Here is a 57,671-nt window from a genome sequence, read left to right on the forward strand (position 1 = left end):
TCTCAGTGCCCTTCCTTACTGTCTCTCCCTATCACTCTTCAGTTGTTAAGGTGCTGTTCGACCGACTTCTTTCGACAAAAAGCCCGATGCCTTCAACATTGCTGCTGCGACATCGGATGCTTTCCTCGACGCCTGCCGGTACCGGTAATTTTCTCTTGTAAACGATCCGCCGCTCTTGTCAGCAGGATCTTCACCGTTTGAGCGTTTTTATTATAACCATTTCGCTCGTTTTGTCAAGAGATTTTTCCGCTTTTTTCAAGGTGCTGTTTTGCTTTTGCGCCAGACGCTGTGCGCCAGCGCGGTTTTGAATTATACGCAGAGGCGCGCTTCTGTCAATGGAATTTTTGTTCTTTTTTTCAGTTTTTTGGAAATTCCTTCAGCAGAGAGGGCTTCCATTTGCCCTGCTTCAGCATACGGGCAATCTGCCCGGGGAACTGCGGACGGGCAAACAGGAACCCCTGAGCGCGATCACAGCCATTCTCCAGCAAAAAACGATACTCCTCTTCGTTTTCAACCCCTTCGGCAATGGTCTCCATCTCCAGCGAATGCGCCGCGGCAATCATCGCCTGGACAATGGCAGCGTTATCCCGATCCAGGGGCAGTCCCTGAATAAACTGACGATCAATCTTGAGCGCATCTACCGGCATCTGCTTGAGCGCCCACAGCGTGGAGTAGCCCGTCCCAAAATCATCAATGCACAGGCGCACGCCGAGTTGCTTCAACCGCTCCAGCGACTGCATGAAATGGCTGAAGTTCGAGGCGAGATCCGTTTCCAGAATCTCGACTTCAAGACGTTCGGGTGGAATCCGATGTTCTCTGAGCACGCCGCCCAGCCAGTCCACAAAATGACCTTCTTGCAGGGAAAGCGCACTGAAATTCAGCGCCAGGTTTACCGGCGGAAGTTCTTCCGCGTCCCAGGCGTGCAGTTGCGCCAGCGCTTTTTCCACCACCACCCGATCCAGCAAGGGCATCAATCCATGAGACTGGGCAACCTCAAGGAACGTTCCGGGCAAGAGCAATCCCCTCTCGGGATGCTTCCAGCGCAAGAGGGCTTCCACGCCCGTGATCCTGCCATCCAGCAGGCGCACCACCGGCTGGTAGGCCAGGTAAAACTGATCTTCCTCCAGTGCCGTGCGCAAATCATTTGCCAGGTCAATTTGATCGCGCAGTTGCTGGTGCATTTCCTCATCAAACACCATCACCCGCGATTTACCCCTGCCTTTGGCGGCGTACATCGCCATATCGGCATTGCGCAAAATTTCCTCCCCGCGCTGGTGCGGCGAGACCACGGCAATGCCTGCGCTCATCGAAAGGAACACCTGCCTGCCACCCAGATCAAACGGCTGACGGGTAACCTGAATGAGCCGTTCGGCAATGTGGATTGCCTCATCCAGCGATGCCGTATCTTCCAGCAGGATGGCAAACTCATCCCCACCCAGCCGGGCGATGAAATCGCCCCCACGCAGCGAGCGCTTCAGGCGTTCGGCAAAGACGCACAGCACCTGATCGCCCACCGAATGGTCATAGGTGTCATTGACCATCTTGAAACCGTCCAGGTCCAGAAAGATCAGCACCGAATGTTTTTCTGGATCGTGCTGTGCCCCCTGAACCACCTGCTGAAGACGCTCAAAGAAGTACAGGCGGTTGGGAAACCCCGTCAGGGGGTCGTGACGGGCTTGATGATTGAGCCGGTCCTGATCTTTGCGGATGCGCTCCGCCGAGCGTTCCAGCGCTTCCAGAGTCGCGTTGATGTGCCGCGCCAGCAGGGCAATCTCGTTGTGTCCCTCTTCCGGTAAGCGCATGGAGAGATCTTCCGTCTCACGGATGTGCTGTAAACGCTCCACCAGCCTCACCAGCGGTTGAATTGCCAGCCTCTTCACCCCCTGCGACACCACCAGCCCGTACACCGCGCCGGAGAGCATCAGGGTGACGACAAAGAAGGAGATGGCTTGCTGACCCTGATGGAAGATGGCGCGTTCCATCTGCACCGCAATCCGGAAGGCAGGGCGCAGGTAAATATCCTGAAACACCGCTGAACCCCGCACCCATTCCCCATCCAGCGGCTGGACCTGGATGGACATGCTCTGTTCCAGACTCACCGGCTGTGCCGCGACCGGCAGATCTTCAAACGTTAACTGCAAACCGCTTTCTTCTGCAAGGGCGCGCCGGAATGAGTCGGTGATTTGCCGCGCCACCACCAGCGTTCCGGCGCGCGGACCGCTGAAATCACTGCGCAAAACAGGGAAGGCCGCCACCAGCCAGAAACCCTCGGGGGTGCGCACAATTCCCTGCAGAGGTGCGACGTTTTCACTGCGCTCTGCCAGATAAGGGTGTTTCAAAATTTCCTGCAAAAAAGAACTGGACGGGTAACTCACCCATTCCCGCCGCTCCAGATGGAACTGGCGGTAGAAAACCACGTTTCGCTCAGCATCTACCAGCAGAAAGAGGTTAAACCCCTGGTTGATAAATGTGGCTTCGGCTAAATTGTTCTCAATGTATGCAGAAGAAGGCTCAAGGACAAAATCGTAAGTATCGTCCCAGGGACCCCAGTCCTGCACAAACCGCACCAGTTTTTCCTGTTCCTTCTGAAGAAGAGACACCGCCAGGCGGGTTTGCTGACGGACGGCTTCGCTTTCCAGATTCAGGAAACTTTGCTGAAACAGGAGCAGACTCATCAAAATCAAGCCGGAGATGATGGCTACCGAAGTCACCACCACCAGCAACAGGGTCTGCAACCGGAGAGAGGCTGGGGCTTTCTTCATTAACTCCCTGAATGGATTGTACCCTAAAGTTAGAAAACGAATAACAAGAAGTTATAAAAATTTTGGGTGTTCTGGATGAAAACCAGAATGTTCAACCCCCGAAAGATGCCCCTGAACGAGCCAACCGGCACACAGTATACTCCAAATTCCCCGAAATGAGCAGTTTTTGAAAACGTTTCCACCCTCAGCCTGCAACGAATTTGCAACGAACGGAGAGAAAAATTTGCAATAAAATAACTGAAAGATAACCCCATTTCGACCTTTGCGTGCCGCCCAACCACCATGATTCACCCTGACCTGTTCCCTGCCCTGCCGCCGGATGTGGAAGACATGGATATTGAAAACCTTTGCAGTGCCCTGGAAAACATACGCCGTCCGCTGGTACAGGCTGTCTTTGCCGATCTGTACCGCAATCCCTTCTGGGAAGACCGCTATGGCGAAACAGGACGCCTGAGCATCCCCCGCGATCTCGACCAGCATCTGGATTACCTGCTGACCGCCCTGCGTTTGCGCAGCCCGGAATACCTCACCGAGTACTTCCGCTGGGTGCGGCATGCCGTCATCTTGCGGGGAATGTGCACCCATCACCTCACACAGGTGCTGGCATCCCTGTCCGTGAATCTTGCCACCCTGCTGAGTGAAGAAGATTTCCAGGCTCTGACGCCCTTTCTGGAGGCAGCGCGCCACTCTCTGGAATACAGCCATTTTGCCTGCCGCGCCCTCTCCCCCCATGTGGACCTTATCTCCCGGCAGACGGCGCAGTTCGCCTACCCTGAGGAGGAACAGCACGCCCGCCGGGAACTGTGCCGCCGCGACGTGTTGATTTACCTGTCCTACCTGATGGACGCGGTGGAAAAAAACAACCCGGAAATTTTCTCTGGCTATCTGGAATGGTTGAAAGGGTTTGACCGCAAGTACGGCATTTCTACGCGGGAACTGGTGCTCTCACTGGGCGAGATTCACCGGCAGATTGAGCAACGGCTGGACGCAGAATACGCCCAACCGTTCATTCACATCCTGACTCATCTGCCTGCTTTAAACGGAAATAACTAGCGGGACAGCACCCGCTGATGGAAGGCTCGCCGGATGTCTTCCTGAACGTCCTCAATTGTCCGCGAAGCATCCACCACCACCCAGCGGTGCGGTTCGGCTTGCGCCATCTCCAGATACCCCGCCCGCACCCGTTGATGAAACCCCAGATCGTACGCATCCAGCCGGTTCCATTCTCCCTTGCGCTGTTTGCGCTCCAGCCCGCGGGCAGGGTCCACATCCAGCAGAAAGGTCAGGTCGGGGGTCAATCCACCGGTGGCAAAGGCGATCAGCCGGCGCAGTTCTTCCAGAGGATATCCATGTCCGTATCCCTGATATGCCAGAGTGCTGTCGGCATAGCGATCGGAAATGACCAGCGCCCCACGGTTCAACGCCGGACGGATGACCTGCTCCACCAGTTGCGCGCGCGCCGCCTGAAAGAGTAAAATCTCAGTGCGCGGGTGCATGGCAGTATTGCGCAGGTTCATCAGCACGGCGCGAATCTGATCGCTGATCTCCGTGCCCCCCGGTTCGCGGGTGGTCAGCACTTCATTGCCACGGGCGCGTAAAAATTCCGCCAGCAGGCGAATCTGGGTGGTTTTTCCGCTTCCCTCCGGACCTTCAAAGGTGATGAACATGTTGCCTCTCTGCAAAGAGGGTGAAGAAAAAGGGAGAAAGGCGCGCCTCTCTCCCTTTTCATTTTATCATTCGCGGTAGATTCTTACCCGCCGGTTGGGTTCCTTGCCGTACGAGTGCGAGGTGAGTTGATACTGGCGCGCCATCTCGTGCTGCATGCGGCGGATTGCCGCCGACGCCGGCGCCAGATCCACATAGCGCTCGCCGTTCATCACCATTTGAATGGCAGCCTGAGTTTGCGCCATGGTCTCTTCCCATTCGTCGCCATCCTCGGGCTGCATGCTCAGGTTGAACAGTTCCGCCAGCAATTGCTCAATCTGCGTGTTGGTGTTGGCGCGCAGAACATAGATGGGCATGCCGCGCTGTTCAGCCTCCAGAATGGTCTGCTGGCGACTGCGGTAATAAGCCCGCAGGGTGATGAGCACATCGGCTTCTTCCAGCGCGCGCACAATCAGGGCAGGTACGCCCAGACGCTTGGCGCTTTGCTGAAGGCGGTTGCGCGCCACCCCGTACGGATAAATGCGAATGGGTTGAAGGCGTTCCCCACGCATGGAGCGCGGCTCGCTTTCGGGTTCTTCGCGGCGCCCGGGAGTCATCTCCGTGGAACGCGCGCCGGTGGGTTCGTTCATCAGGCGGCGGAAGCCCGCCTGCATGGCGCCGTACCCGTTGCGCGCCGCCGGTTGAGCGGGTGGCTTTTCCACATGGATGTTGCCCTCGGCGTCACGGTAGCGAATCTCCGGCGGGAGCGGATTGTTGCGCACCAGCGCATCCACCGCCGCCGCCACGTCGGGATGAATGGCAAGGCGGTCGCGTTCCTGAATCTCGATGAGCACGTCAAAGGTCGGCGGTGCGCGGCGTTCCAGCACCGTCTTCTGCGTGCCGCGGCGGCGGGCTTCCTCATCGGAAAGGGTTACCGCCTCAATACCGCCCACCAGATCGGACAGAGTCGGGTTGAGCAGGAGGTTTTCCAGCGTGCGCCCGTGCGCCGTGCCAATCAACTGCACGCCCCGCTCGGCAATGGTGCGCGCAGCGGCGGCTTCCAGTTCGCGCCCGATTTCATCAATGACGATGACCTCCGGGTTGTGGTTCTCCACCGCCTCGATCATCACCTCATGCTGAAGTGAGGGTTTGGGCACCTGCATGCGGCGCGCCGCCCCCACGGCTGGATGCGGCACATCGCCATCACCGCCAATTTCGTTCGAGGTATCCACAATGACCACGCGCTTCTTTTCTGCCAGAATGCGCGCCGCCTCGCGGAGCATGGTGGTCTTGCCGATGCCGGGTCGTCCCAGAATCAGTACGCTCTTCCCCGACTCGATCAGGTCCTGAATGATGTCAATGGTGCTGTACACCGCCCGCCCCACGCGGCAGGTCAACCCAACAATGTGGCCCCGCCGGTTGCGGATGGCAGAGATGCGATGCAGGGTGCGCTCCAGCCCGGCGCGGTTATCGGCATCAAATTCACCGATGCGCGACACGGTAAAGTCCAGGTCGTCATGGGTCACTTCCTCTTCCAGCAGGGTCAGATCACCGTTGGTGAAACGCGCCACCGGCTTGCGCCCCAGATCCATGACAATCTCGAGCAGTTGATCGCTATTATTGGCTTTTTGCACCGCCTCGGCAATGCGCGGCGGCAAAACGCCCATAAGAACATGTAAATCGTCGGTTATTCTTCTCTGTGTCATACACTCAATTTTTGTAAATGGTCGAACTCTGTACCATGGGCACGGTTGCCTCATGGTTGAAGGTTTCTCCGGCAATCTGCCGCGCCAGCATACTTGCCCGCGCTGTCGCTACCAGATGACGCACCAGCAATGCCTGCCGCGGCGAAACATACCCGCCCAGACGGTTCAGCACCGGTTCCAGCCATGCCTGGTAGGAACGCGCCGCCACATACACCGGTCGGGCAGGTAACCCCAAGAAGCACCCCAGCAGGGCTTGCAGAGCCTCTTCGGGGTGTTTCAAGCCCGGGTGCATCAACGGCTGGATGAAGACGCCCTCGGGACCGTAGAGCAAATCGGCATACGCCAGAATCTCTCTGTCCTGGCGGTATACTAGGCGCTCACCGGTCTGCCCGGCAAAGGGCTCGGCGGCTTGCACCAGCGGCGGCACCAGCAGTTGATACAGACTGCGGACGGCGTTTTCCTCGGTGGGAAGCGGCGGACGCCACTCGCCCGAACGGCGCGAAACCGGCGCCGGGTCGAACTTCCAGATCGTCTGCCAGCCGTACACAGCAAACCCGCTGCGCCGGAAGGCTTCCAGCGCGGGGTGACTCTCTTCCACCTCTGCCAGCAGGTTGAGCGCTCCCCACGAACCTGCCGTCACCGCCAGGCTTTCCATCAGCGCCGGTAAGCCGGGATGTTCCACTCCGCTGGCGGGCATCAGAAACGCCAGATGCGCGGAGCGGTCACCCGGAGTATAGACCATGCGCCCGATGAGCGAGGGAAAACCCTTGTGAGAAGGACAGACCGCCGTGTACGATCCGCGCAGAGGGTCGAGCGACGCCAGCACCGAGAGCGGCGCCAGCACCCCGCCGCGCGTCAGCAATAACGCCATATCCGTGTACAGGAACTGTCGCCGGTACCGGAAGAGGGTAATCAGGTCGTGCCAGGCAAACGAACGAATGGTTACCGTGCTAACTCCACAAAATAGCGGTGGAAGCGATCATCTCCGGTCAGTTCCGGGTGGAAGGAAGTTGCCAGCAGTTTGCCCTGCTGCGCGGCAACGATGCGCCCATCGCCCAGGGTGATGAGCGCCCGCGCATTGCCGTACACTTTTTGGATAATGGGTGCGCGGATGAACACCGCATGAAAGGGTCTACCGTTGTACTCCCTGCCCATGAAACTGATATCCAGATCGGTCTCAAAACTATCCACCTGACGTCCAAAGGCATTGCGCTGAACCGAGATATCCATCAACTGCAGAAGCGGTTGCGGACGTCCCACATCTTTGGAGAGAAAAATTGCTCCGGCGCAGGTGCCCCAGATAGCGCGCTCGCGCCCAAATTCACGGAGAGGCTCCAGCAAGCCAAAATCTACCGCCAGTTTGCCAATGGTGGTGGATTCGCCGCCGGGGATGATCAACCCCGCCAGCCCTTCCAGATGAGACGGCAGGCGCACCTGCTGAACCTCGACGCCCAGCCGTTCCAGCATGGTCTGATGTTCGATGAAGTCGCCCTGTAATGCCAGAACACCAACTCTCATATCTTTTGCGCTACCATCCTCTACCGGCAATCAATTCGGTTTCAGGGATGGCGGAGATCTGCCGTCCCACCATCGGCTCGCCGAGGTTGCGGCTGACTTCCGCCAGAATCTTCGGGTCGTTGTAATGCGTGACGGCTTTGACGATTGCCGCGGCGCGTTTGGCAGGATCGCCAGACTTGAAGATTCCCGACCCAACGAAAACGCCGTCCATACCCAGTTGCATCATCAGGGCGGCATCAGCGGGGGTGGCAATCCCACCTGCGGCAAAATTCACCACCGGCAGGCGACCCAGTTTGCGGGTTTCCAGCACCAGTTCATAGGGCGCACCGATTTCTTTGGCGAACGCCATCACTTCCTCGTCCGGCAGGTTCTGCAGGCGGCGGATTTCGCCCATTACCGCGCGGGCATGGCGCACCGCTTCAACCACGTCGCCGGTGCCAGCCTCGCCCTTGGTGCGGATCATCGCCGCGCCCTCTCCAATGCGTCGCAGGGCTTCGCCCAGGTTGCGCGCGCCACACACAAAAGGCACTTTGAAAGCGTGCTTGTAAATGTGGTGTTCCTCATCTGCCGGGGTCAGCACCTCGGACTCGTCAATGTAGTCCACGCCGATGGCTTCGAGAATTTGCGCCTCCACAAAATGCCCGATGCGGCATTTCGCCATCACCGGAATGCTGACCGCATCCATGATTTTGAGAATGAGTTCAGGGTCGCTCATGCGGGCAACGCCGCCGTGTGCACGAATATCGGCAGGGACGCGCTCCAGCGCCATCACCGCCACTGCGCCGGCATCTTCGGCAATGCGGGCATGCTCTGGCGTCACCACATCCATGATCACGCCCCCCTTCAGCATCTGCGCCAGACCCTTTTTTACCGCAAAGGATCCAGTAATATTCTCTTCCATGTTTGTTGTCCTCCTCATCTATTAAACACCTTCAAGGTTCACTTTGATTCTACCACGCCCACCCAAAGCGTCAACCTCGCATCCACAGTTGTAGATTGCCCCATCCAACCCAGCCTGATCGGTGCCGTTTCTAAAACCGAAACAGGTAAGGAAGGATGGAGTAATACGTCCAGAAAATGGGCAGCAGGTTCAAAATGAAATGCGGAATGAAGGTAAAGACCATCTGGCGCGATTGTCTCCACACGACCAGATGTAGAAAACCCGAAAGGGAGGTCAGCACCACAAAGAGCGTGCCAAAAATCGTTCCGGGATCAACGGTCTGTAAAAACCGCGTCCAGAAGAAGGTGTGAATCATGCCAACAAAAGCAGCAAAGAACAGCAGTCCTGTTGCGCGGTACAGGATGGCAGTTTTCTTGGGATACAGATCCCACGCTTCAAAGAGATAAATCCACAGGATTTGCTCGGTGGCGGCGTTGACCGGCGCCCAGACCAGCGCCGTCAACAGCATGCCCGGCAGTTGAATGCTCGGATTGACAATGGGAGAAAGCCAGGCACACACCAGCGAGAGCGCAATCACACCAAGGTTGATATAAAAGGCAATGGGCGGTTTGGGTGGAAAGGGATTGAGATACCCAATGGATCCCCGTCTCCACTTGACCAATCCCCATGCCAGACCGTAATACAGCAACATGGGCAGGAAGGCTCCCGTACGCAGGTACAGAAAGCCCGCCACGAAAGGGAAAGCCAGGGCAATCCCAGCCGATAGAGCAAGATCCAGTTTCGCAGGTTCCCAGGTTTTGTCCATTTCACCCTCCAGTGCAGCGATGAGATCGCGTGGGAGCAGTCCCCCGCCGGACTGGATTATAAAACAGGTTCAACCCGTCAGGTCACTGTGCAGTCGGGTGAAAAAACTCTGAATCTCTCACCCCTGTTTCCCAAACTTTCGGTAAAATCAGAAGAAAGGATTTCCTTCATGCCGGCTTTTGACCATTTTGACCTGCTGGCGCCCTTCTACGAGCGCTTCATCCAGCCGCGACCGCCCGAGGAACTGCTGACCCATCTGGATTTGCCCGCGCAGGGAGCCCTCCTCGACGCCGGAGGCGGAACGGGAAGAGTGTCTCAGTTCCTTCGGGAACATGCCCAACCGGTGGTGGTTGCCGACCTGTCCTGCCGGATGCTGGCGCAAGCCCGCCAGAAGGAGGGTCTGCACCCGGTCTGCTCGCACACCGAGCGCCTGCCCTTCCCCGACGAGACCTTTGCGCGCATCATCATGGTGGACGCCCTGCACCACGTCTGCGATCAGCGCGCCACCGCCCACGAGTTATGGCGCCTGCTTCAGCCGGGCGGTCGCCTGGTGATTGAAGAGCCGGATCTGCGGCGTTTTGCCGTGAAAGGGATTGCCCTTGCCGAAAAACTGGCTCTGATGCGCAGTCACTTTCTGGCGCCTGCGGACATTGCCGCGCTGTTCAATCTTCCCGGAGCGCAGGTAAGTATCGCCTCAGGCGGATTCAACGCCTGGATCGTGGTGAAAAAACCGGCAACCCCTTCAGCCCGTTAATCGTGCACCCATCCCACCCAGTCAATGTGCGCGCCGGTGCGGGAACCCAGTCGTTCCATCAACTCGCCGGTGTGCTGCATCAGATGGCGCAGGGAATAAATCTGCAGTTCCGCCGTCAACAGGGTACGATCGCCGTGCCCTTCCACTTCATCCAGTTTCAACTGGAACATGCGCTCACGCACATGCCCCTGCAGAAAAACCAGGTATTCCAGAAGCGTCGCCTTATCGTATGGCTCAAAGGACTGCGTTTCATCAAAGTCGTACACCTCGCGGTGCTTTTCCCACGGCACGAACGTCTCCGGAGAGTCCGCCAGATATTCGTGAACGAAATACAGGGCGTGGTACGCTACCTGCCAGAATTTATTACGATCTTCCGGGGCATTCCAGAGATCTTCAGGGCATAATGTGATGGTCTGTTTGAGCATTTCCAGCCCCGCCAGAAACTGTGAAACCAGAATTGCGGCTAGATTCATCCTGTCACCTCCCCTTTGATTGTAACGGCAATTTATCTGGAGGGGGCAAACCCCTGCACATGCGCTGGACTTCCCGGAAAAATGGTCTATAATGACTTTGTTGCATCACCATATTTCGGTGTAGGAAGGAGCAATGCCCGATGTTAAGCAAACGACTGCTTGATGAAATGAATACCCAGATCAAACTGGAACTGTACTCGGCTTACCTGTACCTTGCCATGGCGGCGCACTTTGAGGAGAATAACTGGGGCGGTTTTGCCAAGTGGATGGCAATGCAGGCAAAAGAGGAACAGGAACATGCCCTCAAGTTCTTTGAGTACATCCACGACCGAGGCGGCAAGGTGACCCTGCAAGCCATTGACGCTCCGCCCTCTGCCTTTGGTACCCCCGAGGAGATTTTCGCCGAGGTGCTCAAGCATGAGCAGAGCGTCACCGCACGCATTCACCTGCTGTACAGCATCGCCGTGGAGGACAAGGACTACGCCAGCCAGGAGTTCCTCAACTGGTTCGTCAAGGAACAGGTCGAAGAAGAGAAGAACGCCACCCAGGTGCTGGAATGGCTGAAGATGGCGGGCGGCTCGACCCCGGCGCTCTTCCAGATTAACGCCCTGCTTGCCCAGCGCGGAGGATAACATTCCGGCGCACACGCCGACTGCCCGGCAAGCCCGTCGAGTCGAAGTGTGCCCCGCACACACAAGCATCAACCGCCCGTGGAGAAAATCCACGGGCGGTTGATGATTCTTCATCCAGACATCATCAGGCTTTTTCGGGACGCCGCGCGGCAAGCCGCAGGAGGTACCACAATCCGCGCAGAGGCGCCAGCGCCCAGGCGATGAAGGCGTTGACAATGCCAAACCCCTGACTGAGCCACACCAGCACCGGTCGGAAGATGCGCAGGAAGGGCAGATGCGCATACGCCAGCGAAAGGGCAATGATGGACATGGAAATGCCAAAGCGCGCCCAGTCCGAAAACTCCATAATACCCAGTTCTTCCAGCACCAGTTCAATGCCGATGCTTAACACCAGAATGTACGCCGCCGACTTGAGAATCGGCTCGCGCTGGACCACGTAACTGAAAATACCCGCGGCAAAGCGCATCACCAGAATGCCGATGAAGACGCCCAGCATCACCACCAGAATGTGATCGGAGAGCGACACCGCCGCCACCACGTTATCCAGGCTAAAGGCAAGGTCCATCAGTTCCACGTTCAGCACAGTGAGCCAGAAGCCCACCCGTCGCACACTCCGCACTTCGCCATCCTCTTCCGAGCCCTGCTCCCCTGGGGCGCTTAAGTCATCCAGCGCCAGACGGATGAGGTATGCCGCCCCCACCAGTTTTAACCACGGGTTGCGGATGATAAAACTGGCGGCGAGGAGCATCAGTCCGCGCCCCACATACGCCCCCAGCAAACCCACCCGCAGCGCTGCCAGCCGCTGCGGACCCAGCACACCGTCCAGCAAGTGTCCCACCCGCCTGAGTGCAGGGGGCCAGGGGATGGGGTCTTTATCGGACAGGGTGGAAACCATTGCGCCCAGCACAGCGGCGTTATCAATGGAGAGGATGCCTTCCAGGAAGATCAACTGCAGAACGATGACCAGAAAAGAAAGGTCCATTTCTCGGCACTCCCATTGGAGGATTCAGATCCCCACCGGAGGCGGATGGCAGTTTTGGCGCAGGATGGTACGCCTGGCACAGGGGGACATAAAAGCGTTTATAGCACAAATTCCGTACTTATAGGGAAAGATTAAGCCGAATTTCGGCAGGGTGAGGATATTCTTCCCACTCTCAGCGTGCGCATTGTAAAAGGTGGTTTACAATTCACATCAGAAGGAAGGTTTCACCATGCAACCGCATCATCGGCACGGAATCATTCTCACTGTTCTTGCCCTTGGATTTCTGGCAGGATTATGGAGCGGATGCGCCCCTGCGCCTTCACTCCTCTCGCCCCAGCCTTCCCCCTCAGCCACGATGATTCTCAACATCCCCAAAGCCACTCCGCTCCCCGAAACGATGGACTGTGTGCTGGTCAGCGCGGAGCCCACCCCCACCCCCAGCAGTGAGCCGCCGCTCTTCCCGCCCCCCTCGGCGCAGGACTGGACGCTCGGTCCCGAAAACGCCCTGCTCACCTTTGTGGAGTACACCGACCTGCAAGCCCCCGCCAGCCCGGCGCTGAACGGGCCGCTGACGCGCCTTCAGGAACGCTACCCCGATAAGGTTCGGCGGGTATTCCGGCATTTTCCCCTGCCCACCAATGATAAATCCATGCTGGCAGGCGCCGCCGCTGAAGCCGCAGGCGCGCAGGGCAGGTTCTGGGAAATGACGGGTCTGCTGTTGGAGCGTCAGGACGAATGGACGGCGCTCCCCGAGGCAGATTTCCGCGCCTGGCTGGAAACTCAAGCCGCCGGGCTGGCTCTGGACAAACCCGCCTTCCTCGCCGCGCTGGACGACCCCGCCGTGCGTCAGAAACTTCAGCAGGCGCAGGAAGAGGGCTTCCGTCTGGGCATCCCCACCATGCCGTTTGTGCTGATCAACCAGCGCATTTATCAGGGACCGCGCGATTACCGCAGTCTGGAAACCCTGCTCCTGCTGGAAAACCTGAAGAGCCGCCAGTTCCGCCAGTGCCCCCCCTTCGTCATCAATCCGGCACACACCTACGTTGCCGTGCTGGAAACCACCCGGGGAGAACTGCGCATTCAGTTGTTTGCCGATCAAGCCCCGCAAACGGTCAACAACTTTGTTTTTCTGGCGCGGCAGGGCTGGTACGATGGGGTGATCTTCCACCGCGTCCTGCCCGGCTACATTGCCCAGAGCGGCGACCCCAGCGGGAGCGGCTTTGGCACCCCCGGATACGCCTTCGCCGATGAGATCACCCCCCTGCGCTTTGACCAGCCCGGACGGGTGGCAATGGCAAACGCCGGACCCGACAGCAACGGCAGTCAGTTCTTCATCGCCTACACCGCCCTGCCCGACCTGGACGGGCAGTACCCCATCTTCGGGCAGGTCATCGCCGGGCTGGACGTGCTTCAGCGCCTCACCCCGCGTGACCCCGCTTCATCCGCCGACCTGCCGGAAGGCGACCGCATCCTGCGGGTGACCATCCTCGAATCGGCACCGTAAAACGGCACAACAGCAAGGTTATAAAAAAAATAAATCACCCCTTCCCCAAAAAAGAAAGAACATGATAGAATAACAGCAGGTTGGGGAGTAGCACCTGCTCCGCCGGAGCGGGGAGGCAATCGTCAACACGGAGTTTTCTCCCGGTTGTCCTCAAAAGTCATCATCCACTGCGAGACCACCGTGATACCGTTTCAAGGAGGTCTTTTTTTTATGTCTGTAGCCAATCAAGAAACTGAATGGTATCGAAAGAGCATTGAGGAAACTGCCCGCTTGCTGGACACTTCACCGCAAGACGGCTTAAGCGAAGCCGAAGCCGCCCGTCGTCTTCAGCAGTACGGTTACAACGAACTGCTTGACCGCGGCGGGAAGAGCCCCCTGAAGATTCTTCTGGAGCAACTGACCGGCATCATGACGGTGGTGCTGTTTATTGCCGGAGCCATTTCTCTCGTACTGGGGGATAAAGAAGACGCCATCGCCATCCTCGCTATCATCATCCTCAACACCGTGCTGGGATTTTCTCAGGAATACCGCGCCGAAAAAGCCATGGCGGCGCTCAAGAAGATGTCTGCCCCGGTGGTCAAAGTGCGCCGTGATGGACACACCCGCGAGATTTCCTCGCGCGAGGTGGTTCCGGGCGATGTTGTTCTACTGGAAGCGGGCAACCTTGTCCCGGCAGACGGCAGGCTGGCAGAAGCGGTCAACCTGCGCGTTCAGGAAGCCGTGCTGACCGGTGAATCTGAGCCGGTGGAGAAGATCACCGCCGTCCTGGAGAAAGATCACCTGCCCCTGGGCGATCAACGCAACCGCGCCTTCATGGGCACGCTGGTCACCTACGGACGCGGCACGCTCATCATCACCGAGACCGGCATGCGCACCGAACTGGGCAAAATTGCCGAGATGCTTCAGACCGTTGAGCAGGAAAAAACGCCCATGCAAAAACGCCTGGAGCAACTGGCGCGCACGCTGGCGCTGGCGGCGCTGGGCATCGTCATCCTCGTCTTTGTGCTGGGCATTCTGCGCGGCGAGGACATCCGGCTGATGTTCCTGACCGCGGTGAGCATGGCGGTTGCAGCCATTCCCGAAGGATTGCCCACCGTGGTAACCATCGGGCTGGCGCTGGGCGCCCAAGCCATGCTGCGGCGCAAAGCCCTCATCCGTAAACTGCCCGCCGTCGAGACCCTGGGTTCCGTCACCACCATCTGTTCAGATAAAACCGGCACGCTGACCGAAAACCGCATGACCGTCACCGTGCTGGATGTTGCCAATCACGAACTGGACTTGAAAGAACAGGTACAGAACTTCAGCCCGCGGGTGCGCCGCGATCAGGTTGAGCCGGTTCTGCGCCAGAACGGCGCCATCCCGCTGTTGCTGACGGTGGGCGCGCTGTGCAATGACGCCGTGCTGGAAGCCGATCCGAACCGTCCGGATGAATACAGTTCGGTTGGCGATCCCACCGAAGGCGCACTGGTGATTGCCGCCGCACGTGCTGGCTTGTGGAAAGAGGAACTGGAACACACCTTCCCGCGGGTGGCGGAACTGCCCTTTGATTCAGACCGCAAGCGCATGACCACCGTGCACCGCGTACCGCAGGACGCCCTGCCCGACCTGTTTACGGGCTTTTTTGCCGACGGGCGCGCCCCCTTCATCGCCCTGACCAAAGGCTCGGTAGACGGCATGTTAGAGGTCAGCGCCGCCGTCTGGGTGGATGGCAGGGTCATCCCGATGGATGAGCAGTGGCGCGAGCGCATCCGCGCCAACAATGACAGACTGGCGCGCGGCGGGATGCGCGTGCTGGGCATGGCGTACCGCCTGCGCTCCAGCGATGCCGTCAACCTGCCGGATGATCCGCTGGAAAGCGGTCTGATCTTCATCGGCATGGCGGCAATGATGGACCCCGCCCGCCCTGAGGTGTTCGATGCTGTTCGGGTAGCAAAGCAAGCCGGCATCCGCCCGATCATGATCACCGGCGATCATCCCCTCACCGCGCTTGCCATCGCCCGCGAACTGGGCATCGCCACCAGCGAGCGGGTTGTCACCGGCACGGAACTGGCGCTCATGGACGTGCCCACGCTGGCTCAGGTGGTGAAAGAGGTCAGCGTGTTCGCGCGGGTTTCGCCAGAGCATAAACTCAAAATCGTTGAAGCCCTGCAGAGCCACGGCGAAATTGTCGCCATGACCGGAGACGGCGTCAACGACGCGCCGGCGCTGAAGAAAGCCGATATTGGCGTCGCCATGGGCATCACCGGCACGGATGTGTCCAAAGAAGCCGCCGACATGGTCTTGCTGGATGACAACTTCGCCACCATCGTTGCCGCGGTAGAAGAAGGCAGGCGCATTTACGAAAACATCCGCAAGTTCATCCGCTACACGCTGGGCTCCAACCTGGGAGAAATTCTGGTGGTGCTGGGTGCGCCTTTCCTGGGTATGCCCATCCCGCTGACGCCGCTGCAAATCCTGTGGGTCAACCTGGTCACAGATGGTCTGCCCGGGCTGGCGCTGACGGTGGAGCAAGCCGAGCGCGGGACGATGCAACGTCCGCCGCATCCACCGCAGGAGAACGTCTTTGCCCGCGGGCTGTGGAGCAACATCTTTTATGCCGGGTTCATGATGACCCTGCTGACACTCACAGTCGGTTATGGCGCCTGGAGCATGGGTGTGGAAGCCTGGCGAACCATGGCGTTCACCACCCTCACCCTGGCACAGATGGGCAACGCCCTGGCATTGCGCACCGGCAACGAGTCAGTCTTCCGCGAGGGCTTCTTTAGAAACCGCGCCATGATCGGCGCCGTCCTGCTCACCTTTGTCCTGCAACTGGCGGTAGTTTACGTGCCGTTCCTGCAGCCCTTCTTTGCCACGCAGGCGCTCAGCGCCGCCGAACTGGGCGTGTGTCTGCTTGCCAGCGCCGCCATGTTCGGGCTGGTGGAACTGGAAAAGCGCCTGCGCCGCTAATCCCTTTCTTTGCCATCTTCCTTCCTCTGTTGTAAATCCACCTTCCCCACCTGCCATGGGGAAGGTGGATGATTCTACCGGCGGGCAAGGTAAGGGGACAAATTCCCAAAACCCCCTTGACTTCTCCAGAATTCTTCTTATAATCATTCAAAACTGCATAACGCAAAGACGTTGAAGAGGACGAGTAAGCGTCGCCCCGTCGGTACAGAGAGCAGGGAAAAGGTGAAAGCCTGCCCGAACCGCGGCGCCGAATGGACCTCGGAGTTGCAGGGCGAAAGGACTGCCGAGTAGCCTGCGCCGGAGTTGCCACCGTTATCCGGGCAAAGGGTATCGCCTTCGGGCTGTACCCGCAATGAGTGAGGCTGGCTTTCTTTCCCTGTTGTGCATCACGACAGGGATTTTTGATTAAAGCCCCGCCTAATCTGGGTGGCACCACGGACCTGCGTTCGTCCCGGAAGGAACGGACGCAGGTCTTTCGTTAAGTCAAAGGTGGAAATTCTTTATTCAGGAGGAGTACCATGTCCAACCAAACCCGTTTTTTGCTGAGCGAGAACGACATTCCCCGCTTTTACTACAATGTCCTCGCCGACAGTCCCATTCCCCCCGCGCCGGTGCTGAATCCCATCACCCGCGAACCGGTCACCCCGGACTTCCTTGCCGCCATTTTTCCCATGGAGATCATCCTGCAGGAAGTCTCTCAGGAACGCTATATTGAGATTCCCGAACCGGTGCGCGAAGCCTACAAACTCTACCGCCCCACCCCGTTGATTCGCGCCCTGCGCCTGGAAAAGGCGCTGGATACCCCCGCCCATATCTACTACAAGTACGAAGGCGTCTCGCCATCGGGCAGTCACAAGTCCAACACCGCGCTGGCGCAAGCCTTCTACAACAAAATCTCCGGCACCCGTGCCATCACCACCGAGACCGGCGCCGGTCAATGGGGGTCGGCGCTCTCCATGGCGTGCCGCTTCTTCGGCATGGATCTGGAAGTGTACATGGTGAAGGTCTCCTACGAGCAGAAGCCCTACCGCCGCTTCCTCATGGAAACCTACGGCGCGCAGGTCTTTGCCAGCCCCACCACCCGCACCCAGGCGGGACGCTCCATTCTGGAGAAGGATCCCAACAGCCCCGGATCGCTGGGCATCGCCATCTCCGAAGCGGTAGAAGTTGCCGCCACCTCTGGCGGTGAAAAGAAGTACGCCCTCGGCTCGGTGTTGAACCATGTCCTCCTGCATCAGAGCGTTATTGGCGAGGAAGCCCTCAAGCAGATGGACATGGCGGGCGAGTACCCCGACATGGTGATCGGCTGTGTGGGCGGCGGCTCCAACTTTGCCGGCATTGCCTACCCCTTCCTGCGCTACAACCTCACCGAGGGCAAGAAAACCCGCCTGATTGCGGTGGAACCCAAAGCGGCGCCTTCTCTTACCCGCGGCATTTACTCGTTCGACTACGGCGATACCGCCCGGATGGCGCCGATTGTGAAGATGCACACCCTCGGGCACGATTTCATCCCGCCCGCCATCCACGCCGGTGGACTGCGCTACCATGGCATGGCGCCCAGCCTTTCGGCGTTCTACGACGCCGGGCTGATCGAAGCCGTAGCCGTCGGACAGCGCGCTGTCTTCGAGGCGGCGGTGCTCTTCACCCAGCAGGAAGGTATCCTGCCCGCCCCCGAGTCTGCGCATGCCATCCGCGTGGCAATGGACGAAGCCCTGAAATGCAGAGAAACCGGCGAGAAGAAGGTCATCCTCTTCAACCTCTCCGGTCACGGGCACTTCGACTTGAGCGCCTACAACAAATACCTCAGCGGGCAACTGGAAGATTACGAGTTCCCCGAAGAAGCCATCGCCACCATTGCCCAGCGGGTGCCGCAGGTCTCCATCCCTGCTTAAGCCTGTGTTCCTCCCCCCATCGAAAAGCCCCCGAACATCTCCGTTCGGGGGCTTTGCTTGCGATGATGTTATGCGCCGAATCAGGCAATCACGCCGAGACGTTTGCCCACCCGCGCAAAGGCTTCCAGACCTCTATCGAGGTCATCCTTGCTGTGCGCCGCCGAGAGCATTACGCGGATGCGGGCTTTGCCGTGCGGCACGGTGGGGTAGCCAATTGCCATGGCAAACACGCCTTCCTCGAACAATGCACGGCTGAACTGCTGTGCCAGCGGCGCCTCTCCCAGCATGATGGGGGTGATGGGGGTGACGCTCACGCCGGTATCGAAGCCAAGTTTCTTCATCTCTGCCTTGAAGTAGCGGGCATTCTCCCACAGGCGATCCACCAGTTCGGTGGACTCTTCCAGCACATCCACAGCGGCAATGCAGGCGGCAACATCGGCGGCGGGGGTTGCCGATGAGAACAGGAAGGGACGCCCGCGCTGTCTCAGCCATTCCACCACCAGCGGAGACCCGGCTGAGACGCCGCCCACCACGCCAAAGGCTTTGGAGAAGGTGCCAACTTCGATATCCACCTTGCCATGCAGGTTGAAGTGATCCACGATGCCGCGTCCACCCCTGCCCAGCACACCCTCGCCGTGCGCATCGTCCACCATCAACATCACATTGTAGGCGCTGGTGACGGCGTAAATCTTATCCAGCGGGGCAATATCGCCGTCCATGCTGAATACGCCGTCGGTAATGGCAATGGCGCGCCGATAGGTGCCCTCGTTCTCGCGGATGCGGGCTTCCAGATCCACCGGATCACAGTGCGCATAGCGTACAATGCGCGCCCCGGAAAGGCGGCAACCGTCAATGATGCTGGCATGGTTGAGTTCGTCGGAGAAGATGACGTCTTCTTTACCCACCAGCGCCGAGATGGTGGCAAGGTTGGCGGTAAACCCCGATTGGAAGGTAATTGCCGCTTCCACACCCTTGAAGGCGGCGATGCGCCGTTCCAGTTCCAGATGCAGGTCCAGCGTCCCGGCGATACTGCGCACCGCCGCCGGACCCACCCCGTACTTCTCCAGCGCCTGACGGGCTTTTTCCACCAGCCGCGGATGGTTGGCAAAACCCAGATAGTTGTTGGAACAGAAATTGAGCACGCGCTTGCCGTCCACCACCAGCCATGCCCCCTGCGGGGTGGAGATGGTGCGAATGCGGTTGTACAGTCCGGATTCTTTCAAACGATCGAGTTCATCCTGAATCCACTGCAGACGTTCGCTCATGATGGTACTCCTCACGGGTTAGAAAAAGGTAAATACGACCAGAAACAGAAGCACCAGGGCTTCTGCCACTGCCACACCAACCGCGCGGCGAAAACTGCGCGTATCTTCCAGCGAGAGATGGGGGTACTCGCCGCGCAGGTTCAACAGCGGACCTGCCAGCGCGGCATACGCTCCTCCAGCAATCAGCCCGCCCAGATGCCCCCAGTTGTCAATGCCCGGCGACAAGCCCAGCACCAGATTGACCCCGATGATAAACATGGTGTTCCACAGCGCCGAAACCGCTTCCTTGCCGAACCACTTGCGGTTGTAGTACAGAAAAACCGCTTCCGCCGCCACCACACCAAAGAGAGCCGTAGAAGCCCCTGCAGAGTCCTCCGGCGAGAACAGGTAAGAAAACACCACCCCGCCCAGTCCACCCAGGAAGTAAAGCAAAAGGAAGCGCCGCCGTCCGTAATGCCGCTCCAGCGAGACGCCAAAGGAATACAGCGCGTACATATTGAAGGCAATGTGCGGAAGCGAGACGTGCAGGAAGACCGGCGTAATCAGACGCCAGAACTGCCCCTGCTGAATCAGGAGGTTGCTTTTGGCACCCACTGCCAGCAAAAGATCGAAACCAAAGAGGGGACGCGAGAGCATCTGTAACAGGTAGATGGCAATGGTAACCCCCAGGAGGATGTACGTCACCAGCGGTCTGGTGAGGGGGACACGCACCTGCACAGGTTCGATCCTGCCCAGTTCAGCGGACGCCCGCTCTTCAGCAGGTGGGCGTTCGGGCAAGTCGGAAGGCAAACTCACAGGCACACCTCCCGGTGATCAATGCGGTGATGCTCGGCTTCGATGATGGCGGTAATGATGCGCACGGCTTCATCCAGACGGTCGTGTGCGTTGACCACCACGTAATCAAAGTGCGAAAACTGTTTGAGTTCCTCGCGGGCGGTCTCCACGCGCAGTTTAAGGGCTTCTTCGGTTTCGGTTTTGCGGTTCTTCAGTCGCCACAGCCACTCATCTTTGTTGGCAGGAATGAGGAAAATCAACACCGCTTCGGGGCACAGACGGCGTACCGTCTCGGCGCCCTGCACATCCACCCGCAGGATAACATCCTTGCCGCTTGCCATGGCATCGCGGATTTGCGAGCGGGGAATGCCCTTGTAATCGCCGTACACATTGGCGTATTCAATGAACTCATCGGCGGCAATTAATTCCTCGAAGCGTTCGCGGCTGACGAAGAAGTAATCCACCCCATCCACCTCGCCGGGGCGGATGGGGCGGCTGGTCATGGTCACCACAAAATGGAAGGGCAAGCCCTTCTCTTTCATGGCTTTGATGACCGCATCCTTGCCCACACCGGAGGGTCCGGAAATGACAATTAACAACGGTTTGGGATGGTGCAGGTCAAAATCAAGCGGCAGTTGCTCCATGGGCTCCATCATCGGGGTTAACAAAATTCCAAGATAAGATGATTATAATTGAAAAGCCACAAACTGAGCCGGAGGAATTAAGATGCCCTATTACGATTACCGCTGTCTGGATTGCAACCGCCGCTTCAGCCTGTTTTTCACCTATGCCGAATACGGCGTCAAGCCTGCGGTTTGCCCGCACTGCGGGAGCGAGCATGTCCAGCGGAGAATCAATAAAGTGCGCATTGCCCGCTCAGAGGAAAGTCGTCTGGAAAGCCTTGCCGACCCGTCCAATCTGGAAGGACTGGATGAAGACCCCCGCGCCCTTGGGCGTATGATGCGCGAAATGAGCCGCGAAGTGGGCGAAGACATGGGTCCCGAACTGGACGAGGTGATTCACCGCCTTGAATCGGGACAAACTCCTGAGCAAATAGAGCAGGAAATGCCCGAACTGGCGGAGAGTCTCGGCGCAGGCGGGGAAGACGAAGGCGGTTTTGACGGCGATTTTGGGGGCGAAGAGTAAACCCTACGGACTATCCAGAATAAACGGAATGGCAACCGTGTACAGCGCCTGATAGGACAGGTGTTCGCGCTGAAGGGTTTGCCCATCCCTGCCGCCAAAGAAGTGCAGGTAGTTACCATGCGCCACCAGCGCACCCTGCGCGCCCAGCGGAACAGGCGCAGAATCGAGCATTTGCCAGAGTCCGTCGGCAGGGGTGAAGACCCAGCCAGGCATATTGCCCGCGCCGCCGGAAGAGATCCCGCCCAGCAGATAAATGGAATTGATCAACCCCGCCGCGCTCATCTCCGCACGGGGCGCCGGCATGGCAGGCAGGGCTTCCCACACTGTGCCGCCGCTGGCTTCACGGGCGGGGTAATACGCCCACACCTCATCCAGGGCTTGACTGCCGTCGCTCCCGCCAAAGAGCAGAATACGACCCTCCACCGCAATGGCGGCGGCAAAGGCGCGCGGCGAGGGTAGAGGGGTGCGTTCTTCCCAGCGGTCGCTTTCAGGGTCGTAGGCATACACTGCCGCCGACGGCGATGTGCCATCCCAGCCGCCAAACAGATACAGATTGCCCTCAAAGGCGGTCAGCGCGTACCCTGCCAGCGCCTGAGGAAGGGGGGAGCGCGTCTGCCAGGTATCTGTGAGAGGACTGTACACTTCCAGCACCGTTGTGGGACGCCGGGCAGAGGTCATCCCTCCGGGCAGGTAAATCTGCTCGCCCAGCCGCGCCGCCCCAATCTGGGTGACGGCGGTAGGTTTGCCGCTCAGCGCCTGCCAGGACTGGCTGGCAGGGTCATACGCCAGCGTATCGTTGCTGATGCCGGTGGCAGTCTCGCCGCCAAAGAGGTACAGGCGCTCGTTGAAGGCAATCGCCGCCATGCCGGCGCGTCCCTCGGGCAGGGCGGGCAGGGCAGTCCAGCGCGGCGGAACAATGGGGGTGCCCTGCATCCCCGCCGGTGTGGGGGTCAGGAGTGTCGGGCGGGAGGCATTCCAGATCAACGCCCCCACCGCCAGCAGAATCAGCAACAGCGCCACCGCCAGCGCCCACGGATGCACTCCCCGCCGGACAGGGACGGGAAGGGCTTCGCCTTCCGACACCGTGGAGACCGGAAGAGGGCTTTCTGGCACAACGCCTTCCCCCTCTGCCGGTGAAGCCTCGGGAAGAGAAAGCCCCGGCGGGGTGATGCCATTTCGGATGGCATACAGGGTGGCTTCGGTGCGCGAAACCACCCCAATTTTGGCAAAGATGTTGCGCAGATGCACTTTAACCGTGTTGGGACTGATAGACAATGCCTGAGCAATTTCTTTGTTGGATGCGCCGGTTGCCACCAGACGCAAAATTTCCACTTCGCGTTCGCTCAGGGGCTCGTTGGGCAACTCCATGCCGTTTATTATACCGTCAACTTGCCGGGGAGGTGTTCACCTCTGGCAGTCCCCCCCTTGCCAAGTTGGGTAATCCTGTCAGGAGAAAGCGCATGATATTTGATATAATTTATCAGAAAACAGCCTTAGATAACATGGAAATCTTTCAATCTTTTTTCCAGCAAAACGAAACTTTTCTTGAATTTATTTATGGGTTGACTTTTTTCGTTCTGGGTGTCGCCATTTCCCTGCAATCTCGCTATTCTTCCCGCCTGGAACTTGCCCGCAGTCTGCGCTGGCTGGCGGCATTTGGCTTTTCCCACGGGTTGTATGTGTGGGGAAAATCGTTTATACCCATTCAAGCAACCTATCTGTACCCTTCTTTAGCCCATGGGGTACATTTTCTACACCTGTTGCTCCTTATCCTTTCCTATGTGTGCCTTTTTGAGTTCGGTATTGCCCTGCTCCGCCCCTTCCGCATAAGTAAAACGCTGAACTGGATCCTGGCAGGATGGCACACACTTTTCACCCTGTTGATGGTGAGTGTCTCTCTGTCTACCCCTTTCGATTTAAAAACCTTTCATGACCACATTGAGGCTCTGGCAGGCTACATGATTGCCTTTCCCAGCGGGTTATTCGCCGCATATGGCTTGCGTGAACAAACCTATCGCCTGATTGCCCCACTGGAGGCTCCTTACGTGGTAAGCATGTTGCGTACTGCTGGAATATCTCTGGCGGTATTCGGCGTTCTGCGTGGTTTTGTTCCCCCACCCGTACAGTTCTTTCCCGGCAACTGGCTGAATCTTCTTACCTTTGAGAATACTTTAGGTATCCCCGTGCTGGTATTCCTGGTGCTGGCTGGCGGTGTGTTGCTGTTTTCGATGGTACGCGCGCTGGAGGTGTTCCACGTAGAAATGGAGCGCACTATTGAACACATGGAGCAACAACAAATCTTGCTGGCAGAGCGCGAACGCATCGCCCGCGAACTGCACGACAACACCCTGCAAATGGCATATACCGCAGGACTTCTCATAGACTCCGCACGAAAACTGGCTGATCCCGACAGCGCCATCGCCCTGCGATTGGATCGGGCAGTACAGGCACTGAACGAAGTCATTGCCGAATTACGCCGCAATATGAACACGCTACACTCTCCACTGACCGGGGAAGCCCCCCGGCAGGCCATCCGCCAGTTGACAGACGACCCCCGTTTCCGCACCCTGGTTGATATTCATCTGGAAGATGCCCTACCCGAAAACTGGACGCTTCCTCCCCGGCACTCTGGGCATTTGCTGGCTATTTTGCAAGAAGCACTTTCCAACGTGGTACGCCATTCAGGTGCCAGCCGCGTAACCCTGCATCTTCACCAGGACGAGAAAGGGAACACCCTGCTGATTCTGGAAGACGATGGTACAGGATTGCCCGCTCAGATCCGTGAAGGATATGGATTACGCAACATGCGCGAGCGTGCCCGAATGATGGGGGGAACCCTCACTTTGAGCAACCGCTCTCCCGAAAAAGGCACCCGCCTGGCCCTGGTAATTCCACCAGAAAGAACTTCTCCACCAGAATGGACTCGAGAATGAACCGCATTCGAATTGTCATTGTTGATGATCATGCATTGGTCCGCATAGGATTGACAACCCTCATCGGTGACCGCCCCGACATGGAAGTGGTAGGTGAAGCCAGCGACCTTTCCCAGGCTCTGCGCGTCATCCAGGAAACTCAGCCACATATCGTATTGATGGATATTCGTATGCCTGGTCAGAGCGGCATCGAAGCCACCCATCAAATCGTTCAGCGTTTTCCACATACCCGCGTCATCATCCTCACTTCTTTTATCGAAGATGACCTGGTGATGCGCGCTATTCATGCAGGTGCGGCAGGTTACATACTCAAACAAGCCGATAACGACGTCCTGCTCAACGCCATTCAGACGGTAGCACGTGGCGAATCTCTGCTCGACCCCACTACCACAACGCGCCTGCTAAACTATGTACGGGAAATGGAACGCAAAGCGGAACAAAATGTTTTCAGCAGCCTTTCAGATCGCGAGTTAAGCGTTCTGGCAGAACTTTCAAAGGGCAAGACCAACGCCGAGATTGGCAAAACCCTGCACCTCAGTGAAAAAACCGTTCGTAACCACGTCAGTGTGATCCTGGAGAAACTGCACCTCTCCAACCGTGTCGAACTGGCGACCTACGCAGTAGAGCATCATATCTTCGACCTGATAAAAAAAGGATAAAAATGGGCGGCTCGTTTCCCGAACGAGCCGCCTGTTGTGTACCAGTAAGGAATATCGTTATGATTGAGCCGTTTGAGATATCTTCTTTCTGCTGTTCAACCAGCGGAGGATGAAGAAGTCAGCGCCATAGTAACCTGCCACTTTCCACGCCAGAATCAGCAGAATAGCAACCAGGAAGAGCAACGGGTTGGTGCTGGCAGTACCAGCCATCATGAAGTTCCAGTTCATCAACGCGGCAAAGAAGGCGGTAATACCCACAATTGCGCCAACGATCAGTCCAATACCAACCAGCAGTTCACCATAAGCCACCAGTTTGGCAAACCAGGTGTACGATTGTGCATCCAGCAGATACTGAATGAAAGCGCGGTACCAATCAAAGGCGATTGGCGGTCGCGCAGGTGGCTCAGGTACGGCAACAGCCCGTGCCCAAAATCCCTTGAGCGCTTCACCCGTCACCACCCAGGCAGGATTGTTGATTTTGTGCAGGGAGGCATCAATCCACTGCCATCCCAGCCAGATACGCACTACAAGCCACACCCAGGCAGCACGGCGGTCATTGAAAAGGAATTTAACCCAGGAAGGGTCCTGTAAATCAAGGTTTTCACCCTTGAAAAATGTGGAAATGCTTGCCATAGATCACTCCTTAATGCAGGTTGATGATGTTGAGATCGTTCATTGAACAATCCATTTGGATTGTAGAAGATAAGTACACAAAACCACAGGGACACTCAACCCTATTTCTCTGGGACAGGTCTCCCTATTCCAAACCACTGCGAAGGTTCACACCCATTCGTGAATTACGGTACAATTTTCCTGATTCTGGAATCAGGCAAGGAAACGGCATGGCACATCCATTGATTCAGACCCTGAAAAATGTGCGGGGCAATGCCCGCGGCGCGATCCTCTCGGAACCGCTGTGGGGTATTCCGTTCAACCTCTACGCTCCCTACTTCTCGGTGTACATGCGGGCGCTGGGTTTGACCGACAGTCAAATCGGCTTGCTGGTCAGCCTGGGGCTGGCGATGCAGTTCTTCTGGGGCTTGCTGGGGGGCATCATCACCGATAAACTGGGACGCAAGCGCACTACATTCATCTTTGACGCCCTTTCCTGGAGCATCCCCACCCTGCTGTGGGCAACTGCGCGCAGTTTCTACTCCTTCCTCGCCGCCGTGCCGTTCAACAGCGCCTGGCGCGTCACCCACAACTCGTGGACGCTGGTGCTGGTGGAAGACACCGATCCCGAAGAACTGGTGGAAATCTACTCGTGGATTTACATTGCCGGGCAACTGGCTGTCTTCTTTGCGCCCATCGCAGGACTGCTCATCGCCCGCTTTGGACTGGTGCCGACCATGCGCGGCTTGCTCCTGCTGGCGTGCGTGATGATGACTGCCAAGTTCATCGTCATGAACGCCATGGTGACCGAGACGCGCCAGGGCAAAATCCGCATGGAAGAGACGCGCCACCGCAGTATCTTCTCCCTTCTGCTGGAGTACCGCGACGTGCTGGGCATCCTCTTCCGCTCGCCCGCCACTCTGTACACGCTCGGCATTCACCTTGCCTTTTCCATTGCCGCCACAGTGAGCAATACCTTCTGGTCCATTCTGGTCACCGAGAAACTGCACATCCCCGCGGCGCACCTTTCGTTCTTCCCCATTGCCAAGTCTGCCATCATGCTTACCTTTTTCTTCCTCATCACCCCGCGCCTGCGCGGTGTGCATTTCCGCAACCCCATGGTGCTCTCATTTCTGGGTTATATGGTCGCATATTCCATTCTCCTGCTCACCCCGGCGGGCAATTACCCCCTGCTGTTCCTTTCGGTAACCATCGAGACGTGCAGTTTTGCCGTGCTGGGCACGCAGATGGACCGCCTGCTGGTGGTGACAATGAACGCCGAAGAGCGCGCCCGCCTCATGGCGCTGTTTGTGGCGACGCTGGTTGCCGCCACCTCGCCCTTCGGCTGGATTGCCGGACAGTTGTCCTCCATCGACCGCAACCTGCCCTTTGTGCTGTGCCTGATCATGTACGTCATCGGCATCGTGCTGGTGCTGCGCGCCGCGCGCCTGCCCGAAAATCAACCCCAGTCCCGCGAGGTGCCCGCCGGATGAGCGCCGTCCTGTGGCTGATCCGTCACGGCGAGACCGACTGGAACCGCGAGGGGCGCTGGCAGGGCTGGCGCGATGTGCCTCTCAACCCCACGGGACTGGCGCAGGCTGAAGCCATGGCGGAACGGCTGGCACGGGCAGGGGTGGTATTTGGCGCCCTGTATGCCAGTCCCCTGCGCCGCGCTCTGCAAACGGCACACCCCACAGCACGCCGTCTGGGGCTGGAGATTCGCATCGATGAGCGCCTGCGTGAGATTCATCAGGGGGTGTTTGAGGGATTGACCCACGCGGAAATTGCCCAACGCTTTGCCGCCGAACTGGAAGCCATCCGCCGCGCGCCAGCCCTCACCTCTGCCCCCGGCGGGGAGACGGTCACCCAGGTTGCCGCACGTGTGCGCGCCGCCGCCGACGACATCGCCCATCAGCACGAGGGGCAGACCGTGCTGGTGTTCGGGCATGGACTGGCGCTGGCGACCCTGTACTGTCAGGCGCACGCCATCCCGCTGGAAGAGGCGCCCCGCTACATCCCCGCCAACGGGGATATTCTGGTGGTGGAGTGGAACGGCGCATCCCCGAGTGACAGCAGGGAGTAGTGCACCCTCATTCCCGCTCTTTCTCCCCGCGGGAGAGGCTTTTTTCTTCAGGAAAGCAGGGCTGTATCCTTGTGGTGCTTTTGTGATACACTAAAAGTATCGTATGAGCGCCTCGGTTCTGGTTGCCACGCCGCACGCCGCCTTTGGCGAACTGATCCGCCTAAGCCTCGAAGAGGAAGGGCGCTATCAGGTGCGCCTGGTGAGCAGTGCCCGCGAAGCCGCCGCCGCAGTGGTCAACCCCTACTACCGCATCGTCATCCTCGACTGCGACCTGCCGGATCTGCCTCTTGCCGAACTGAGCGCTGTCCTTCTGCACGACCACCCCGGCTTGAAACTGGTGCTGATCCCCCCCGAAAACGACCCTCAGCATCCTGCCGTACGCGACATCCCCGCGCACGGATACCTTTCCCGCCCCTTTTACCTGCCCGATTTACTCGACCTGCTGGCAGGGCTGGATAGCGCCGAGCCCCCGCCGCCCGCCGGAGAGGAAGGACTGCCCGTCTGGGTGGACGAACAGGCTCTGGAACATCTGCTGGCAAACAGCACCGCTGAAGGCGGAATAATTCTGCACCGCAGTGGCGCGCAGGTTGTCCGCACCTCCGCCGCCGAAGCCCTCAAGGCGCAGATCGAACGCCTGTGGGAGATGGAAGAAGCCACCGATGTGGTGCGCTTTGCCCGCCTGAGCGAAGAACTGGGCGAACGCATCCTTTACGTTACCGCGCTGACCCCGCACATGGCGCTGGGGCTGGTATACCCGCTCAAAACGCCTCTCAGCCGCATCCGCACCGAAGCCCTGCAGATGACCCGCACCCTCACCAACGGCAGCGCACCCGCCTCCCCGGAAAAAACCGTCCCTCCTCAGCCCCGGGCGGCACCCGCCTCCCCTGCGGCATGGCTCCCCGAAACCCTGCCGCCTGAGGAAGAAACCGCAGAAGAAGACCTGCCCGAACAAATCTCGCTGGCAGATTTGCTGGGCGACGTGCCCCCGCCCGACCCCCAGCCCGCCACAGAGTGGGTGCCGGAGATTGACCTCTCCCTGCCGCGCGTCTCCGTGGAGACGCCCGCCCCTCCCATCCACGAAGCGCCTGCTGTGGAAGCACCTCCGCCTCCCGAACCCGAACCCGCCCCCGCGCAGTCTGCCAGCGCCGAAACCCTGCCCGCCCTCCTGCCCGAAGAAGAGGAACTGGCGGTCAACCATGCCACCGTCCTGCCCGATTTAACCAGCATCCAGCAAATCGAACCGGTCTCCACCGCGTTCAGCCAGATTTTCTACACCTGCGTGCTCATCCCGCGCCTGCCTTCGCACTTCCTCACCGGCGCGCTGGGCGAACAGGTCAGCCAGCGCGTCCAGCAGTTGTGCCTGGCGTTTGGCTGGCGGCTGGAAGGCATTGCCGTACGCCCGCAGTACATGCAGTGGTCGGTGCAGGTCAGCCCGTCCATTGCCCCGGCGACGCTCATCCGCGTGATTCGCCAGCGCACCTCCTCCTTCATTTTTGAGCACTTCCCCGCCCTGGCAGAGGAAAACCCCTCCGGCGATTTCTGGGCAAGCGGCTACCTCATCGTCAGCGGTCCCCAGCCGCCCTCGCCGCGCCTCCTGCGCGACTATATTGAGGAAACCCGCCGCCGTCAGGGCGTCCTGTTGCCATCTTCCTCTGACAATTTGCCGCGGCTTTCCTCATCCACGGACACATCCCATTGACCTTTTGTGGAGCGCCTCATGCCCCCTGTGCTGTATCTGATTGATGGACATGCCTTAGCCTATCGCGCTTTTTTTGCCCTCACCACCTCTGGAATGCGCCTTTCCACTGCCAGCGGCGAGCCCACCGCCGGGGTGTACGGCTTTGCCAGCGTGCTCCTGCGCCTGCTGGAGCAGGAAAAGCCCGAGTATCTGGCGGTGGCTTTTGACGGCGGTTACTCCTTCCGCGACCAGATTTACCCCGAGTACAAAGCCACCCGCGCCAAAATGCCCGACGACCTGCGCGCCCAGATGGAGCGCATCCGCGAACTGGTGGATGCCTTCGGGTTCCCCCGCCTGGAGTTGAACGGCTACGAAGCCGACGATATCATCGCCTCCATCGCCCATCAGGCGGTCAAACAGGGTTTCGGCGCCAAGATCATCACCGGCGACCGCGACCTTCTGCAACTGGTGGATGAGCGCATTGCCGTCAATCTGGCGGGGAACAAACTCAGCGAAGCCAGAGACTTTATCCGCCCTGAAGACGTGCAAGCCTACCTGGGCGTGCGTCCCGATCAGGTGGTGGATTTCAAAGCCCTGGCAGGCGACCCCTCCGACAATATCCCCGGCGTACGCGGTATCGGCGAGAAGACTGCTCTTGCCCTGCTGAAGGACTACCCACATCTGGAAGACATTTACGCCCACCTGAACGAACTGCCCGCCAAAGTTCGCCAGAAACTGGAAGAAGGGCGCGAAGCGGCGTTCATGAGCCGCGAACTGGCAACCATTCAACGCGACCTGCACATCACCCTGGAACTGGCACAAGCCCGCACCGATGCCATCCCCGTGGAGAGGGTCATTGAGTTCTTCCGCCGCATGGAGTTCCGCTCGCTCATCACCCGTCTGGAGAAAATCTTCGGCGTCTCCGCCAGCAATGCCCCACAGCAGGTTCCCCTCATCCCCCCGGAACCGGCGGCAGTGGGTCAGTTATCGCTCTTTGGCGAAGAGATGGTGCGGGTGGGCATCCCGCCCCTGCACGACCTGAACACCGTGGTGGTGAACACCCCCGAAGCGCTGGCAGACCTGTGTGTACACCTGGCGCAAGCCGAATGGATTGCCCTGGACACCGAAACCACCTCCACCGACCCGCTGACCGGCACGCTGGTGGGTATCTCGCTGGCGGTGGAGCCCGGCACAGGCTACTACCTGCCGGTAGGACACCTCACCGCCGAACCCCAACTGCCGCTGGAGAACATTCGCACAGCCCTGTCGCCCTTTCTCAATGACCCCGGCAAGCCCAAAGTGGGACAAAACCTTAAGTACGATCTGCTGGCGCTCCGCCTGGCAGGCATCGAGGCGCAGGGGCTGGCGTTCGACACCATGATCGCCGAGTGGCTGGTGGATCCCGCCTCGCACTACCTGGGACTGAAAGAGATGGCAGAGCGTTACCTGGGGGTGCAGATGACCCACATCGAGGAACTCATCGGCACGGGAAAGAACCAGCGCACCATGGCGCAGGTGCCCGTTGCTCAGGTTGCCCCCTACGCCGCCGCCGACGCTGAGATTGTCCTGCGGCTCAAGCCCATCCTGGAAGAGCGCATGCTCAAAGCGGGCGTCACCCGCCTGTTTCAGGAAGTGGAAATGCCGCTGGTGCCGGTGCTGGCGGAAATGGAGTGGAACGGCATCCTGCTGGATACGCCCTTCCTTCAGAGGATGAGCGTGGAACTCAGCCAGCGCCTTGCCGAGATCGAAAAAGAAATTTACGCCCTGGTGGGACATCCCTTCAACATTAACTCCACCCAGCAGTTATCGCGGGTGCTCTTTGAGGAACTGCGCCTGGAGCCGCCCGACCGCCGCAAGAAGACCAGCGCCGGGCTGTACTCCACCTCGGCAGAGGTGCTGGAAGAATTGCGCGGCAAACATCCGGTGGTGGATTTAATCCTCGAAAACCGCGAGTTGAGCAAACTCAAATCCACCTATGTAGACGCCCTCCCTCAGCAGGTCAACCCGCGCACGGGCAGGGTGCATACCCGCTTCAACCAGACTGGCTCGGTCACGGGACGGCTGGCATCTTCCGACCCCAACCTGCAGAACATCCCCACCCGCACCGACCTGGGTCGGCAGGTGCGCAAAGCCTTCATCGCCGACGAAGGCTGGGTTCTGCTCTCGGTGGATTACTCGCAAATCGAACTGCGCATTGTGGCACATGTGGCAAACGATGAAGCCATGCTGGCGGCGTTCCGCGCCGGGCAGGACATCCACGCCGCCACGGCGGCGGCGGTGTACGGCGTACCGCTCGAGGCGGTCACCCGCGAGATGCGCCGCCACGCCAAAGCCATTAACTTCGGGCTGATCTACGGCATGAGCGCCTTTGGCTTGAGCCGTTCCGCCGACCTGACTCTGGCAGAAGCCGAAAACTTCGTCAAGGCATACTTCGATCAGTTCCCCGGCGTCAAACGCTACCTGGACGACCTGCGCCGCCGCGCCGCCCGTGAGGGCTACGTGGAAACCCTGCTGGGGCGCCGCCGCTACTTCCCCAACCTGAAGAACCCCGCCAGCCCGGCACTCAAAGCCCGCGAGGAACGCGAAGCCATCAACGCCCCCATTCAGGGCACAGCCGCAGACATCATCAAACTGGCCATGATTCGCCTGCCCGATGCCCTGCGCGCGGCGGGCAGTCGCGCGCGCCTGCTGTTGCAGGTGCACGACGAACTGGTGCTGGAGGTCCCCCGCGAAGAACTGCCGGAGACAGCGAAACTCGTCCAGCGCGTCATGGAAACAGCCTTCCCGCTCCAGATTCCCCTCACCACCGAAGCCCGCTGGGGAATCAACTGGGGAGAGATGACGCCCCTCTCATGAGGCACATTTCAGTTTCCCAACAGTTTGGCAAATACGGGTTGGGTTGCAAAATTTCATGTTATTCTTAAGCATATGGCAGGGAATCAGGCAGTTTTCCAACAGGCAATGAATCAGGGGCATTCCGCCGCATGGGATCAGGACTGGGTAAAAGCCGCCCAGTTTTATGCACAGGCGCTGGAAGAAATGCCCGATAGCCCGCTGGCGCTCTCCAGCCTCGGGCTGGCGTATTTTGAACTGGGCGAGTTGGAGCGGGCGCTGGAGTGTTATCAGCGTGCCTCTAAAATTGCTCCCACCGACCCCGTTCCCTACGAGAAGTTAACGCGCATTTACGAGCGCATGGGCAAAATCAAAGAAGCCAGCGAGGTGTGCCTGCAGGCGGCAGAACTGCACCTGCGCGCCCGCGATGTGGACAAAGCCATCGAAGACTGGGTGCATGTGCTCAGCCTGTACCCCGAACACCTGCCTACCCGCCAGCGGCTTGCCGCCGTGTATGAGCGCATGGGGCGCAAAATGGAAGCCATCAATGAGTATATCGCCATTGCCAGCATCTTCCAGCGCACCGGCGATATGCCCCGCGCGCTAAAATCGGTGGAGTATGCCCTGCGGCTGATGCCCGAAAGCCAGGAAGCCCGTTTTGCCCTGCACATGTTGCGAACCAATCAACTCCTGCCGCCGCCCTCTCGCCCCAAAGGCAGCACCGGACCCATCCGCATGGCGTCGGTGCGCAGTGAGGAAAAGGGCAAGGGCGAACGCAAAGCCGAAGGCGCGGGCTTGAACCCGGTAGAAGAAGGGCGCCAGAAGGCACTGGAGCAACTGGCATCCCTGTTGTTTGATCAGGTGGAGGAAACCCAGCGCGAAGCCGCACCGCGCAGTGGGCTTGCCGCGCTGGCGCGCGGGGTGACCGGTCCGCTCAGCATGGCGGGCGACCGCACCCGCATGGCACTGCACATTGGGCAGGCCATCGATTCGCAAATGCAGGGCGATGTCACCAATGCCATTGCCGAACTGGAACGCGCCGCCGATGCCGGACTGCGCCACGCCGCCCTGTACTACGACCTGGGCTACCTGCTGGCAGATCGAGACGGCGACAAAGCCCTGCGCTACCTGCAGGAAGCCGCCAAACACCCCGAATACCTGCTGCCCGCCAGCCTTCTGCGCGGAAAAATTTTGCTGGACAAAGGAATGCTCCCCGAAGCCGCGGCGGCGTATCTGCAGGCGCTGGCGCAGGCCGATGTAGCCCTGGTGCCCGAAGCCCATCAGGAAGCCCTGCGCCAGTCCTATGAGCCGCTCATTGATGCGGTTGCCAGCGAGGAAGACCTGAAAAGCCTGGAAACTCTGTGTCTTCAGGTGCGCGACCAACTCCTGCGCCCCGACTGGCGCGATTTGTTGACCAAAGCCCGCGAGAATTTACCACAATCGGCGCCCGATGCCGCCCCCTCGCCTGTCGCCGAGATTTTACTGGAAACGCGCGGCGGTCAGGTGGTGGAAGCCATCGCGCGGGTGCGGGAACTTTCTCAGATGGGGCTTTCGCGCACCGCCCAGGAAGAAGCCTTTTACGCCCTGCAACTGGCGCCCCATTACCTGCCCCTGCACGAACAGATTGGCGAACTGCTCCTGCAGGAAGGGCGCAGGGAAGACGCCAGCCGCAAGTTTCAGGTGGTTGCCGAACTCTATGCCGTGCGCGGTGAAGTTGCCCGCGCCGCGCGCCTTTACCGCCGTGTGCTTCAGATGAACCCCATGGATCTGGCAGTGCGCGAGCAACTGATCGAACTGCTGGTCACGCAGGAACGCATTGACGAAGCCCTGGAAGAGTACATGGAACTGGCAGACGCCTACTACCGCCTGGCAGAACTGGACAAAGCCCGTCAGACCTACCTCAACGCGTTGAAGATTGCCCAGCAGTCCCGCCAGAACCGCACCTGGGGAGTGGAGATTCTGCTCAAGGTGGCGGATATTGACATGCAGCGGCTCAATTTCCGGCAGGCTCTGCGCATCTACGAACAGATTCGCACCATCCAGCCCGATAACCCCCAGACCCGCCTGCAACTGGTGCAGTTAAACCTGCGCATGGGGCAAGCCTCCGCCGCCCTGGGCGAGGTGGATTCGTTCATCAACCTGATGGAAAGCACCGGCAGGCGCGCCCAGGCAGTACAGTTCCTGCAGGACCTTATCGCCGAAGCGGGCGCCAATGTGGACCTGTACCGCCGTCTGGCAGACCTGTACGTGCGCGAAGGGCGCATCGAGGAAGGCGTGGCGCAGATGGACGCCGCCGCCAATCTGTATCTGGACGAAGGCAAAGTGATGGAAGCCATCAACCTGCTGGAGACCATTGTCTCGCTTAACCCGCCCAATGTTCAGGACTACCGTGAAGCCCTGAACACCCTCAGGCGCGACAGTCTGCGTCGGTAAGAAAATTTGTTACCATTTTGTAACCATTTTCTCATCAATTCGTAAGGTAATTCCCACTGTTTTGGGTTAAAATTGCCCCGGTTTAGGGGTGGTTTCATTTTTATGGCGGGTTCTCTGTTTTCCAATCTCTCCAGAGATGCCTTATGGTCGGCAAAATCTCCGACCCCGGCAGACTCCCGATTCTCCTATCTGGACATTCTCATTCTGACCACCGGCGGCGGGATTGCGGCAGGCGTACTGGCGCTCTGGCTGACCATGCGCACCGCCCCCCTGTTTCTTTTCCTGAACGGCATTTTCTTACTGGTGCTGGGGGGCATCTGGGTTGCCCGCTCCCGACTGTCTTCAAGGGTCATCCGCTTGCTTTTGTTTGGGGTGTTCTGGGTCCATTACACCATTATCATGCTCTTTACCGGCGGGGTGCACAGCCCCATGGCAGGGATGATGCTCATCCTGATTTACGTTTCCGGGCTGCTTCTTGGCTTCAAAGGCAGTCTGGTGTCCATTGTGCTTGGGGCAGGCGTGCTGTTGCTCTCCCTCTCGGTGGAACAGGCAGGGCTCCTGCCCTCTTCCACTGTGCCCATCACCCCCGTAATGGAGGTACTTTTCCGATTTCTCATCGGTGCCATTTTCATTCTCATTGTGTACTTCACCAACCACATGCTGGCAAATTACCAGCGCATGCTGGAAATAGAACTGGCGCAACGCCAGGCGACGCAGAACGCGCTTGCCCTGCAAACCGCCCAGATGCAGATGGTGCTGGAAAAGAGTTTCGACGCCTTCATCCTGATTGATGAAACCGGCCGGGTGGCGGAATGGAATCCGGGCGCAGAACGCCTGCTGGGCTACCCCCGCGCAGAGATGCAGGGGCAGGCGACTGTGAAAGTTCTCGAACACATTGCCCTGCCGGCTTACCGCACCCCTCCGGCGCTGTCCAAACTGACGCGGGCATTCACAGAAGCCCTGAAAACCGGCAAAAGCCCCTTTTTCAACCGGAAAACCGAAGCCCGTTTTCTGCATGCCAGCGGGCAGGTGCGCATATGTGAACTGAACAGTTTTGCCCTGCCCACCCCGCAGGGATACCGCATTGGCATGGTGTTGCGCGATGTGACCGTCGAACGCGAAGCGCAGGAACAACTGCGCCTGCGCCTCAAACACCTCGAAGCCCTCAACCGCATTTCCACGCTGGCGCGCGAACAGTCGCAGGTGACCGTCTTCCTTGAAAGGGTCATGGATATCCTGCTGGAGACGCTGGACGCCCCGGCTGGCGGTATCGCTCAGGTGGATCGAGAGAATCAATGCTTCCAGGCGCTGGCAGTGCGCGGCTGGGCAAAACCCTTTGAGGGCAAAACCTTCCCTCTGCGCGGCGGGCTGGTGGAAAAAGCCTTTGAAAGGGATTATCCCATTTTCAGCGAAGACCTGCACAACGACCCAGGTTCCAACAAAGACATCACCCGTCTGATTCCGGCAGGCTGGCGCGCCGTACTGGCTCCTTTACGCGCCGGTCAGGAACATCTGGGCGTACTGCTGATTTCAGTGGAACACCCCCGCCTCTTCACCGAGGCGGAAGTCCGCCTGGTCCAGACCGCGGGTGATATCATCGGGAGCGTCCTGCGCCGCGCGCAACTGGATGCAGAAGTGCACACCCGCCTGGAGCAACTGGCATCCCTGCACGAAATTGACACTGCCATTTCCTCCAGCCACAACCTGAAAGCCACCGCCAACATCCTGCTCCAGCAGTGCCTGCGCACGCTTAAAGTGGATGCCGCCCTGCTGTACGAATTTGACCCCCTCCATTTCCACCTCGATTGCGTTGCCACGATGGGATTGAACACCACCCGCCTGGAACACATCCGCGTGCGTCCGGGCGAATCGCTGGTGGGCAAAGCCATGCTGGAAGGCAAACTGAGCGGCGGAAAGGTAGAATGGACAACCCTGCCCGAAGGCTCCCACGACCGTCTGATGTGGGAAAAAGGCTTCCAGCAGATTTTTACCGTCCCGCTGGTCAGCAAATCCCGAGTGGTGGGGGTGCTGGAAGTGTGCCGCCGCAAAGTCTCTCCCGCGCCGCAGGAATGGCTGGAACTGCTGAACACCCTGGCGGGACAGGCGGCCATTGCCATCGAAAACGCGCGCCTGTTTGAGGATCTCCAGCGCACCAACGCCGAACTGACCACCGCCTACGATGCCACCCTGGAAGGCTGGGCGCTGGCGCTGGGACTGCGCGACAGCAACACCGAAGACCACACCCGTCGGGTGGTGGAAGCCTCCGTAGAACTGGGTAAAGCCATGGGCTTGAGCCACGAAGACCTGATTCAACTGCGCCGCGGCGCCATTTTGCACGACATCGGCAAACTGGGCATTCCCGATACCATCCTGCTCAAGCCCTCCTTCCTCACCGAAGAAGAGCGCGAAATCATGCGCCGCCACACCCTGTATGCCCGCGAATGGCTAGCGCGCATCCCCTACCTGCGCCCGGCAATGGATATCCCCACCTTCCATCACGAGCACTGGGACGGGAGCGGTTATCCCTACGGCTTACGTGGCGAGCAGATTCCGCTGGCGGCGCGCATCTTCTCAGTCGTGGACGTGTGGGACGCGCTCTCCACCGACCGCCCCTACCGCAAAGCCTGGCCCCGCGAAAAAGTCCTTCAGTACATTCAGGCACAGGCTGGTTTGCAGTTCGACCCGCAGGTGGTCAAAACCTTTGTGCAAATCATTGACCGCGTCGAAAAAATTCTGGAAAAAGGGCATTTTGTCCCCTGAGGCTCTGTCCCGGCATCCGCAGGGAGTAAGTCACTGCACAGAAAGAATGCGGTAATCCTCATGCAAAAAGGCTGTTTTTGCCTCAACAAGGAACGCCCTGAGGATGTTATAATGAAAGCGTGCCTCGTCAAGCCCTGTTTGCCGGTCTGGTCATTGATGAATTCGATCAGCCTGTCGAGGTGGCGTATGTGGGCGATGAGCCGTGTTACGTGGTCAATGACCGCGGCTTCCGCCGCCACATCCCCGCCGAGCAGGTCGATCGGCAGGTGCTGGCATGGATGCGCGAACAAATGCGCGGGCACGAGGACATCATCAGCGAACAGACCGCTCAAATGCTCGGTCAGGATGACATTTTTTCCCGCGCCATCATTGAACAGCAATTAAAAAACATGGATCAGCAGTTCGAGCAACTGCTGGAAGTGGGTATTCCGGAAGAAGCACGCGCCTATCTGGGAATGATGGGCTTTCGGGTGGTGATTAACCTGCACGGCGATGTGATTCGGGTGGATCAGCCTGCCATGCCATCGGGAGATGAAGAATGAACGCCCATTCTCTCCCCCCTTATTATTCAGAAAGTCCAGGTGGAGAGAATATGGGTGAGCCGTTTGATCCCGCAACCGTTCCTTTTATCCCGGGTCTGGGATTATCCAGACAGTACTATGTCAAAGCCGTCCGTCCCATTGTAGACAGTGCCTTCCCCGGACTGCGCCACTCTGCCGCCCTGGTCGGCTACGGTTCGGATGTAGTCGGGCTGGACACCGAACGCTCCCGCGATCACATGTGGGGACCGCGCATGGTGCTGTTTGTCGAGCCGTCCTTCAACACCGCCGAACGCAGTTTTCTCTTTCAGGCTTTGCGTCAGCGCCTGCCGGTGCAGTTCATGGGCTACCCCACCCATTTTGGTCCGCCGGATGAAGAGGGGGTGCGCCTGATGCGCAAACTCCAGCACGGACCGGTGGATCATCTCATTGAAATCACCACCATACCGGAGTACTTCCGCAAAGAAATCGGCTGGGATACCCACACTCCTCTCACCATTCAGGACTGGATGACCTTCTCCGAGCACAAACTGCTCAGCCTGACCGGCGGCGGGGTATGGCACGACGATCTGGGGCTGGAACGCCTGCGCCAGCAACTGGTGTATTACCCGCGCGAGATATGGATGTACCTGCTGGCGGCGCAGTGGATGAAACTGGGGCAGGAAGAAGCCTTTGTCGGGCGCACTGCCGAAGTGCATGACGATCTGGGATCGCGCATCATCACCGCACGGCTGGTACAGATTGTCATCGGGCTGGCGTTTCTGATCGAACGCAGGTACGCCCCGTACAGCAAATGGTTTGGGAGCGCCTTCCAGCGCCTGAACATGGCGCCGCGCCTTCAACCCTATCTGGAGGGAGCCCTGCGCGCCAACAACTTCCCCGAACGCGAATCGCATCTCTGCCAGGCATACTCCATTTGCGCAGAGGAATTCAACCGCCTGGACTTGATTCCACCGGTGGATACCACCCCCTCTTTCTTCCACAACCGTCCCTACCGCGTCATCCACGGTGACCGGATCGCCCACCAGATTCGCGCCGCCATCCCGGACGAGCGCATCCGCAACCTGCCCAATTTCCTGGGATCGATCAACCAGATTTCCACCAGCACCGACTTAATCTCCGAAACCGAAGTGTGCCTGAGCCTGAAGTATCTTTACAATACCGGTGAATGAAGGCATAATAAGCGTACGGGCTGAAAGCGCCCGTTTTCTCAAACATCATTCCGTTATCGTTCACGGAAAAGGAGGGACTCTATGGAATACCGCAGATTGGGCAATTCCGGGCTGAAGGTGGCGCGCATCTGTCTGGGGACAATGCAGTTTGGCTGGACCGCCGACGAGAAAACCGCCTTCGAGGTGATGGACGCCTACTTCGAGGCGGGCGGCAACTTCATTGACACCGCCGACGTGTACTCGGCATGGGTGCCGGGCAACCCCGGCGGCGTCAGCGAGGAAATTATCGGGCGCTGGATGAAAGCCCGCAAGAACCGCCACCTCATCGTACTGGCGACCAAATTCAATGGACGCATGTGGGAAGGTCCCAACGGTGATGGGTTAAGCCGCGGGCATGTGATGAAAGCCATCGAGGACTCCCTGCGGCGTCTGCAAACCGATTACATTGACCTGTACCAGACCCACTGGCCGCACTACGATACTCCGCAGGAAGAAACCCTGCGCGCCCTGGACGACTTAATCAAAGCCGGAAAGGTGCGCTACATCGGCGCGTCCAACGAACCGGCATGGCGCCTGATGAAAGCCATGTGGATCAGCGACAAATACAACCTCAACCGCTTCATCAGCCTGCAGCCGCCCTACAGTCTGGTCAAGCGCGCCGAGTTTGAGCGTGAACTGGAGGCGGTGTGTCTGGATCAGGGCATTGGCGTGATTCCCTACAGCCCCCTGCAGGGCGGTTTCCTCACCGGCAAGTACCGCCGCGGCGTGATTCCCGACAGCGCCCGCGCCGAGGGCTTGAAGCGTTTCTTCACCGAAAAGAACTTTGCCCTGATTGATTTGCTGGAGGAGACGGGTAAGAAGCACAACGCCACCGTCACGCAGGTGGCACTGGCGTGGATGCTCCAGCGTCCTGCCATCACCGCGCCCATCATCGGAGCAAATAACGTGGCGCAACTGCGCGACATTCTGGGCAGTCTGAACGTGCAACTGACGCCGGAAGACGTCACCGCCATTGACCAGGCCAGCGACTGGCGCGAGTCCTAGGCATGGTTCTTTAACCGCACACAGGGCAGTCCTCTGGAAGGATTGCCCTGTTTTTGCTTTACGGGCATGCGGGTATAATGGGAGGGGACGGCGGAATGCCTGCGGAAAGGCACTATCTGTCAGGGAGGTCAGAAAACCTTCCTTCCATTCGTCCAGACCATTCCAAACGGGAGTACTCATTTACACCCCATGAAACAACTGCTTCAAAACATGCGTGATGGAAAAGCCGAAGTTGCCGAAGTCCCCGTGCCGGTGGTGCGGCGCGGTACCGCGCTGGTGCGCACGGCAACCTCGCTGGTCTCGGCAGGCACCGAACGCATGGTGGTGGAATTTGCCGGGAAAAACCTGCTCGAAAAAGCCCGCTCGCGCCCTGATCTGGTGCGCCAGGTGCTGGAGAAAGCCCGCCGTGAAGGGCTGATTCCCACCCTGCAGGCGGCATTCAACCGTCTGGATCAAGCCATGGCGCTGGGATATTCCTCAACGGGGGTCATCGTTGAGGTGGGTGAGGGCATGGAGGGCTTTGCCCCCGGCGACCGCGTGGCTTGTGCGGGCGGCGGGTACGCCGTCCATGCTGAGTATGCGGTGGTGCCGAAAAATCTGCTGGTGAAACTGCCCGACAGCGTGGATTTCGAGTCGGCGGCGTTCACCACGCTGGGCGCCATCGCCCTGCACGGCTTTCGTCTGGCACAGCCTCAGGTGGGCGAGCGCATTGCCATCATCGGACTGGGCTTGCTGGGGTTGCTCAGCGTGGGGCTGGCGCGCGCCGCGGGCTGTCATGTCTTCGGCGTGGATCTCAGCCCGGAACGGGTGGAACTGGCAAAGCGCATGGGCGCTCATGGCGCCGTTTTGCGACCGGATGCGGAGAGCGCCGGTGCGGCGTTCACCGCCGGGCAGGGCTTTGATGCCGTGCTGATCTGCGCCGATGCCCGTTCCAACGACCCGGTGACGCTGGCAGGCACACTGGCGCGGGACCGCGCCCATGTGGTTGCCGTCGGCGCCGTGGGGCTGGACCTGCCCCGCAAGGTGTATTACGAGAAGGAACTCACCTTTCTGGTCTCCCGTTCCTACGGACCGGGGCGCTACGACCCCACCTACGAAGAGCGCGGGCAGGATTACCCCATCGGTTATGTGCGCTGGACGGAAGGGCGCAACCTGCAAGCCGTTGTAGACCTGATGGCAGGCGGCTTGCTGGATGTGCACCCCCTCATCTCCCACCGCATTCCCATTGAACAGGGGGCAGAAGCCTACGCCCTCATCACCGGCAAACGCAACGAGCCGTTTCTGGGTGTTCTGCTCACCTATCCGCAAACGCCGGAGGAAACCCCCACCCGGCGCATTGAACTGCGCCCGCCTGTGTCTGCCGTGCAGGGGTTGCCCGGCATCGGGGTGCTGGGGGCGGGCAACTACGCCACGGCGACCTTCCTGCCCGCCATTCAGCGGGTGGGAGGCGCGCGTCTGGAGGGCATCGCCAGCGCTTCCGGACTGACCGCCCGCCGCGCCGCGCAAAAATTCGGCTTCCGCTTTGCCACCTCGCAGGAAGAGGAAATCCTCACCGCCGCGGAGATTCAGGCGGTGGCGATCCTCACCCGTCACCATCAACACGCCCGCCAGACCCTGCAAGCCCTGCGCGCCGGGAAGGCGGTGTACTGCGAAAAACCTCTGGCGCTGACGCTGGAAGAACTGGAAGAAATTGAACGCGCCCTGCAAACCGAAAACCTGCCCCTGCTGATGGTGGGCTTTAACCGCCGTTTTGCCCCGCTGGCACAGCGCATGAAAGGTCGCCTGGAAGGGCGCGCCGAGCCGCTGGTGGCGCATTACCGCGTCAACGCAGGCTATCTGCCCCCGCAACACTGGACGCAGGACCCGTCCGTGGGCGGCGGGCGCATCGTCGGCGAAGCCTGTCATTTTGTGGATTTTCTCACCTTTCTGGTGGGAACACCGCCGGTTGCGGTGGAGGCACGCTACCTGCCCGATGGCGGTCGCTACTGCGGCGATAACGCCGTGCTTACCCTGAGTTTTGCCGACGGCTCGCTGGGAACGGTCTCTTACCTTGCAAACGGCGATCGCGCCATGTCCAAAGAACGGGTGGAGGTGTTCTGCGGCGGCACCGCCATGGTGCTGGAGGATTTCACCCGTCTGGAGGTGTACCGCAACAACCGCAGAGAAGAGACACGCACAGGCGGTCAGGACAAAGGGCACGCCGCCGCGTGGCAAGCCTTCCTCACCGCGCTCAGGCAGGGCGGCACTCCGCCCATCCCCTACGAGCAGTTGCTTGCCGTCGCCCGCTGGATGATTGCGGTAAGCCGCCGGTAGGGCAACCCTCACCGGGCGCCGCAGGCGGTCATCGGTTCAGCCAGCGGGCAAGCAGATTCAACAGGATGGTGAGCACCAGGCTCAGGACAATCGAAGCCAGCAGAGGGAAGATGCAGGTCACCCCGCCGCCTTCAATGCGAATCGTCCCCGGCAGGCGGCTGAAATCGGGCAGGAAGCGCCCCGCCAGCCAGAGCAAGCCGCCCACCAGCAGAAGCACGGCACCCAGCAGCATCAACCCCGCGCCAATGCGCTCCAGTCCCATAGGCTTCACCTCAACCAGTCGCCAATTTCTGCCCAGGCATATTCCAGGTGATCCGCCAGGACGCGCCCGGCTTTGCGGGCAACATGGCGGTAGGCGTACTCCATCAACGCGCGTCCGCCAATGGCGTGCAGGCGTTCGCCAATCTCGCGAGCACGGATGTGGCGCAACTGCAGGTTGAAACCGGGCGTGAAGCGTTCGGCAAGGAAATCATCCCGTTTGCCGATGTCCACCAGTTCGTCCAGCAGGCGCGTCACCTCGGCATGGGCAGAAGATGGGTAAGGTTTGAAGAAGAGATCTTGAAACCAGTTCATCTCTGTTCCTCAGATGGTTGCAGGTCTTTCTGCATCCACACCACCTGGGTGGTGCCAAAGTAATGGGTGGGCAAACCGGCAATGCGGTAACCCAGTTTCTCAAAGTAATCGGTGGTATTCAGGCGAGAAAAGCATCCCAGCGCGCGGAAGCCGCGCTTTCGGGCTTCTTCTTCCACGTGAGCAACCAGCATTTTTCCAATGCCCTTTTTCTGGTATGCCGGCGCCACCGCCAGATGGGAGAACCAGCCCACCCCCGGCTCTTTCTCGAGCAGTTTGACCACGCCGACAATTTCACGGGTATCCTCACGAACTGCCATGAAATGCTGACTGATCGGCTCATAGTCGTCTTTTTCTGTGCCGCGCGGCTGCCCCCACGGCTCACGCAGGACCCGGTAGCGCAGGTCGTAGTAGGCTTTGAACTCTTCGCGGGTGGTAGGAGATTGAATGACAATCATGGGGCAGTCTCCTCATCGGAAAGGGATGTTAAGATTATAATCCATCCCCCGCCGCACAGCAGGGAAAACAATAGCCCCCGCTGAGGGCGGTGGGGGAAAACTCAGCGGGGGCTTTCGCCAAAGGAGGAGACAGCCTAAATCTTTTCTTACAGGAGGTGTGCGCCCGTCTCCATGGCGTAATCATACTCCTTTTCCCCGTAAAGGGTAGATTAGGGAAGTCACTCCTGGCGTGTGAACATTATCATTCTCTCCATGTGACACTCGCAACCCCTCAGGGGGTGAACTTTGCCCTGATTTTGTGACACCTGCTTCGCCTGAAAATACGAGGAAAATGGTCATAAAAAAGCGAGGAAAATCATCCAGGAATCATGTATATTTGCCACTACAATTCCCCCGCGGCATTTATTAAGATTAGTACAATGTTCAGACAGGAGTACGCGCATCTTGCCATTTTTGAAGGGCTGAATCCCCAGCAGATTCAAGCCCTCTCTCCCTTTCTGGAAGAGATGCGCTACCCCTCGGGCACGGTGATTTTTCAGCAGGGCAATCTTGCCGATGCCCTGTGCATCGTTCTGGAAGGCGAGGTTCAGATTCGCTACAAACCCTACGATGGTCCCTCGCTGGTGGTGGCGCGCATCTCCCCGGGCGGGGTGTGCGGCTGGTCTGCGGCGCTGGGGCGGGATGTGTACACCAGTTCAGCGGTGGCAAAGACCGACGTGGTGGCGTACCGCCTCAAACGCGCCTGCCTGCAAACCCTGTGTGAACGCAACCCCGACCTCGGACGGGTCTGGCTGGAACGGCTGGCGAGCGTCATTGCGGAACGCCTGCGCAACACCCATATCTCCATCCTCGAAATGCTCACCACCGGTATGGAAATGCAACCCACGTCAGAAGGTTGTCAGAAACAGGAGGGGTAAAACAATGGTTACAACCAACGGCAATTCCCTGGAGTATTCCACCGAGGAGCGCCTGCGTGCACTTATTGAAACGCTGGACACCTACATTCAGCAGTATCACGGCGGTTCGGTGGAGATGGTGAGTTTTGACGGGAAGGTGCTCAAGGTGCGCCTGGGCGGCGCCTGTGAGGGGTGTCCGCTCTCGCCTACGACCATCAACGGCTGGGTAGCGGGGACGGTGCGTCAATTCTTCCCTGAAATTGAAAAAGTCGAAGCCGTCGAGGAAAAACCCCAGAAGTAATTTCTCTGAGTGAATCTTCCCTGCGCCGGGCAAAGTTCTGCCGGGTGAGTAAGCCCTGTCTGTACCCGATGGACAGGCTCACCTCGCGCGCCTTCATTCAGCCTCACGGCACTCCCGAATTCAGGCATTCACCCAAAAAATCGTGTAAAATTGACCTGAATGATGATGATTCCTGCCTGCCGGGGGAAACATGCCCCTCACAGGCAGATGAGATTAACCATTTCCCGAGAGAGGATGACAACACGATGATGGAATGGTTCGCACAACAACCCCCTGTGCTTCAAGCCCTGTCAGGCACCCTGTTCACCTGGGGAGTAACCGCGCTCGGCGCCGCAATGGTGTTCTTCTTCAAGAGCATTGAGCGGCGCGTGCTGGATACCATGCTGGGGTTTGCCGCCGGGGTGATGATCGCCGCCAGTTTCTGGTCCCTGCTGGCACCTGCCATTGACATGGCGCAGGAAAACGGTCAGCCGGGCTGGCTGCCGGCGGTGGTGGGCTTTCTGGCAGGCGGCGGCTTCCTGTGGCTGGTGGACCGCATCCTGCCGCACCTGCATCTGGGCCTGCCGCTGGAAGAAGCCGAAGGCATCAAAACCTCATGGCAGAGGAGCATTCTGCTGGTGCTGGCAATTACCCTGCACAATTTTCCCGAAGGGCTGGCGGTGGGCGTTGCCTTTGGCGCAGTGGCGGCGGGCATCCCCTCGGCGACGCTTGCCGGGGCACTGGCGCTGGCGCTGGGCATTGGCTTGCAAAACTTCCCCGAAGGGGCAGCCGTTTCCATTCCCCTGCGGCGGGAAGGTTTTTCACGTTTCAAAGCCTTCCTGTACGGACAGGCATCCGGTGTGGTGGAACCCATCGCCGGAGTGCTGGGAGCGGCGGCAGTCCTGCTGATGCGCCCGCTCCTGCCGTATGCTCTGGCATTTGCCGCCGGCGCCATGATTTACGTGGTTGTGGAGGAACTCATCCCTGAAGCGCAACAGGAAAAAGACACCCACGCCGCCACCTTTGGCGCCATGCTGGGTTTTGCAGTGATGATGTTCCTCGATGTAGCGCTGGGATGACCTCCATCTGGATTCGCCCGGCAGTGCCAGAAGACGCTCCTGCGCTGGCAAGCGTGAACGTCACCACCTGGCGCGCCGCATACCGCGGCATCATCGCGGCGGAATTTCTGGAAAATCTGAACGAAACGAAACTGGAAGAACGCTGGCGCCAGCGGCTCACCAGCGGCGAATCGGCCACCTTTGTGGCAGTGACCGACCGCGGGGAGGTGGTGGGATACGTGAACGCCGGCATCGAGCGGGAAGGGCTGAAGCCTCAGGCCGGCGAGATTTATGCGGTGTACCTTCTGCCCGCCTACCATCGGCAGGGCGTGGGTAAACGCCTGATGCGCCGCGCCATGCGCTGGCTGAAATCGCAGGGCATGCGCGCCTGTGTGGTGTGGGTTCTGGAAGATAACCTCCCCGCGCGGCAGTTTTACGAGGCGCTGGGCGGTATCCTCTACCGCGAGCAAAACATCACCATTGGCAGGCAGACCCTGCGCGAGGTGGCTTATCTCTGGGAAGATGTGGACAGCGTTCTGAACCCGGGTTAAACGGAAGACCGCCCGAGTCTGTCCCCTTCTCGAACGGTCTTCCACTGCAAGTCCCCTATGCTTGCAACCGGTGGCACTGGAGTATTTTATTCTGCTCTCATCATACTCCACCGGCGTTGACAAAGCGTTGACAAAAACGTTTTCATCGGTTCTTTTTATTGCAAAAACGTTGCAATCCAGCCCTGCAGACGCTCCGCATACCCTTCCAGGGGGGTGTTGCGGGCATTTTGATGCAGGGAATGCAGGCGCTCCTGTAAAGTCTGGACAAAAGGCGCCACATCTTCCCCCATGCGCCGTGCCGCACGAATCAGAACCACCAGAGCGTAAATTTCCATGAACACCACTTGATGATCGCCGGCACGGCTGAGCAGAGCCATGGCTTTCATGCGCGCTTCCAGTGGATTGTTTTGCTTCAACGCCACAATCGCCATGGCAAGATGCGCAAAAGCAAAGGTCAGCATATCCGCCGGAGAGGGCATGACCGCCGACAGTTGCGCCGTCAGGGCACTGGATTCCTCGCACCTGCCCATCAACGCCAGCGCCAGCGCGCGCGCCGCATCAGCCAGACAGGCAATCAGCAGAATGCCTTCCGCGCGCATTTTTCGGCTGGTTTCTTCCAGCAATGCCAGCCCGGCGGCGCCATCCCCGGTCAGGGTCCGCCCTATCCCCCATCGCACCATGGCTTCAGCGCGGTACACGTCCCCCACCGGTAAAGTGGCAATCGGCTCATACACGCGGTTGGCTTCCTCAATCGCCCCCAGCAACTGCAGGGCATCTCCCCAGATGCGCTGACTCCACGCCTGAACAACACTCACCTTTGCAGTGCGACTTTCCCGCCGGATTTCCTCCATGGATTTCCAGAAGGCTTCCAGTTTGCCCTGCGCCAGCAAGACCATGGCGCTCAGCGAACTGGCAATGGCGAAAAGACGGGGGTTGTCCATGTAGCGGAGCATTGCGCGGGTCATTTCCGCCTGCTGCAGAGCCTGGTCATAGCGTCCGAGGTAAAAGTTTGCCATTGCCAGGGCTGGCAGTACTCGCGCCCCGGCGCTGTGGCTTAACGCCCGCCGCGCCTCCTCCAGGGCTTGCCCGGCAATCTGCTGGGCTTCCTCCAGCCGCCCCAAAAAAATCAGCACCTGAGCATATCGTGCTCCCAGACTGGCGTGCAGTTCCAGCAACGGGCGGTCTCCTTCCACCTGCCAGCGCGTCCACGCCTCGCCGAGCACCTCCAGGGCTTCCCGAAGGTTTCCCTGCACCATCGCCGCCAGTCCGCCTCTGTGGAAGGCGTACCGAAGCCACACGGCAGGCTCGTTGACCATCTCCACATACGGCAGGGCAGAAGCCAGATGCTCCTGCATGTCCTCCCCGCGGTTTTGCAGTTCGGCGGCAAGCACCTTCTGCAGGAAGGCGCCTGCCAGCAACCGGGGATTCTGGCGCAGATACCCCTGTGAGAGCAGATGTTCGGCGGCGCGCTGACTCTCCCAGAACTGATGCAGGTCAAACGCCAGGGCGCACCACTCCTCATATAGCGCCAGCACCTGTTCATCAGGGACGTTCATCCCCAGACGGTCCAGCATGCGTTCGGCGTTCTGGAACGCCTGCCGCGCCTGCTGAACGGCATACACCCGCCGGTGATAGCGCGCCGCCTCAAGCCAGTACGTCAATGCCTGCGCATAGTCCCCTGCCTGCTCGAAATAGTCGGCGATTTTACCCGCCAGCGCACGCGGCTGATCTCCCCCCTGTTCTTTAAACAGTTGCACCGCCCGCCGGTACAGAAGCCGGCGGTAGGGATCGCTCAGATTGAGTAAAGCCACCGTGCGCACCATCTCGTGTTGAAAGCGATAGGACGATGTCTCTCCATGAACGATTAACTGAGATTGAATCAATTCTTCCAACCCCTGAGCCACCTGCTCTTCCGAAAGCGTCAGAATCCGCATGAGATGCGCCAGAGAAAACTCACTCCCCAGCACCGCCGCCCCTTCCAGCGTCTGCCGCGCCAGCGGGCTGAGATGCTCCAGACGGCGTCTCACCAGGGCATGCAACTGGCGGGAGAGTACCTGACCGGCGCCGGTAATCAGCGCGCCGGGCGATCCTTCTTTCACCATGGCACGCAAGAGTTCCTGCAGGAGCAGGGGGTTGCCGCCGCTTTCGCGATGCAGTTGATCCACCAGATCGGGTCGGGGTTCCACATTGCCCAGTTTCTGGAGCAGCCAGCGCACTTCCTGCCGCGTCAACCCGTGCAGTTCAATCAGGGTGATATCCGTGAGGGGAATGTCCCTCAGGATGCGCAACAGCGTCGGAGACGAGGGATTGGGAATGGTGCAGATTACCAGCAGGGCATTTTCGTTGAAAAAACGCTGACGGATGAGAAACTCCAGCGCTTCCAGCGAAGACTCGTCGCACCAGTGGGCATTATCAAACCACAACGCCATGGGCATGTCCTGCCTGACCACCTCTAAAAGGCGCTGAATGCCCTCAAACATCATGGTAGGCAGAAACGAAGTCTCTCTCGCCGGTGGGGGTAAATCGGGGAAAGAATCGCGCAGTTCGCCCAGCAAAAGGCTGAAGAATGCCAGCCAGTTCTGGGAAAGCCCCGCCCAGTGCCGGGGAGAAACGTCCTTTCGGAATACCTGTATCCAGGAATGGTAAGGGAGCGAACGATCCGGCGGGAAGGCACTGGCCGAAAGCACACGGCGTAGCGAAGTGGAGTGTGATAAACACTCCCGCACCAGGCGGGTTTTGCCCACCCCTTCTTCGCCAGTGATCACCACCACCCCGCCGCGAAAGCAAGCCCGATGCAGTTCTTCCAGTTCTTCCTTTCGTCCCACCCAGGGCAGAAGCGCAGGCGTTTCGAAGCCCACCCCCGCGCCAGAGAGGCGCTCCGGCGCGGTGCGCAGACGCTCGCGCCAGTCGGCAATCCAGGACGGCGGGTCCAGTTCTTCCGCCTGAAAACGGCGAATCACTCCATCCAGATGAGCCTGCGCCTGGGTGAACCAGCCGCGCCGCTCCAGCAGTTCCAGCAGGGCATGATTCAAACCCTCGTCCAGCGGAGCAAACTCCAGACCGCGGTTGAGCCACTCCATGGCTTGCTCCACGTTGCCCTGCGCGGCTTCATGCGCCCCCATGCGCTCCAGCAGGCGGGTCTGCATGCCCAGCAGGAAATCGCCATAGGTAGCGTACCACCTTTCCAGGTCAGGCGAATCGGGCAGGCGCACTTCGGCGAGGAACCGCCTGCCTGTCCACATGGTGACCGTTCGGCGCAACTGTGCCGCCAGCACATCGGGCAGAGGCGTCATCAGCGGGATGGGCGCCAGCGCAGGGAGCAATGCGCGGGCGTTGTTTTCAAATTCCAGCGCGTCGCAGAAAACATAATCCGGGTGGAGAAAGACATCCTCGCCGGGGGTCTGAATGAGATTGCGGATGGGAAAAACGCTCTTCAGGCGTGCCAGCGCCTCACGCAGGCGTTTGCGGGCGGTTTCCTCGGGGTAATCGCCCCAGAAGAGCAAGGTCAACCGGGCGCGGGAGACGGGTTCCCGCTGACAGGCAAGAAAATACAGCAGGGCGCGCACCTCACGGCGTGGAATCTCCAGCGGTTGACTGTCCATGTACACCGCAGGCGTTCCCAGCAGATGAATGCGCACCGGAGGATTCATATCTTCACAGCAAGTTCCTGCATGCGCTGCTGCGCCGAGAGACGGGTTTCGCGGGCGGCGGTGAGGTTGGCGGGGTTGACGCCTCCCAGCATGAGCGCCAGTTCGGTGAGGCGTTCCTCCTCTTCCAGCGCCTGTACCTGCGTGGTGGTGCGCCCCTCGTGCACGCTCTTGCGCACGCTGAAGTGCAGGTCTCCATATGCCGCCAGTTGCGGCAGGTGGGTCACGCAGAGGACTTCATGCCGCCGCCCCAACTGCCAAAGTTTTTCGCCCACCACCGCGCCCACGCGCCCGCCAATGCCCTGATCAATCTCGTCGAAAATCAGTGTGGGGACGTAATCGGCTTGCGCCAGCACGTTCTTCAACGCCAGCATCAGTCGCGAGGTCTCGCCGCCCGAGGCAATTTTGACCAGCGGTTTCAGCCCCTCGCCCAGATTGGGGGCAATGAGAAACTCCACCCGGTCAAAGCCCAGCGCATCAAATGCCACCCGCGAGCCATCGGGCAGGCTGATGCCCTCAGGATCGGGGTCGGTGCGGAAATCCACGGCAAAGCGCGCGCCGTTCATGCTCAGGTCGCTCAGTTCGCGCTCCACGGCTTTTTCCAGGCGCGCGGCGGCTTCCTTGCGCCGCTCCGAAAGCGTGCGGGCGCGGGCAGAGAGTTCCTGCAGGGCGCGGGTTTCTTCCTCTTCCAGTTCTGCAATGCGCTCCGTGGCGTGGGCAATGGTCTCCAGTTCGGCGCGGGCTTTCTCGGCAAACGCCAGCGCCGATTCGATACTGCCGTTGTACTTGCGCTGGATTTTGTGAATCACATCCAGGCGCTCTTCCACCTGCGCCAGACGGCGCGGATTGAATTCAATGCCATCCAGATAGGTTTGCAGAGAACGGCTCAAATCGCTGGCAAGTTCCGCCAGCGTCTGCGCCTGTTCCAGCAAATCGCTCTGCGAAGCATCCATGCGCACCATGCCGTGAAGCAACTGCACCAGTTGCCCTGCCAGATCGCTCAGCGCAGGGGTGTCGGGCGTGCCTTCGTCCAGCAGGGTGAGGCTCTGCTGCGCCAGCGACGCCAGATTTTCGGCGTTTGCCAGACGGTCGCGCTCTTTGCGCAGTTCTTCATCCTCGCCCACCCGCAGGCGTGCCGATTCAATTTCCTGCAACTGGTAGGTCAGCAGGTCAGTGCGGCGCTCGGCTTCGGCTTCGATCTGACGCAGTTTTTCCAGTTCGCGGCGGATGCCCTGCAGGCGCTGATATTCGCTGCGATAATCCTCCAGCAACTCCTGCAGTCCCGCAAAGCGATCCAGCAGGTGAATGTGTTCGCGGACGTTGAGCAGAGAAAGATGCTCCGACTGCCCGTGGATATCCACCAGAAAACTGCCCAGTTCACGCATCAAGCCCGCGCTGACCGCCCGCCCGTTCACCCGCGCCACACTGCGCCCCTCGCGGCGGATTTCCCGCGACAGCAGGATCGTATCGGGGTCGTCCAGCAGGTCTTCGCGCATCAAAATTTCATGCACCGCCGCGCGAACTTCCCCGGGCAGGGTGAAAGTGGCTTCCACCAGGGCACGGTCAGCGCCCGCGCGAATCATGGCGGGCTCTACCTTACCGCCAATCACCGCGGCAATGGCGTCCAGAATGATGGATTTGCCCGCGCCGGTCTCTCCGGTGAAGGCGATCAGCCCCTGCCGCAGAGAGAGGGTCAGCCGGTCAATGATGGCAAAATTTTCAATGCGCAGTTCGCTCAACATCTCGGTTCAGACCTGAATACCGCTCAAACGGTAGTAGGTACTGCTGGTCACCAGCACCATGTACAAACCGCTCCACACCAGCGACAGAATACTGCCGCCCGCGCCACCCAGCATGATCAGACTCAACAGGGTGACGAGGAAAATGGGAAGCCCACCCAGCGCCGCCGCTACCGCCGCCACGCGGAAAAGCAGGCGCGACCGCCGTTTACGCACCGCCCAGCGCACCGCCTCGGCGATGAAGAACCCCGCCACAGGCGCAATGAAGATGGTAAAGAACCCCATGAACTGCGCCACCCACGACCCCAGCAAACTGATGAGTCCCGCAAGGAAGAACGCCAGCGGGTAATCCCACCACTGCGAAGTCTCATAAACTTTTTGCTGCCCGCGGATGCACTCCGGACAGCGGTAGCCGGTGGGGGTCAGCACAGCACAGGAGGTGCAGATGTAGCGGTCACAGCGAGAACAGCGCAGAAGGGTCTCGCGATCGGGGTGACGGTAACACACCGTCTGGGGAAGGCCTGGCATTTCACTCATGAACGGGCTCCAGTAGCGGGGTTTTGCTCCATATAAGCGGTGATGTTGCGGTAGAAGTAACCGGGGTCTTCAAACCGCACAAAATGGACGGTCAAATCGGACGCCTGCACGCTCACCTGATCGCCATCCGCCAGCGGCAACGGGGGATGTCCATCCACGCTCACCACGGCATCGTGGTCGGCGTCAATGAGGACGCGCAGTTCCACGCACGCCCCCTGAGAGAGGATGATAGCGCGATCCATGGACAGGTGCGGCGCAACGGGGATGAGCAGGATGTTGCGCAGTTCCGGCGGCATGATGGGACCGCCCGCCGCCAGCGCGTAAGCGGTGCTCCCCGTGGGGGTGGCGGCAATCACCCCGTCGGCTACGTAGGTGGTGAGGGTGTAGCCATCCACGCATGCCTGCACATGGATGGGGCGCACGAACTTTCCGCGGCACACCACCACCTCGTTCAGCACCAGCCAGTTGCCCAGCGAGGTATCACCGCGCCACAACTCGGCTTTGAGCATCATGCGCTCTTCCAGGCGGTACCTGCCCTGCAGGAGCAAATCCATCCCCTGCCGCCATTCGTCCTTGCGAATCTCGGTGAGAAAGCCCACCCTGCCCATGTTAATGCCCAGGACGGGGATGTTCAACGGCGCACACAGATGCCCCGCCCTCAGCATGGTGCCATCACCGCCCAGCGCAATTAACAGATCAAACTCCCTGCGTTGCAGGCGTTCCAGCAGCATTTTATCCAGAAAACTGCCCCCCACCACCAGCGGAACTCCGGCATCCTTCAGGTACTGCGTCAGCGGTTCAACCTGTTCCAGCGCGCCGGGGGTGGCAGGGTATGCCAGAATCAACATGCTCTGCGGGATGGGAAGATGACTGTCCATAACAGGTACTATTATATTGTACGCAGGGCAGGGGAGCAAACCCATTTTTGCCCGGTTGTGGAACGATACGGGCAGGCACGCGCTCCGGCAAACTCGCTGCGCTTCCGGGTGTCGTCCCTGCGCGCCAAACGCCCTCAAAGGGACGGGACTTCCGGCGAATGGGGGACAAAATCGTGACCAGACAAATCATTTTCTTTACAACTCCATCCTTCTTCATCCCCCCTTAACCTTTCTTTCGTAAAATCAATCAAAACCCGCTTCGCAGAAAGGACTTGGTTTATACTTATGTCCATGATGGTGAAACGTCTCCAACTGGCATTGATTCACACCGCCGTGGCGGTGACCCTTGTCCCCATCAACAGCACGCTCAACCGCGTGATGATTAAAGAACTGGGTATTTCAGCGGCGCTGGTAGCACTGCTGGCGTCACTCCCTTACGTGTTTTCCCCCCTGCAGGTGATCATCGGCTCCTATTCTGACCGTCATCCTGTGCTGGGACTGCGGCGCACCCCGTACATCGTGCTGGGTTTGCTCTTCTGCGCCGTCGGCGTGGTACTGGCGCCGCTGGCGACGGTGGAGATTCCCGTTCAGCCCATCCTGGGGCTGATCCTGACTCTGCTGGTGTTCATGGCATGGGGAATGGGCTTCAACCTTGCCAGTGTGTCTTATCTGGCGCTGGCTTCGGAAATCTCCGGCGAAAAGGGGCGCTCCCGCACCGTTGCCATCATGTGGGTGATGATGGTGGTGGGCATCATCCTCACCGCGGCGACACTGGGCGGTATGCTGGAGCGCTTCGATTACGCGGCGCTGAACCGCGCCTTCCTCACCGTAGCGGCAGGCGCACTGGCGCTGGGCACGCTGGGGCTGATCGGACTGGAAAAGAAAGTCTCCGGACAGTCTGCCACCGTCTCACCGGATGAAGAACGCGAGTCCTGGCAGAGCATCTTCCGCAAAGTGTTTGCCAACCCGGAAGCGCGCCTGTTCTTTGGTTACCTGCTTCTCCTGTTGACTGCCCTGCTCGGGCAGGACATCCTGCTGGAACCCTACGCCGCCGAGGCCTTCAATCTTGCGGTCTCCGCCACCACCCGCATCACCTCCATCTGGGGCGGTGTGATGCTCATCGCCATGCTGGTGACGGGCTTTCTGGAAACCCGCCTTGCCAAGAAGACGCTGGCGCGTGTGGGTGGATGGGTAGGCGTGCTGGGTTTTGCCCTGATTGCGGTTTCGGGCTTGCTGGCTCAGCGCGGCATGTTCTACGGCGGGGTGGTGTTGCTGGGAGCCGGCACGGGAATCGCCACCATCTCCAACCTCTCGCTCATGCTGGATATGACTACCAGACGGGTGGGGCTGTACATCGGCGCATGGGGAGTTGCCAGCGCGCTGGCGCGCGTGGTGGGCAACCTGCTCTCCGGCGTGTTGCGCGATGCCGTCAACCTGATGAGCCAGAACCCTCTGGCGGGCTATCTGACCGTGTTCGTCCTGCAGGGGCTGTTTTTGCTCATCTCGCTCTTCCTGCTTTCCCGCGTGGACGTGCACCGTTTCCAGGAACGCGAACGGCTGACCTTTGTCGAACGCGCCGCCATTGCGGGCGACCTTTCCTGAATCATTCATCCACACCTGGAGGGGAAACATGCCTTCTGAAAATCCAGCCATCGGGTACATCGTCGGGGGAAACCTCAAAACGGCTGTGCGCGCCCGCCTGACCGTCCCCACGCGGGATGTTCAGGAAGGGGCTTTTGTGGTGATTGAAGACGGCGATTTCAAGTTCTACGGCTCGGTAACCGACATCCAGCTGGGCTCCACGAATGAGCGCTTTGCCGATGAACAGAGCGAACAGCGCCTGCCCGCCGACCTGGCAAAACTGCTCCACGGACAGACCCTCTACACCACGCTGGAGATCATGCTCTCGCAGATGGTGCACAGTCCCGAGGGGCTCACACAGCCGCTCTTCAGCGGTCCGGTGCCGGTCAAAACCATCCCCTCGCACCATGCCACGGTGCGTCTGGCGGGTGAGGGCGATTTTGCCGAAATCTTTGGCGACCCCCACGCGCCGGGCAACCTCGTCATTGGCTACAACCGCGAACAGGGGCACCCCATCCCGGTTAAACTGGGGGAACTGGTCAAGCGCTCCTCGGGAGTGTTTGGCGCCACCGGCACGGGCAAATCCTTCCTCACCCGCATCGTGCTGGCGGGCATCATTCAGCACGACGTTGCCGCCTCGCTGATTTTCGACATGCACAACGAGTACGGGCCCAACGGCATTGACTCAGACCGCAACCAGGCCGTGCCAGGCTTGCGCCAGAAGTTCCCCGCCAAAGTGCGCCTGGTGGGGCTGGGCAAAACCACCCTCATCAACGGCATGCAGGTGGATTTCTCGCTGGAAATTGGCGAAGAAGATATTCAACCCGGCGACATCGAAATGCTTACCCGCGAACTGAACCTCAAAGAAACCACCCCCGCCACCCTCTCCGCTCTGGAGCATCAGTTTGGCAAAAAATGGTTCTCGGCATTTAAAAACATGGAAGTGGGCACGAAAATAGAAGGAGAGGATGGCAAACCCATACCCGCGCCCAACAGCGTGGAATACTGGGCGAGAGAAGCCGGGGTGAACGAGATGGCGGCGGTGGCACTGCACAGCAAACTCCAGCGCGTTTTCCGCCTGCCATACATCGTCCCGAAGCCTGCCGCCGACCCGCTCAATGCCCTGCTGGAGCATCTGGAAAAAGGGCATCATATCGTCCTCTCCTTCGGTGAATACGACCGCGACCTGGATTACCTGCTGGTGACCAACATCCTCACGCGGCGCATCCGCGAGGCGTGGCAGGAGAAGACCGATACGTATCGTGCCAGCCCGCAAACAACGAAACAGCCCCGCCAGTTGCTCATCGTGGTGGAAGAAGCCCATAAACTGCTCAGCCGCGAGATGGCGTCGCAGACCATCTTCAGCACCATTGCCCGCGAACTGCGCAAGTACTACGTCACCCTGCTGATTGTGGATCAACGTCCCTCGCAGATTGACGATGAGGTGATGTCTCAACTGGGCACGCGCATCTGCGGCTGGCTGGGCGATGATTCCGATATTCAGGCGGTGCTCTCCGGCTTGCCCGGGAAAGACGCTCTGCGCGGTTTCCTCTCCCGCCTGCAACCCAAAGAGGAAGCCATGATGATGGGCTGGGGCATTGCCACTCCCATCCCCTTCCGCACCCGCAAATACGATGAGCATTTCTGGAAAGACCTGCAGGGAGACAGATTCAAAAAGCAGAGCGAATCGGACTTAATCAAAGCCCTCGGCATTCGCGACTCGGATTAAGACGGACGGGTTTGCCCACAGCACCCGCCCGCGGGAGGTGACCATGATTTCAGAAGGTGAGATTTTTGTGCGCGTGCTGGTAGCCGCGCTTCTGGGCGCGGTGATCGGCGTTGAGCGGGAAATCAGCAACCAGCCCGCGGGGATGCGCACGCACATCGTGCTGGTAACGGGCGCGGCGCTTGCCATGACCCTCTCCATCAACCTCTCCATGCAGTTTTCCGGCAGCGCTCCCGGCGGCGACCCGGCCCGGCTGGCGGCGCAGGTGCTTTCGGGCATCGGTTTTCTGGGGGCGGGCGCCATCCTGCGCTTTGGAGCAACCATCAAAGGTCTGACCACCGCCGCCTCGCTGTGGACGATGGCGGTGGTGGGGCTGGCAACCGGCGCCGGCTATTTTGGCATAGCCGGTGGGGTGACTGCGCTCCTGCTGGTGGTGCTCACCCTGATTAATCTGCTGGAAGACCGCTACATCAACCCCAACGTTACTGTGGAATTCACCATCGTCATTGAGGATGAGCCGGGGGTAGTGCCGAAAATTCGCGCCATTCTGCAGGAAAACAGCCGCGCGCTGGAAGCGTTCCGCCTGCGCCATCATGTCCGCCATCAACGTTTTCGGGTGGATGCCATTGTGCGCCTGCGCCGGAACGATGACGTGGAGGCGCTTCATCAAAAGTTAAGCGAACTCAAAGGGGTAAAGATCGTCCGCTATCTCTAGCCGTGTGGGCTGGCTGAAAGCCTGTCCGGGGTATGCCCACGCGCCCTGCCTTTTAAAACCACTGGAACTGGCAAACAAAAAGGGCTGTTCGATGAACAGCCCTCTGGAGATTTCGCTGCCTGATTCAGACGACTCAGGCGGCTTTGGCTTTTTCGACCACTGCGGCAAAGGCTTTGGGATCGCGCACCGCCAGATTGGCGAGCACTTTGCGGTTCAGGGCAATCCCGGCCTGCTTCAGAGCATGGATGAACTGACTGTAGGTCATGCCGTT

The 57,671-nt window shown here is 59.5% G+C and carries 49 protein-coding genes and 1 other annotated feature (1 of these 50 running past the window's edge); of the genes, 27 read left to right on the forward strand and 22 right to left on the reverse strand.

Translation table 11 applies throughout. The features are described from left to right. Positions 1-356 precede the first annotated feature (356 nt). Positions 357-2,762 carry a bifunctional diguanylate cyclase/phosphodiesterase gene (locus LHF31_RS06795; protein ID WP_298005369.1) on the reverse strand — a complete coding sequence of 802 codons (2,406 nt, stop codon included), beginning with the start codon at positions 2,760-2,762 and terminating at the stop codon, positions 357-359. A 282-nt stretch (positions 2,763-3,044) separates the two neighbouring features. Here LHF31_RS06795 and LHF31_RS06800 point away from each other — a divergent pair, with 282 nt between their 5' ends. Then, complete coding sequence (locus tag LHF31_RS06800) at positions 3,045-3,815, forward strand: hypothetical protein (protein WP_303773935.1); 771 nt, start codon at positions 3,045-3,047, stop codon at positions 3,813-3,815. On the opposite strand, the gene tmk is transcribed toward LHF31_RS06800, so the two are convergent. From tmk to LHF31_RS06830, 6 genes are all read right to left on the reverse strand, one after another. Further along, positions 3,812-4,429 (reverse strand): dTMP kinase, encoded by a 618-nt coding sequence (gene tmk / locus LHF31_RS06805; protein ID WP_303773936.1) that lies wholly within the window; start codon positions 4,427-4,429, stop codon positions 3,812-3,814. The genes LHF31_RS06800 and tmk overlap by 4 nt on opposite strands. Positions 4,430-4,495: 66 nt before the next feature. Next, positions 4,496-6,112 (reverse strand): R3H domain-containing nucleic acid-binding protein, encoded by a 1,617-nt coding sequence (locus LHF31_RS06810; protein ID WP_303773937.1) that lies wholly within the window; start codon positions 6,110-6,112, stop codon positions 4,496-4,498. Positions 6,113-6,116: 4 nt separating this feature from the next. Beyond that, complete coding sequence (locus tag LHF31_RS06815) at positions 6,117-6,983, reverse strand: hypothetical protein (protein WP_298007069.1); 867 nt, start codon at positions 6,981-6,983, stop codon at positions 6,117-6,119. A 71-nt stretch (positions 6,984-7,054) separates the two neighbouring features. After that, entirely contained in the window at positions 7,055-7,630 is a 576-nt protein-coding gene (gene pdxT / locus LHF31_RS06820; protein WP_303773938.1) for a pyridoxal 5'-phosphate synthase glutaminase subunit PdxT, read from the reverse strand. Between the two features lie 10 nt (positions 7,631-7,640). Continuing rightward, the gene (gene pdxS / locus LHF31_RS06825; protein WP_298005842.1) at positions 7,641-8,531 is read right to left on the reverse strand and encodes a pyridoxal 5'-phosphate synthase lyase subunit PdxS; all 891 of its coding nucleotides are present in this window, start codon (positions 8,529-8,531) and stop codon (positions 7,641-7,643) included. Between the two features lie 130 nt (positions 8,532-8,661). Next, positions 8,662-9,336 carry a hypothetical protein gene (locus tag LHF31_RS06830; protein ID WP_298005845.1) on the reverse strand — a complete coding sequence of 225 codons (675 nt, stop codon included), beginning with the start codon at positions 9,334-9,336 and terminating at the stop codon, positions 8,662-8,664. 168 nt (positions 9,337-9,504) lie between these two features. Here LHF31_RS06830 and LHF31_RS06835 point away from each other — a divergent pair, with 168 nt between their 5' ends. Further along, entirely contained in the window at positions 9,505-10,089 is a 585-nt protein-coding gene (locus LHF31_RS06835) for a class I SAM-dependent methyltransferase (RefSeq protein ID WP_298005847.1), read from the forward strand. On the opposite strand, the gene LHF31_RS06840 is transcribed toward LHF31_RS06835, so the two are convergent. Then, positions 10,086-10,562 (reverse strand): DinB family protein, encoded by a 477-nt coding sequence (locus LHF31_RS06840; protein WP_298005850.1) that lies wholly within the window; start codon positions 10,560-10,562, stop codon positions 10,086-10,088. The two genes, LHF31_RS06835 and LHF31_RS06840, sit on opposite strands and share 4 nt — an antisense overlap. A gap of 140 nt (positions 10,563-10,702) precedes the next feature. Here LHF31_RS06840 and LHF31_RS06845 point away from each other — a divergent pair, with 140 nt between their 5' ends. After that, positions 10,703-11,194 carry a ferritin gene (locus LHF31_RS06845; RefSeq protein WP_298005852.1) on the forward strand — a complete coding sequence of 164 codons (492 nt, stop codon included), beginning with the start codon at positions 10,703-10,705 and terminating at the stop codon, positions 11,192-11,194. Between the two features lie 124 nt (positions 11,195-11,318). Here LHF31_RS06845 and LHF31_RS06850 read toward each other — a convergent pair whose 3' ends face one another. Then, positions 11,319-12,176, reverse strand: coding sequence for a DUF475 domain-containing protein (locus tag LHF31_RS06850; protein WP_298005855.1), 858 nt, complete (start codon positions 12,174-12,176; stop codon positions 11,319-11,321). A gap of 229 nt (positions 12,177-12,405) precedes the next feature. On the opposite strand from LHF31_RS06850, the gene LHF31_RS06855 reads away from it, so the two are divergent. The 3 genes from LHF31_RS06855 to LHF31_RS06865 all read left to right on the forward strand — a co-directional run bounded on the left by LHF31_RS06855 (position 12,406) and on the right by LHF31_RS06865 (position 18,521). Next, positions 12,406-13,680 (forward strand): peptidylprolyl isomerase, encoded by a 1,275-nt coding sequence (locus LHF31_RS06855; protein ID WP_298005858.1) that lies wholly within the window; start codon positions 12,406-12,408, stop codon positions 13,678-13,680. A gap of 210 nt (positions 13,681-13,890) precedes the next feature. Next, positions 13,891-16,629 carry a cation-translocating P-type ATPase gene (locus tag LHF31_RS06860; protein WP_298005861.1) on the forward strand — a complete coding sequence of 913 codons (2,739 nt, stop codon included), beginning with the start codon at positions 13,891-13,893 and terminating at the stop codon, positions 16,627-16,629. A gap of 162 nt (positions 16,630-16,791) precedes the next feature. Next, positions 16,792-17,086: a binding site (T-box leader), on the forward strand. 61 nt (positions 17,087-17,147) lie between these two features. Further along, on the forward strand, positions 17,148-18,521 hold the full coding sequence (locus LHF31_RS06865) for a TrpB-like pyridoxal phosphate-dependent enzyme (protein ID WP_298005864.1): 1,374 nt from the start codon (positions 17,148-17,150) through the stop codon (positions 18,519-18,521). An 80-nt stretch (positions 18,522-18,601) separates the two neighbouring features. Here LHF31_RS06865 and LHF31_RS06870 read toward each other — a convergent pair whose 3' ends face one another. From LHF31_RS06870 to LHF31_RS06880, 3 genes are read right to left on the reverse strand one after another with little or no spacing between them, the layout of a single operon-like run. Then, positions 18,602-19,786, reverse strand: a complete 1,185-nt coding sequence (locus LHF31_RS06870) for a glycine C-acetyltransferase (RefSeq protein ID WP_298005867.1) — start codon at positions 19,784-19,786, stop codon at positions 18,602-18,604. An 18-nt stretch (positions 19,787-19,804) separates the two neighbouring features. Continuing rightward, positions 19,805-20,581: a rhomboid family intramembrane serine protease gene (locus LHF31_RS06875; protein WP_298005871.1), complete on the reverse strand. Its 777-nt coding sequence runs from the start codon at positions 20,579-20,581 to the stop codon at positions 19,805-19,807. After that, entirely contained in the window at positions 20,578-21,213 is a 636-nt protein-coding gene (locus LHF31_RS06880) for a guanylate kinase (RefSeq protein ID WP_363324764.1), read from the reverse strand. Before LHF31_RS06880 ends, LHF31_RS06875 begins: the two co-directional genes overlap by 4 nt. 73 nt (positions 21,214-21,286) lie before the next feature. On the opposite strand from LHF31_RS06880, the gene LHF31_RS06885 reads away from it, so the two are divergent. Further along, a complete protein-coding gene (locus tag LHF31_RS06885; protein WP_298005877.1) occupies positions 21,287-21,706 on the forward strand; it encodes an FmdB family zinc ribbon protein in 420 nt (139 codons plus the stop codon). 3 nt (positions 21,707-21,709) lie between these two features. Here LHF31_RS06885 and LHF31_RS06890 read toward each other — a convergent pair whose 3' ends face one another. Further along, positions 21,710-23,074 (reverse strand): helix-turn-helix domain-containing protein, encoded by a 1,365-nt coding sequence (locus tag LHF31_RS06890; protein ID WP_298005880.1) that lies wholly within the window; start codon positions 23,072-23,074, stop codon positions 21,710-21,712. A gap of 92 nt (positions 23,075-23,166) precedes the next feature. Between LHF31_RS06890 and LHF31_RS06895 the strand changes: the two genes are divergently transcribed. Beyond that, entirely contained in the window at positions 23,167-24,639 is a 1,473-nt protein-coding gene (locus tag LHF31_RS06895; protein ID WP_303773943.1) for a sensor histidine kinase, read from the forward strand. Then, positions 24,636-25,298, forward strand: a complete 663-nt coding sequence (locus LHF31_RS06900; RefSeq protein ID WP_298007700.1) for a response regulator transcription factor — start codon at positions 24,636-24,638, stop codon at positions 25,296-25,298. The genes LHF31_RS06895 and LHF31_RS06900 overlap by 4 nt, the downstream gene beginning before the upstream one ends. A 57-nt stretch (positions 25,299-25,355) precedes the next feature. Here the strand turns inward: LHF31_RS06900 and LHF31_RS06905 are convergent, their stop codons facing one another. After that, positions 25,356-25,931, reverse strand: a complete 576-nt coding sequence (locus LHF31_RS06905) for a DoxX family protein (protein WP_298007702.1) — start codon at positions 25,929-25,931, stop codon at positions 25,356-25,358. 209 nt (positions 25,932-26,140) lie between these two features. On the opposite strand from LHF31_RS06905, the gene LHF31_RS06910 reads away from it, so the two are divergent. From LHF31_RS06910 to LHF31_RS06955, 10 genes are all read left to right on the forward strand, one after another. After that, on the forward strand, positions 26,141-27,403 hold the full coding sequence (locus LHF31_RS06910; protein ID WP_298007704.1) for an MFS transporter: 1,263 nt from the start codon (positions 26,141-26,143) through the stop codon (positions 27,401-27,403). Next, the gene (locus LHF31_RS06915) at positions 27,400-27,993 is read left to right on the forward strand and encodes a histidine phosphatase family protein (RefSeq protein WP_298007706.1); all 594 of its coding nucleotides are present in this window, start codon (positions 27,400-27,402) and stop codon (positions 27,991-27,993) included. Before LHF31_RS06910 ends, LHF31_RS06915 begins: the two co-directional genes overlap by 4 nt. Positions 27,994-28,096: 103 nt before the next feature. Then, on the forward strand, positions 28,097-29,692 hold the full coding sequence (locus LHF31_RS06920) for a transposase (protein ID WP_298007708.1): 1,596 nt from the start codon (positions 28,097-28,099) through the stop codon (positions 29,690-29,692). Between the two features lie 18 nt (positions 29,693-29,710). Beyond that, entirely contained in the window at positions 29,711-32,527 is a 2,817-nt protein-coding gene (gene polA / locus LHF31_RS06925; RefSeq protein ID WP_298007710.1) for a DNA polymerase I, read from the forward strand. A gap of 72 nt (positions 32,528-32,599) precedes the next feature. Then, the gene (locus LHF31_RS06930; protein WP_298007712.1) at positions 32,600-34,936 is read left to right on the forward strand and encodes a tetratricopeptide repeat protein; all 2,337 of its coding nucleotides are present in this window, start codon (positions 32,600-32,602) and stop codon (positions 34,934-34,936) included. A gap of 102 nt (positions 34,937-35,038) precedes the next feature. Beyond that, positions 35,039-37,696, forward strand: a complete 2,658-nt coding sequence (locus LHF31_RS06935) for an HD domain-containing phosphohydrolase (RefSeq protein ID WP_298007714.1) — start codon at positions 35,039-35,041, stop codon at positions 37,694-37,696. Positions 37,697-37,815: 119 nt separating this feature from the next. Then, positions 37,816-38,238 carry a hypothetical protein gene (locus LHF31_RS06940; protein ID WP_298007716.1) on the forward strand — a complete coding sequence of 141 codons (423 nt, stop codon included), beginning with the start codon at positions 37,816-37,818 and terminating at the stop codon, positions 38,236-38,238. After that, positions 38,235-39,407: a DUF4037 domain-containing protein gene (locus tag LHF31_RS06945; RefSeq protein ID WP_298007719.1), complete on the forward strand. Its 1,173-nt coding sequence runs from the start codon at positions 38,235-38,237 to the stop codon at positions 39,405-39,407. Before LHF31_RS06940 ends, LHF31_RS06945 begins: the two co-directional genes overlap by 4 nt. An 81-nt stretch (positions 39,408-39,488) precedes the next feature. Beyond that, positions 39,489-40,451, forward strand: a complete 963-nt coding sequence (locus LHF31_RS06950) for an aldo/keto reductase (protein WP_298007721.1) — start codon at positions 39,489-39,491, stop codon at positions 40,449-40,451. Positions 40,452-40,640: 189 nt separating this feature from the next. Continuing rightward, positions 40,641-42,764 carry a bi-domain-containing oxidoreductase gene (locus LHF31_RS06955; protein ID WP_298007723.1) on the forward strand — a complete coding sequence of 708 codons (2,124 nt, stop codon included), beginning with the start codon at positions 40,641-40,643 and terminating at the stop codon, positions 42,762-42,764. Positions 42,765-42,792: 28 nt separating this feature from the next. Here LHF31_RS06955 and LHF31_RS06960 read toward each other — a convergent pair whose 3' ends face one another. From LHF31_RS06960 to LHF31_RS06970, 3 genes are read right to left on the reverse strand one after another with little or no spacing between them, the layout of a single operon-like run. Then, a complete protein-coding gene (locus LHF31_RS06960; RefSeq protein WP_298007725.1) occupies positions 42,793-43,026 on the reverse strand; it encodes a DUF2905 family protein in 234 nt (77 codons plus the stop codon). A 5-nt stretch (positions 43,027-43,031) separates the two neighbouring features. Beyond that, the gene (locus LHF31_RS06965) at positions 43,032-43,337 is read right to left on the reverse strand and encodes a hypothetical protein (protein WP_303773950.1); all 306 of its coding nucleotides are present in this window, start codon (positions 43,335-43,337) and stop codon (positions 43,032-43,034) included. Next, on the reverse strand, positions 43,334-43,792 hold the full coding sequence (locus LHF31_RS06970) for a GNAT family N-acetyltransferase (protein ID WP_298003962.1): 459 nt from the start codon (positions 43,790-43,792) through the stop codon (positions 43,334-43,336). Before LHF31_RS06970 ends, LHF31_RS06965 begins: the two co-directional genes overlap by 4 nt. Before the next feature lie 419 nt (positions 43,793-44,211). Here LHF31_RS06970 and LHF31_RS06975 point away from each other — a divergent pair, with 419 nt between their 5' ends. The 4 genes from LHF31_RS06975 (at position 44,212) to LHF31_RS06990 (ending at position 46,577) form a co-directional block, all read left to right on the forward strand. Then, positions 44,212-44,709 (forward strand): cyclic nucleotide-binding domain-containing protein, encoded by a 498-nt coding sequence (locus LHF31_RS06975; protein WP_298003959.1) that lies wholly within the window; start codon positions 44,212-44,214, stop codon positions 44,707-44,709. A 4-nt stretch (positions 44,710-44,713) separates the two neighbouring features. Then, a complete protein-coding gene (locus tag LHF31_RS06980; RefSeq protein ID WP_298003956.1) occupies positions 44,714-44,989 on the forward strand; it encodes a NifU family protein in 276 nt (91 codons plus the stop codon). 248 nt (positions 44,990-45,237) lie between these two features. Next, the gene (locus LHF31_RS06985; RefSeq protein ID WP_363324751.1) at positions 45,238-46,047 is read left to right on the forward strand and encodes a ZIP family metal transporter; all 810 of its coding nucleotides are present in this window, start codon (positions 45,238-45,240) and stop codon (positions 46,045-46,047) included. Then, positions 46,044-46,577, forward strand: coding sequence for a GNAT family N-acetyltransferase (locus LHF31_RS06990; protein WP_303773951.1), 534 nt, complete (start codon positions 46,044-46,046; stop codon positions 46,575-46,577). Before LHF31_RS06985 ends, LHF31_RS06990 begins: the two co-directional genes overlap by 4 nt. Positions 46,578-46,732: 155 nt before the next feature. On the opposite strand, the gene LHF31_RS06995 is transcribed toward LHF31_RS06990, so the two are convergent. From LHF31_RS06995 to LHF31_RS07010, 4 genes are read right to left on the reverse strand one after another with little or no spacing between them, the layout of a single operon-like run. After that, entirely contained in the window at positions 46,733-50,227 is a 3,495-nt protein-coding gene (locus LHF31_RS06995) for an AAA family ATPase (RefSeq protein WP_303773953.1), read from the reverse strand. Next, positions 50,224-51,966: a DNA repair protein RecN gene (recN, locus tag LHF31_RS07000; RefSeq protein ID WP_303773955.1), complete on the reverse strand. Its 1,743-nt coding sequence runs from the start codon at positions 51,964-51,966 to the stop codon at positions 50,224-50,226. The genes LHF31_RS06995 and recN overlap by 4 nt, the downstream gene beginning before the upstream one ends. A 6-nt stretch (positions 51,967-51,972) precedes the next feature. Next, entirely contained in the window at positions 51,973-52,500 is a 528-nt protein-coding gene (locus LHF31_RS07005; RefSeq protein ID WP_298007975.1) for a hypothetical protein, read from the reverse strand. Beyond that, a complete protein-coding gene (locus LHF31_RS07010) occupies positions 52,497-53,378 on the reverse strand; it encodes an NAD(+)/NADH kinase (RefSeq protein ID WP_298007973.1) in 882 nt (293 codons plus the stop codon). Before LHF31_RS07010 ends, LHF31_RS07005 begins: the two co-directional genes overlap by 4 nt. On the opposite strand from LHF31_RS07010, the gene LHF31_RS07015 reads away from it, so the two are divergent. The 4 genes from LHF31_RS07015 to LHF31_RS07030 all read left to right on the forward strand — a co-directional run bounded on the left by LHF31_RS07015 (position 53,367) and on the right by LHF31_RS07030 (position 57,400). Next, positions 53,367-53,555: a hypothetical protein gene (locus LHF31_RS07015; protein ID WP_298007971.1), complete on the forward strand. Its 189-nt coding sequence runs from the start codon at positions 53,367-53,369 to the stop codon at positions 53,553-53,555. The two genes, LHF31_RS07010 and LHF31_RS07015, sit on opposite strands and share 12 nt — an antisense overlap. Before the next feature lie 114 nt (positions 53,556-53,669). After that, the gene (locus tag LHF31_RS07020) at positions 53,670-54,980 is read left to right on the forward strand and encodes a BCD family MFS transporter (RefSeq protein WP_298007969.1); all 1,311 of its coding nucleotides are present in this window, start codon (positions 53,670-53,672) and stop codon (positions 54,978-54,980) included. Positions 54,981-55,008: 28 nt separating this feature from the next. Next, the gene (locus LHF31_RS07025; RefSeq protein WP_298007967.1) at positions 55,009-56,688 is read left to right on the forward strand and encodes an ATP-binding protein; all 1,680 of its coding nucleotides are present in this window, start codon (positions 55,009-55,011) and stop codon (positions 56,686-56,688) included. 43 nt (positions 56,689-56,731) lie between these two features. Then, entirely contained in the window at positions 56,732-57,400 is a 669-nt protein-coding gene (locus tag LHF31_RS07030; protein WP_298007965.1) for an MgtC/SapB family protein, read from the forward strand. Positions 57,401-57,533: 133 nt separating this feature from the next. Here the strand turns inward: LHF31_RS07030 and rplT are convergent, their stop codons facing one another. Further along, positions 57,534-57,671, reverse strand: partial view of a 50S ribosomal protein L20 gene (gene rplT, locus LHF31_RS07035; RefSeq protein ID WP_298007963.1) — the 3' portion only. Its footprint extends 213 nt past the window's final position; only the last 138 of its 351 coding nucleotides appear in the window; its start codon lies off the right edge, out of view — the gene reads right to left on this strand; it ends in the stop codon at positions 57,534-57,536.

This window comes from Anaerolinea thermophila (genome assembly GCF_020723905.1).
Taxonomy (GTDB): domain Bacteria; phylum Chloroflexota; class Anaerolineae; order Anaerolineales; family Anaerolineaceae; genus Anaerolinea; species Anaerolinea thermophila_A.

Excerpts from the sequence above, each read along its gene's own strand:
- LHF31_RS06795 (WP_298005369.1), bottom strand. The coding sequence starts at position 2,762 with ATGAAGAAAGCCCCAGCCTCTCTCCGGTTGCAGACCCTGTTGCTGGTG.
- LHF31_RS06800 (WP_303773935.1), top strand. The coding sequence starts at position 3,045 with ATGATTCACCCTGACCTGTTCCCTGCCCTGCCGCCGGATGTGGAAGAC.
- tmk (WP_303773936.1), bottom strand. The coding sequence starts at position 4,429 with ATGTTCATCACCTTTGAAGGTCCGGAGGGAAGCGGAAAAACCACCCAG.
- LHF31_RS06810 (WP_303773937.1), bottom strand. The coding sequence starts at position 6,112 with ATGACACAGAGAAGAATAACCGACGATTTACATGTTCTTATGGGCGTT.
- LHF31_RS06815 (WP_298007069.1), bottom strand. The coding sequence starts at position 6,983 with ATGGCGTTATTGCTGACGCGCGGCGGGGTGCTGGCGCCGCTCTCGGTG.
- pdxT (WP_303773938.1), bottom strand. The coding sequence starts at position 7,630 with ATGAGAGTTGGTGTTCTGGCATTACAGGGCGACTTCATCGAACATCAG.
- pdxS (WP_298005842.1), bottom strand. The coding sequence starts at position 8,531 with ATGGAAGAGAATATTACTGGATCCTTTGCGGTAAAAAAGGGTCTGGCG.
- LHF31_RS06830 (WP_298005845.1), bottom strand. The coding sequence starts at position 9,336 with ATGGACAAAACCTGGGAACCTGCGAAACTGGATCTTGCTCTATCGGCT.
- LHF31_RS06835 (WP_298005847.1), top strand. The coding sequence starts at position 9,505 with ATGCCGGCTTTTGACCATTTTGACCTGCTGGCGCCCTTCTACGAGCGC.
- LHF31_RS06840 (WP_298005850.1), bottom strand. The coding sequence starts at position 10,562 with ATGAATCTAGCCGCAATTCTGGTTTCACAGTTTCTGGCGGGGCTGGAA.
- LHF31_RS06845 (WP_298005852.1), top strand. The coding sequence starts at position 10,703 with ATGTTAAGCAAACGACTGCTTGATGAAATGAATACCCAGATCAAACTG.
- LHF31_RS06850 (WP_298005855.1), bottom strand. The coding sequence starts at position 12,176 with ATGGACCTTTCTTTTCTGGTCATCGTTCTGCAGTTGATCTTCCTGGAA.
- LHF31_RS06855 (WP_298005858.1), top strand. The coding sequence starts at position 12,406 with ATGCAACCGCATCATCGGCACGGAATCATTCTCACTGTTCTTGCCCTT.
- LHF31_RS06860 (WP_298005861.1), top strand. The coding sequence starts at position 13,891 with ATGTCTGTAGCCAATCAAGAAACTGAATGGTATCGAAAGAGCATTGAG.
- LHF31_RS06865 (WP_298005864.1), top strand. The coding sequence starts at position 17,148 with ATGTCCAACCAAACCCGTTTTTTGCTGAGCGAGAACGACATTCCCCGC.
- LHF31_RS06870 (WP_298005867.1), bottom strand. The coding sequence starts at position 19,786 with ATGAGCGAACGTCTGCAGTGGATTCAGGATGAACTCGATCGTTTGAAA.
- LHF31_RS06880 (WP_363324764.1), bottom strand. The coding sequence starts at position 21,213 with ATGGAGCCCATGGAGCAACTGCCGCTTGATTTTGACCTGCACCATCCC.
- LHF31_RS06885 (WP_298005877.1), top strand. The coding sequence starts at position 21,287 with ATGCCCTATTACGATTACCGCTGTCTGGATTGCAACCGCCGCTTCAGC.
- LHF31_RS06890 (WP_298005880.1), bottom strand. The coding sequence starts at position 23,074 with ATGGAGTTGCCCAACGAGCCCCTGAGCGAACGCGAAGTGGAAATTTTG.
- LHF31_RS06895 (WP_303773943.1), top strand. The coding sequence starts at position 23,167 with ATGATATTTGATATAATTTATCAGAAAACAGCCTTAGATAACATGGAA.
- LHF31_RS06900 (WP_298007700.1), top strand. The coding sequence starts at position 24,636 with ATGAACCGCATTCGAATTGTCATTGTTGATGATCATGCATTGGTCCGC.
- LHF31_RS06905 (WP_298007702.1), bottom strand. The coding sequence starts at position 25,931 with ATGGCAAGCATTTCCACATTTTTCAAGGGTGAAAACCTTGATTTACAG.
- LHF31_RS06910 (WP_298007704.1), top strand. The coding sequence starts at position 26,141 with ATGGCACATCCATTGATTCAGACCCTGAAAAATGTGCGGGGCAATGCC.
- LHF31_RS06915 (WP_298007706.1), top strand. The coding sequence starts at position 27,400 with ATGAGCGCCGTCCTGTGGCTGATCCGTCACGGCGAGACCGACTGGAAC.
- LHF31_RS06920 (WP_298007708.1), top strand. The coding sequence starts at position 28,097 with ATGAGCGCCTCGGTTCTGGTTGCCACGCCGCACGCCGCCTTTGGCGAA.
- polA (WP_298007710.1), top strand. The coding sequence starts at position 29,711 with ATGCCCCCTGTGCTGTATCTGATTGATGGACATGCCTTAGCCTATCGC.
- LHF31_RS06930 (WP_298007712.1), top strand. The coding sequence starts at position 32,600 with ATGGCAGGGAATCAGGCAGTTTTCCAACAGGCAATGAATCAGGGGCAT.
- LHF31_RS06935 (WP_298007714.1), top strand. The coding sequence starts at position 35,039 with ATGGCGGGTTCTCTGTTTTCCAATCTCTCCAGAGATGCCTTATGGTCG.
- LHF31_RS06945 (WP_298007719.1), top strand. The coding sequence starts at position 38,235 with ATGAACGCCCATTCTCTCCCCCCTTATTATTCAGAAAGTCCAGGTGGA.
- LHF31_RS06950 (WP_298007721.1), top strand. The coding sequence starts at position 39,489 with ATGGAATACCGCAGATTGGGCAATTCCGGGCTGAAGGTGGCGCGCATC.
- LHF31_RS06955 (WP_298007723.1), top strand. The coding sequence starts at position 40,641 with ATGAAACAACTGCTTCAAAACATGCGTGATGGAAAAGCCGAAGTTGCC.
- LHF31_RS06960 (WP_298007725.1), bottom strand. The coding sequence starts at position 43,026 with ATGGGACTGGAGCGCATTGGCGCGGGGTTGATGCTGCTGGGTGCCGTG.
- LHF31_RS06965 (WP_303773950.1), bottom strand. The coding sequence starts at position 43,337 with ATGAACTGGTTTCAAGATCTCTTCTTCAAACCTTACCCATCTTCTGCC.
- LHF31_RS06970 (WP_298003962.1), bottom strand. The coding sequence starts at position 43,792 with ATGATTGTCATTCAATCTCCTACCACCCGCGAAGAGTTCAAAGCCTAC.
- LHF31_RS06975 (WP_298003959.1), top strand. The coding sequence starts at position 44,212 with ATGTTCAGACAGGAGTACGCGCATCTTGCCATTTTTGAAGGGCTGAAT.
- LHF31_RS06980 (WP_298003956.1), top strand. The coding sequence starts at position 44,714 with ATGGTTACAACCAACGGCAATTCCCTGGAGTATTCCACCGAGGAGCGC.
- LHF31_RS06985 (WP_363324751.1), top strand. The coding sequence starts at position 45,238 with ATGGAATGGTTCGCACAACAACCCCCTGTGCTTCAAGCCCTGTCAGGC.
- LHF31_RS06990 (WP_303773951.1), top strand. The coding sequence starts at position 46,044 with ATGACCTCCATCTGGATTCGCCCGGCAGTGCCAGAAGACGCTCCTGCG.
- LHF31_RS06995 (WP_303773953.1), bottom strand. The coding sequence starts at position 50,227 with ATGAATCCTCCGGTGCGCATTCATCTGCTGGGAACGCCTGCGGTGTAC.
- recN (WP_303773955.1), bottom strand. The coding sequence starts at position 51,966 with ATGTTGAGCGAACTGCGCATTGAAAATTTTGCCATCATTGACCGGCTG.
- LHF31_RS07005 (WP_298007975.1), bottom strand. The coding sequence starts at position 52,500 with ATGAGTGAAATGCCAGGCCTTCCCCAGACGGTGTGTTACCGTCACCCC.
- LHF31_RS07015 (WP_298007971.1), top strand. The coding sequence starts at position 53,367 with ATGACTGTCCATAACAGGTACTATTATATTGTACGCAGGGCAGGGGAG.
- LHF31_RS07010 (WP_298007973.1), bottom strand. The coding sequence starts at position 53,378 with ATGGACAGTCATCTTCCCATCCCGCAGAGCATGTTGATTCTGGCATAC.
- LHF31_RS07020 (WP_298007969.1), top strand. The coding sequence starts at position 53,670 with ATGATGGTGAAACGTCTCCAACTGGCATTGATTCACACCGCCGTGGCG.
- LHF31_RS07025 (WP_298007967.1), top strand. The coding sequence starts at position 55,009 with ATGCCTTCTGAAAATCCAGCCATCGGGTACATCGTCGGGGGAAACCTC.
- LHF31_RS07030 (WP_298007965.1), top strand. The coding sequence starts at position 56,732 with ATGATTTCAGAAGGTGAGATTTTTGTGCGCGTGCTGGTAGCCGCGCTT.